The organism is Saccharopolyspora elongata (assembly GCF_004348985.1).
Taxonomy (GTDB): Bacteria; Actinomycetota; Actinomycetes; order Mycobacteriales; family Pseudonocardiaceae; genus Saccharopolyspora; species Saccharopolyspora elongata.
In genome coordinates this window covers 54487-107832 of record NZ_SMKW01000005.1, presented here as the reverse complement: position 1 = coordinate 107832, position 53346 = coordinate 54487, and the positions used below count along the sequence as shown (strand labels likewise).

Here is a 53346-nt window from a genome sequence, read left to right as displayed (position 1 = left end):
TCTTGTTGCCGACCTCGCCGTCGATCTTCAGCACGCCGTCGTAGTTCTTGAACATGTGGTCCGCGACGGGGCGGGTGAATGCGTACTGGGTGTCGGTGTCGATGTTCATCTTCACCACGCCGTAGGAGACCGCCTCGTGGATCTCCTCCAACAGCGAGCCGGAGCCGCCGTGGAAGACCAGGTCGAACGGCTTCGAGCCGGCCGGCAGGCCAAGCTTCTCCGTCACCACGTCCTGACCCTGCTTGAGGATCTCCGGGCGCAGCTTGACGTTGCCCGGCTTGTAGACGCCGTGCACGTTGCCGAACGTGGCGGCCAGCAGGTAGCGGCCCTTCTCGCCGCTGCCGAGGGCGTCCACGGTCTTCTCGTAGTCGCCGGGCGCGGTGTAGAGCTTCTCGTTGATGTCGTTGGCGACGCCGTCTTCCTCGCCGCCGACGACGCCGACCTCCAGCTCCAGGATGATCTTGGCCTTGGCTGCGGCGGCCAGCAGCTCCTGGGCGATCTCCAGGTTCTCGTCCAGGTCGATGGCCGAGCCGTCCCACATGTGCGACTGGAACAGCGGGTTCTCGCCGCGGTCGACCCGCTCCTGGCTGATCTGGATCAGCGGCCGGACGAATCCGTCCAGCTTGTCCTTCGGGCAGTGGTCGGTGTGCAGCGCGATGTTCACCGGGTACTTCGCGGCCACCACGTGCGCGAACTCGGCCAGCGCCGTCGCGCCGGTGACCATGTCCTTGACCTTGGTGCCGGAGGCGAACTCGGCGCCACCGGTCGAGAACTGGATGATGCCGTCACTCTCGGCCTCGGCGAACCCGCGCAGCGCCGCGTTGAGCGTCTCCGACGAGGTCACGTTGATGGCCGGGTAGGCGAATTCGCCCGCCTTCGCCCGGTCCAGCATCTCCGCGTAGACCTCGGGGGTCGCGATGGGCATCGGTCGTCCTCCTCGGGGTGGAGTTTGGTCTTGGTGACGGGAAGTCGCGCAGCATCCTACGAGCTCATGCCCGTTGTCAGCGGGCCCGTTCGGCCCGGTGCCACACTTTCGCGTCACAGTGCCCCAGACGGGGCTGTCTTGGAAAGCCGGTGACAGGATTCAGAACGGGACGAATCCTGTGGACATCCTCACACGCTGCAGGTTCGGCGGCCAGAGAGCCCGCCGATTCGATCTTGGTAGCGGCTAGGCCCAGGCGCCGGTGAGCAGGTTCCACTCGCGGACGGTGGTCTTGGCGATCACGCCGGCCTCCGTGTAGGGATCCGCGGCGAGGACCCCGCCGAGCTCGTCGGCGTCGGCGGTCTCGTAGATCAGCTGGGCGCCGAGGTTGTCGGCGAACGGGCCGCCGGCCAGCAGCACGCCGCGCTCGGCGAGTCCGCGGCAGTACTCCCGGTGCGCGGGCCGCACCTCGAGGCGGCGCTCCTCGTCCTCGCCGTACACCAGCTCGACCACGAACTTGGCCATGTTCCCGACACCTCCGCTGCAGATCACCGATCGATATCGACGCTACCCGGTCGTGTTATCCGCGCCAGTGGCCAGCCGGTAGGTTGTTCGATCATGGCCGGTGATTCGCACAGCACCGAACGGAGCGTGGAGCAGACCCTCGGACATCTGCGCGCGCTGGACAGCGCGGCGGTGGACACCACGGCGCAACCGCTGACCCTGGAAGACCTGTACCGCCAGCAGCGCATGCGGATGGTGCGGCTGGCGATCCTGCTGGTCGACGACCCTGCGACGGCCGAGGACGTGGTGCAGGAGGCGTTCACCGGGCTGTACCGGAACTGGTCCGGGCTGCGCGACGCGCGCGCCGCGATCGGGTACCTGCGCACCGCGGTCGTCAACGGCAGCCGCTCGGTGCTGCGGCGCCGCAAGACGGCCCGCGAGTACCAGCCGCCGCACCAGGCCGACGCCCGTTCGGCCGAATCGCTGGCGATGTTGACGGCCGAGCACCAGGCGGTCGTGGAGTCGCTGGGCAAGCTGCCGCGGCGGCAGCGCGAGGTGCTGGTGCTGCGGTACTACGGGAACCTCACGGAAGCGGAGATCGCCGAGGCCACGGGCGTTTCGAAGGGCACCGTGAAGTCGACCGCGAGCCGCGGCCTAGAGGCCCTGCAGAAGCTGATGGGCAACTGATCGACGGGGAAGTCCGCGAAATCCCAGTCGAACGACACACCGATTTGGTGTAGACCATTGGGTGGCCGGTAGCGGAGGATCGTCGGCGTGACCGCACACGCCATCGCCGTAGACGTCGGCGGTACCGACATGAAGGCCGCCCTGGTGGCCGTCGGCCGCGATACCGCTCGGCAGTTGCGCCATGCGCGCCGCCCGACCCCGCGCGGCTCGGACGGCGCAGCGACCGCCGACCTCGTCGTCGAAGCCGTGGCCGAACTGGTGTCCGAACTGCGCTCCGGCGCTGACTCGGTGGACGCCGTCGGCGTCGTGGTGCCCGGTGTGGTCGACGAGGCGCGCGGTGTCGGAGTGTTCTCCGCGAACCTCGGTTGGCGGGACGTGCCGCTGCGCGACCGGCTCGCCGCCCGCATCGACCTGCCACTGGCCTTCGGCCACGACGTCCGCGCCGGCGGGCTCGCCGAGGCGCGCCTGGGCGCCGCCCGCGGCATGCGCGACGTGGTCGTGCTGCCGATCGGCACCGGGATCGCCGCGGCGCTGGTGCTCGACGGCCGGCTCTACTCCGGCGGCGGCTTCGCCGGCGAGATCGGGCACATCGACGTCGGTCACGGCGAGCCGTGCGGCTGCGGTAGCAACGGCTGCGTCGAGGCCATGGCTTCGTCGGCCGCGGTCGCCCGCCGCTACCGGGCGCGCACGGGGCGGGACGTCTCGGGCGCCGACGTCGCCGCCGCGGTGCGGACCGGCGATCCGGACGCCCAGGCGGTTTGGCAGGACGCGATCGACGCACTGGCCAGGGGGTTGCTGGTGCTCATAACGGTCGCAGCGCCCGAGTGCGTCGTGCTCGGCGGCGGGTTCGCGCAGGCCGGCGATTTGCTCGTCGACCCGCTGCGCGCCCGGTTGGACGGCATGCTGGCGGCATACCACCGCCGCCCCCACCTCAAATTGGCCGAGCTCGGTGACACCGCGGGCTGCCTCGGTGCAGCGCTGCTGGCGACGGAAGGGTTGAAAACACCGTGAACGCTCCCGAACTGATCCTCGCCGGTGGGCAGGTCGTCACCGCCGACGGAGTGCTGGACCGCGGTTGGGTCCGGGTCTCAGGCGGCCAGATCGCCGCGGTCGGCAGCGGCCCCGCGCCGGACGGCCCCGCCGTCGACCTGGCCGGCCGGTGGCTGGTGCCCGGCTTCGTGGACATCCACTGCCACGGCGGTGGCGGCGGCTCCTTCACCGGCATCGAGCTCGACCAGTCGCACGCCGCGATCAACACCCACCGCGCGCACGGCACGACGACGATGCTGGCCAGCCTCGTGTCGGCGCCGCTGCCCGACCTCGCCAAGCAGATCAGCGCACTCAGCGAGCTGGTCGTCGACGGCGCGCTGGCGGGCATCCACCTGGAGGGGCCGTTCCTGTCGGCGGCGCGCTGCGGCGCGCACGACCCGGCGATCCTCCGCCCGCCGGAGGCCTCCGCCGTCCAGCAGCTGCTGGACGCGGGTCGGGGCGCGGTGCGGATGATCACGCTGGCGCCGGAGCTGCCGGAGTCGTCGAGCGCCATCCGGCGGCTGGTCGACCAGGGCGTGATCGCCGCCGTCGGGCACACCGACGCCGTGCTGGACCAGGTGGTGCCTGCGGTGGAGGCGGGCGCGACGGTCGCCACGCACCTGTTCAACGCGATGCGCCCGCTGCACCACCGGGAGCCGGGCCCGATCGGCGTCCTGCTGGAGGACGAGCGGGTGACCGTCGAGCTCATCTGCGACCTGGTGCACCTGCACCCGGCGGTGGTGAAGCTGGCCGCCTCGCACGCGGGCACCGGGCGGACCGTGCTGGTCACCGACGCGATCAGCGCGACCGAAGCGGGCGACGGCACCTACGAGCTGGGCAAGCTGCCGGTCACGGTGACCGACGGCGAGCCGCGGCTCGCGGACGGCTCGCTGGCGGGCAGCACGCTGACGATGGACGTGGCGTTCCGGAACCTGGTCCGCAGCTGCGGCCTGACGGTGCCGGCGGCGGTGGCGGCGTCGTCGACGAAGCCGGCGCAGCTGCTCGGCCTCGGCGACCGGATCGGCGAGATCCGCCAGGGTCTCGCGGCGGACCTGGTCGTGCTGAACGCCGACCTGCAGCTGGACGCGGTGATGAAGGACGGCACCTGGGTGACCGAACCGAGCTGAGCACCGTGCCGAGGGGTTTGTCCGCAATTTCAATGGAAATCGAAGGTCCGATTTCCATTGAAATTGCGGAAGTTGTCCACACCTCCCGGCGTGTCGTGGCCGGACACGCCGGAGAACCGCAACTTCCATTGAAATTGCGGCCGGTACGCGAAGTCCCAGCTCCGCCGCTCCGCCGCACCGCTCGGCTTCGCCGCAACGGTCCGGCTCCGCCGGGCCCCTCGCTTACGCTCGGGGGGTGACCCGACCCGACCCAGCACACCTCCTGTCGGCGGCGCTGCGCGCCCAGGCCGGGGGCAGCCCCGGCACGGCTCCGCAGCCTCCGCCCGCTCCGCCGCGCAAGCGCCTCCCGGTGGTCGGCGTGCTGTTGTTCGCGCTGATCGTCGGGCTCCTGGCCGGAGCCATCGCCGGAGCGCTCACGCTGTTCCCCGTGGCGATCTGAGCCGATACCCACTTCCGGGTGATCATGGGATTGCCCAGCGTGTTCGGCGGGCTTGCTCGCCCGGGGGTTGGCGCAGGGGCGGTCACGGTACCGTTGGCAAGCGTGACGACCGAATTGCCCGCGATTGTCGACGCCGCCGCGAACACTCCCGCGCTCGCCCTCCTGCCGGACTGGCTCGATCCGGAGCACATCATCCAGTCGATGGGGCCTTTCGCCCTGATCGGCGTGTGCCTGATCATCTTCGCCGAGTGCGGCCTGCTCATCGGGTTCTTCCTGCCCGGTGACTCCCTGCTGTTCGTGACGGGCCTGTTCGTCGCCACCGGCGCGATCGACACCCCGATCTGGCTGGTGTGCGTGCTGCTAGCGGTGTGCGCGTTCGTGGGCAACGTGACCGGGTACTGGATCGGCCGCAAGGTCGGGCCGTCGATGTTCAACAAGCCGGACTCGAAGCTGTTCAAGAAGGAGCACGTGGACAAGACCCACGAGTTCTTCGAGAAGTACGGCGCGCGCGCGATCATCCTGGCCCGGTTCGTGCCGATCGTGCGGACCTTCATCACCGCCGTCGCGGGCGTCGCGCAGATGGACCAGAAGAAGTTCTTCAGCTACTCCGCGGTCGGCGGCATCGCGTGGACCGTCAGCATGACGGTGCTCGGCTTCTTCCTCGGCAACATCCCGTGGATCAGGAACAACCTCGAAGCGATGGCCATCCTGATCGTGCTGGTCTCGGTCGTCCCGATCATCATCGAATACCTGAAAAGCCGCCGCGAGAAGGCCCGCGGCGCCGCGAGCTGACGAGTCGCCACCTTCGCGCGGATCCGGTGCTCCGGATCCGCGCGAACTGCTTTCCGGGCCGGATCAGGCCTCGCCGTAGCGCGCGGCGATGTCCTCGGAGCTGGCCCACCGGCTGTAGGTGGGCTCCTGCGGCCAGCCCTCGGGCGAGTCCTGCCACTCCTCCCGCCGCCCGTACGGCAGCAGGTCGATCAGCGCGAAGGTATGGCTGAGCTGCTCGCAGCCGCGGCCGTTGGTGTGCCAGGTGCGGTAGACGGTGTCGCCGTCGCGCAGGAACACGTTGACGGCGAATCCCCCGCCGGGCGGTGCGCCGACGTCGGCGCCGAACGGGCTGTTCGCCGTGGAGTACCAGGTCATCTGGTTGCCGACGCGCCGCTTGTAGGCGAGCGCCTCGTCGATCGGGCCCTGGGTGACGATGACGAACCGGGCGTCGTAGTTGTGCAGGAATTCCAGCCGGGTGAACTGCGAGGTGAACCCGGTGCAGCCCGAGCACTGCCATTCCTTGCCGGCGAACCACATGTGGTTGTAGACGATCAGCTGCGACGCGCCGTCGAAGACGTCCGCCAGCCGGACCGGCCCCTCCTCGCCTTCGAGGGTGTAGTCGGGCATCTCGACCATCGGCATGCGGCGGCGCTGCGCGGCGATCGCATCGAGCTCCCGGGTCGCGGCCTTCTCCCGGGCACGCAGCTCGTCGAGCCGGCGCTGCCAGGTCTCGGCATCGACGACGGGCGGTAGGGCGTTGGTGGTCATGGGTTCCCCCCAACCGATCGGGGTCTACTCGCGGTACACCGGAACAGACCCCGCCAGGCCGGAGAACTCATCGGTGGACGCCGCTGGTCACCAGGCGTCGGCGAGATCGGCGTGCTGCTCGATCCAGGTGTGCATCACGACGCCGGCCGCGACCCCGGCGTTGATCGAGCGGGTCGACCCGAACTGCGCGATCGACACCACCAGGTCCGCGCCGAGCCGCGAGTCCTCCCGCAGGCCGGGGCCCTCCTGGCCGAACAGCAGCACGCAGCGGCGGGGCAGCGCCGTCCGCTCGATCGGCACCGCGCCCGCGGTGTTGTCCACCGCCACCAGCGCCAGGTCGTGCTCGGTCGCGTAGCCGCGCAGCGACTCCAGGTCCGGGTGGTGGTGGATGTGCTGGTACCGGTCGGTGACCATCGCGCCGCGCCGGTTCCACCGCCGCCGGCCCACGATGTGCACGGCCTTCGCGGCGAAGGCGTTCGCGGTGCGCACCACCGTGCCGATGTTGTGGTCGTGCTGGAAGTTCTCGATGGCCACGTGGAAGTCGTGCCGCCGCAGGTCCAGGTCGGCGACGATCGCCTCGCGCCGCCAGTACCGGTAGTGGTCCACGACGTTGCGCCGGTCGCCGTGCTCCAGCAGCTCCGGGTCGTAGCGCTCGTCCGCCGGCCACGGGCCCGGCCAGGGCCCGACGCCGACGGTGGTGCCCCACTCGGTGGGACCGAGCTCCTCGCTCACGCCAACCCGAGGTCGGCCAGGCCCAGCAGCGAGCGGTACGGCAGCCCGGCGGCCTCGATGGCCTCGCGCGCGCCGGTGTCGCGGTCGACCACGGTGGCCACCCCGACGATCTCGGCGTCGGCCGCGCGCAGCGCCTCGACGGCGGTGAGGACGCTGCCGCCGGTGGTGGAGGTGTCCTCGACGGCGAGCACCCGGCGCCCCGTGACGTCGGGGCCCTCGATCAGCCGCTGCATGCCGTGCGTCTTGGTGCTCTTGCGGACGACGAAGGAGTCCAGCCCGGGGCCTTCGGCGTGCATCATCGCGGTGGCGACGGGGTCCGCGCCGAGGGTGAGGCCACCGACGGCGACGTAGTCCCAGTCGGCGGTGAGCTGGCGCAGCAGCGTGCCGATCAGCGGCGCCGCCTGGTGGTGCAGCGTCGCTCGGCGAAGATCGACGTAGTAGTCGGCTTCCTTGCCGGAGGAGAGGGTGACCCGACCGTGCACGACGGCGAGCTCCCGGACCAGGCGGGCGAGCTCGGTGCGCTGCTGTTCATCCACTTTGACCACGAGTTTTCAGCATACCGGCCGGGTACCGGGCCACTTCCGCGACGGGGTCCGTGAGCGTTTCGGGGCGCTATTGCACCCCAAAGCGCTCACGGCCCGACGCCCTTCGAATACTCAGGTGCGGCCCGGGACGGTGCGCTTCACGATCATCCGCTGGAGCTTCTGCGGCACCAGCCGGCCGATGGCGACCAGCGCCTTGTACTGCACGCCCGGCACCGACACGCTCTTGCCCTCGCGCAGGTCGGACAGCGCCGCGTGCACCACCTGGTCGGCCTGCAGCCAGAACGCCCTGGGCAGGCGGCCCATCTCCAGCCCGGCCCGCTGGTGGAACTCGGTCTGGGTGAAGCCCGGGCACAGCGCCATGACCCGCACCCCGGTGCCGGTCAGTGACACCGACAGCCCCTCGGAGAAGGCGGTCACGTAGGCCTTGGTCGCCCCGTAGGTGGAACCGGCGACCGGGAAGAAGCCGGCGACGCTGGACACGTTGATCACGTCGCCCTGGCCGCGCTCCCGCATCCCGCGCACCGCGGCGTGGGTCAGCGCCAGCACGGCGGCGACGTTGACGTCCAGCTGCCGCTGCAGCTCGGCGGCGGTGGTGTCCCAGAACGCCCCGGCCGTGCCGAACCCGGCGTTGTTGACCAGCAGGTCGACCGGCCGGTCGGGGTCGGCGAGGCGCCGCTCGACCTCGGCGCGCTGCTCGGGGTCGGCGAGGTCCGCCGGGAGCACCTCGACCCGGACGCCGTGCCGGGCCTGCAGGCGATCGGCGAGTTCGGCGAGCCGTCCGGCGTCGCGGGCCACCAGGACCATGTCGTGGCCCTCGGCGGCGAGTCGGCGGGAGAAGGCGCGCCCGATGCCCGCGGTGGCGCCGGTGACGAGTGCGGTAGCCATGGCCCGAACCTACCGAAGAGTTCGCCCGCCGCGACCACCCGCCGGGGGCACCGCAATTTCCATTGAAATCGAACCTTCGATTTCAATGGAAATTGCGGACTACCGAGGTCAGCGCGAGCGTTCCGACGGCTCCCGCTCGGCGTCGACGAGCTCGTCGTCCTCCACCGCGGCGTCGGCGCCGTCGCCCTCGTTCGGGTCGGTGTCGAAGGGGTCGATCAGGTCGGCGAGTTCGCCGAGGTCGCGCAGCAGCCGCTCCAGGCGCGCCGGGTCGGCGTCGTCGGGGTGCAGCGCCGCGAGCACCCAGTCGTTCTCCAGCCACACCACCGTGACGTCGTGGCCGATCTCCTCGGTGGCGTCCACCAGGTCCGGCGTCACCAGCGGCCGGGCCGCCGCCACCTCGGTGACGAACGCGTACCGCGAGCCGACCGGGCCGAGCAGGTCCAGCTCGGAGTCCTGCGGCACCGGGACGTCGGGCAGCCACAGCTCGATGGTGGCCGGGGCGGACCGGCGGCAGCGGATGGCGGCCAGCACCGCGGCCGCCTTGCCGTTGACATCGAGGTCGAGGACGTACACCTGGCGCCGCCCATCGGCGGTGAACGTGGACCCGGCCACCACGTCGGTGGCCGTCACGCCGCCGAACTGGGCCAGCACGCCGCGCTCCCACCTGGTCGGCAGGACCTGGTCCACCTCGGCGAACTGCCAGCCGCGCAGCGCGGCCCAACGGCGTCGCTCGCGGTTGTTCGACGCGCGCTGGGATCGGTCGGCGATCAGCAGCACGACGCCCGCACCGATGGCGACGACGGCGATGACGAACCAGAGCCACGCAGGTATGCCCACACAGCGCAGGGTAGTCCGATCATCGCCGAACACGAAGATCACCTGGGCATCCGGTGCGGAACCGCTCCATCGGCTGATATTGACCTGGGAAAACACGTCACGGAAAGGTGCGGTCGGGGCGGCGCGCCCCGGCCGCACCTCCGATCAGGTGGTTCAGCCGCCGATCGTCTGGCCGATCCAGTCCCGGACCGCGACCGGGTCGGCGAAGATGTCGGGCTCGCCGCCGCAGACCGCCTCCTCCGCGGTGCCGCCGAACCGGCTCGTGATGCCGATCTGCTCCCAGCGCCCGGCCGCGTCGCGGATCAGCGCCGGACCGCCGGAGTCGCCCTGGCAGACGGAGTCGCCGGTGGCGGGCGGCCGAACGCAGGTGTCGACGCTGCCGTCGGTCTTGGCGCACTCGGCGTCGTCGCCCACCTCGGCGTCGTACTGCTTCAGCTGGCGCGGGAAGGCCGGGACCTCGCCGCAGTCGAACTCGCTGCACTCCCGGCCCCAGCCGATCAGCCGGGTGTCCTTGCCCGGCACCTGCCCGGCGTCCGCGATCCGCACCGCCGGCAGGTCGACGGGCCGGTCGAGCTTCAGCAGCGCGAAGTCGTACTGCGCCAGGTACTCCTTCTTGTACTGCGGGTGCAGGACCTTCTCGGTGATCCGGCGCTCCTCGCCGCCGGTGGTGCGGTCCGGGCTGCCGATGCGCGCTGTCAGCTGCCCCGCGTCGAACGAGTCGACGCAGTGCCCGGCGGTCAGCAGCCAGTCGTCGTCTATCAGCGTCGCTCCGCAGTGGAACCTGGGCTCGTCCGGCACCTGCAGCGACGCCATGAACGGGTACTGCTCGTCCGCCGGAACGCCACCGACGATCGCGCCGGCGCTACCGGCGGTCGCGATCCCGACCAGCGCCGCGCCGAAGGCGGCAGCGAGCAACTTGGTGATGCGCATGGTTTTCCTCTCGATTCGGTGAAGGTCCCGGGCAAGGCCGGGAAGATCAGATCGCCTTGCGGCGCAACAGCCAGCAGGTCAGCGCGATGCACGCCGCGCCGAGCACCAGGAACACCCCGGCGTCGACGAACTGGAACGTCCAGAACCGGCTTCCGGGCTGGACGAGCAATATCCGGGTGTAACCGGCCGCGCTGAGCTGGTCCATCTCGGCCGAGCCGACGGAGTTCGGCGCATGCGGAACGCCGCTGGCCCGGAGCGCCCCGAAGATGTCGAACTCCTCGCCTTCCGGGCTCCGGTAGACGGACTCGGTCACCCAGCCGCGAGGCCCCCGGTAGTACTCGTCGGCTGTGAGGCGCTGCGGTGACATGTAGTGCGGTCGCAGCCACGCCACGACGGGCAGGAAGACGGCCAGGAAACCGACCAGCGACAACGCCATCCCGACGAGGAGGTGCTTGGTCACCGTTCCGGCCAGGACGCCGAGCGCGAAACCGAACACGCACGTCGCGGGGAAGGACGGCAGCACCATGCCGAAGGCTTCGAACCAGCTCCACTCCGGCACGGCCGGCTGGAAGTACCACACGTACGCCGCCGAGAACACGGTGCTGAGCACGGCAACCGCGCCGCCGAGCAGGAACACCTTGCTGAACAGCCAGTGCTCGCGGGAGATTCCCTGCGTCCAGGCGTAGCGGAAGGTTCGCTGCTCGATCTCCCGCGTCAGCATCGGCGCGCCCAGGAACGCGCCGATCAGCGCCGGCAGCACGGGAAGCAGTGTCCCCTGCAGGTTGCTCAGCATGCTGAGGGACGACGTCCACTCACCGCAGTCGATCCCGATACCGATGCAGTCGACCAACTCGGCCCGACCCAGCCAATCCCGCATTCCGTTGCCCAGCAACAGGAACCACGTGGCGAAACCGATCAGGACCGCGCCGACCAGGGCGACCATCAACCGATGTTGCCGCCAGGTCAACCAGATCATTCGTACCTCCGGTTTTGGGTTTTTCCGGGCAGCATCGGTCGGGGCGCGATTCGCGCCCTCGTCTCGCCCGGAATCAGGTCAGCTGAATTTGCGGCGCAGCCAGTAGAAGGCCAGCGCCAGACAAGCGGTGGTCAAAGCGAGGTAGATCCCCGCTTCGATGAACTGGAAGGACCAGAAGCGGTCCGCCGGGTGGTAGGTGACGATGCTGACCGGCGCGGGTTCGCCTTCTCCCCAGACCGCCGAATCCCCGGCCCTTCCCGAGCTGTCGCGGAAAACCGCACCGAGGTAGTACACATCGTTGAGCACGTCGTCGGATCCGGATTGCCCGTCGACCGGGTCGAGCGGCCGGGCGAGGGTCATCGGCTCCATGTAGTTCGGCCGCAGCAGCCTGGCCATCACCACGAAGACGGCGGCGCCGCCGAGCAGGGTCGCGGCCATCGCGGGCACCGTCCGCTTGAGCAGCGTTCCGGCGGCGACGCCCAGCGCGAAGGTGAACAGGCAACTCATCGGGAACACCGGGATCGACTGGTTGAAGAACCGGAACCAGCCCATCTCGGGAACCATCGGCCTGAACCAGCTCATGTGCACGAGGGAGAAGATCGTGCTGAGCACCAGAACCGCGGCCCCGACCAGGAGCACCTTGCCGCACAGCCAATGACTCCGCGAGACGCCCTGGGTCCACGCGTAGCGGAACGTGTGCTGCTCCAGCTCCCTGGACACCAGCGGAGCACCCGCGAACATGCCGACCAGCAGCGGCAACGGCAGCAGGATGCTGCTGACGTCCTCGCTGAACTTGACCAGGCGCGAGAACCCGTGCGCCGCGGTGTAAACCGTCGAGGCATCGGCGCCGAGCGAGCCGGAGAAGAGGTAGATCGCCGCCACACCGAGGAAGACGACGGCGAATCCGGCCAGCCCCAGCCGGTGCTGCCGCCAGGTCAACCAGGTCATGCGGCGGCCTCCCGGATGCGCTGCGGTGCCGAGGCCGTCAGGTAGTGCATGACGAGCGTTTCCAGGTCGACGCGCTGCACGTCCCACGAAGAGCCGGCAGCCGGGGGATTCCCGCGCACCAGCAGGGAAACCCGGTCCTCGCGCTCCTCCCGGTGCACGATCTCGCCGGTCACGCCCACCGCCGCGCCCTTCGGCCCGATCAGGACGTGGTGCTGCTCCAGCAGGTCGTCGATGTCCTCGGAGAGCTTGACCTGGCCGTGGTCCAGCACGATCAGGTGGTCGCAGAGCCGCTCCAGCTCGGAGACCACATGCGAGGACAGGACCACGGTGCAGTCCCAGTCGGCCTTCGTCTCCATCAGGACGCTCATCAGCTCCCGCCTGGCCAGCGGGTCGAGGCTGGCCACCGGCTCGTCGAGGATCAGCAGCTCGGGCTTCTTCGCCAGCGCCACCGCGAGCGCGACCTGCGCCCGCTGGCCGCCGGAGAGCCCGCCGATCCGGCTCTCCAGCGGGATGTTCAGCTCGGCGAGGCGGTCCAGCGCGATCTGCTCGTCCCAGCGCTTGTTCAGCATCCGCCCGGCCTTGAGCATCTCGCGCACCTTGAAGTTCCGGTACAGCGAGTGCTCCTGGTCGAGGTAGGCCACGCGGTCCAGCACGGTGCCGGGGCCGACGCGCTCGCCGAGCAGCGTCAGCTCGCCTTCCGTCGGTGCGAGCAGGCCGACCATCAGGTTCAGCAGCGTGGACTTGCCCGCGCCGTTCGGGCCGACGAGGCCGACGACCCGGCCCGCGGGCACCTGCAGCGAGCAGTTCCGCAGGCCCCACTTGCGGCCGTACCGCTTGCCGAGGCCGGTCGCCGTCATGGCGGTTTCAGTCATTGGTTCCCCTCAGGACGGAAGTCGTGCAGCACCGTCGCGATCAGCGCGGAGATGCCTTCGGAATCCATGCCGGCCCGGTACGCCTCGCTCAGCCACCGCTCCAGGCCTGCGCGCAGCTCGGCCTGCTTCTCCGCGGGCAGTCCGGTCAGGCCCCGTTCGATGAACGTGCCCGCCCCGGGACGGCCCTTGGCCAGTCCCTTGTGCTCCAGCTCGCGGTACGCCTTCAACACCGTGTTCGGGTTGATGACGAGGTGCTTCGCGACTTCCTTGACGGTGGGCAGGCGGTCGCCGACCTGCAGCTGCCCGAGCCGGAGGGCGTGCTCGACCTGATGCACGAGCTGCCGGTAGGGCGGCACCCCGGTACCGCTGTCGACGCGGAACTCGATCAAGCACTTCCCCTATCACTCTATTTACCTACGACCATAGGATAACTATTGGATGATCTGGGTCAAGCGGAACCCCGAAAATGCCCCTGAACAGCGAAAAGCGCCCCAGCTGAACGCTGAGGCGCAGCGGAGCAGGACGACTTCCCCCATAGACCAAGACGGGAAAGACCTATGGCCAAGGTTCCGCAATGCAGAACTCGGGTCCCGCAGTGTCCGATTTTGCCTAAAATTGGGCGGGTTCCGAAGGACCCAATTTTAGGCAAAATTGGGGACCCACCAGGGGAAGCCGAACCCGGGGCGATCGGTCAGGACATGGCGAAGTTGTCGCAGAGGGCCTGCCACTCCGCTCGGTCCGGGGGCGGCCCCGGCAGCTCCGCGCCTCCCGCCCGCAGGCCTTCGAGCACCAGGGCCAGGTAGCGGGCGCGGAACTCGGCCCGCCGAGCCTCGCTAGTCGGAAGCGCCGGGTTGAGGTGCTTGAGCAGCAGCAGGATGTCCGTCCAGTCCACGTCCGCGCGCAGCTCGCCCGCCCGCTTCGCCGCGTCGACCAGGGCCTCGATCGCCCTCGCGACGCCCCGCTGCAGCTCGCGGAACTCCGCGGAATAGGTGTGCTGCTGGTCCATCGGCGGCAGCACGGTGCCGATCCCGGAACCCTCCCGCAGGCAGCGGCGCATGAACCGGACCAGGGCCTGCCACGGGTCGGATTCCTCGGCGCGGGCCGATTCCGCCTCGCCGATGATCCGCCGGAACGCGGTGATGCGGACCTGCTCGACCAGCTCCTGCTTGCTCGGGTAGCGCCGGTACACGCTCGCCACCCCGACTCCCGCGCGCTTGGCGACCTCCGACATCGGCGCCGCGAACCCCTGCGCGGCGAACACCTCGCGCGCGGCGGCGATGACCTGGTCGTCGTATCGCGCGGACCTGTCCGGTGTGCGCATGGCCACAGCATACGCGGACAGCGGAATGATCCATTCCGCTGCGAGGTTGGACCCGACCGGAATCACTCATTCCGCTGCGGCCCGCTGCGAGCAGGGCGATCCGCGGCCGTTGGAAGCAGAGGAAGGCATGACCACAACGGAGCTCGTCCAGCCCCGCAGCGGAATCCTCGGCCGCGGCGCGCTGTCCCGGCCCGCGTCGTTCTGGTTCATCGGCGGGGTGTACGCCCTGTTCCTGATGGCCTCCACCGCGCCGTCCCCGATGTACTCGATCTACCAGCAGCGATGGCACTTCACCACCACGGTGCTCACCGAGGTCTTCGCCGTCTACGCGGTCCTCATCCTGCTCGCGCTGGTGCTGTTCGGTTCGCTGTCCGACCACATCGGCCGCAGGCCGGTGCTGCTGACCGGGCTCGTGCTGGAGATCGCCTCGATGCTGGTGCTCGCGATCGCGCCGAGCGTCGGCTGGCTGCTGGTCGGCCGGGCGCTGCAGGGCCTGGCCACCGGGATCGCGACCAGCGCGATCAGCGGCGCCCTGCTGGACTTCCAGCGCCCGGGCACCAACCGCGGATCGCTGATCAACGGCGTCGCCGCAGGGCTCGGCATGGCGCTCGGCTCGCTGCTGGCGGGTGCTCTGGTGCAGTTCGTGCCCGGGCCCACGCTGACCAGCTACCTGCTGCTGATCCTCGGCTTCCTGCTCGCGATCCCGGGCGTGCTGCTGATGCCCGAGCCCGTCACGCGCCGCAGCGCGCTGCGCGAGGTGCTGCGCCCGCAGCGGCCGACCGTGCCTGCCGGGAAGGGCGCGACGTTCGCGCTGATGGCGACGACGCTGCTGGCCTCGTGGATCGTCGGCGGCATGTTCATGTCCCTTGGGCCGTCGGTGGCCAAGGGGCTGGTCAGCGGAAATCCCTACCTGGTGGGCGGTTTGGCGGTCGCGGCGCTGGCCGGGTTCGGCGGGTTCGCGCAGCTGCTGCTGGGCGGCTGGGAGGCGCGGCGCGCGGTGCGGGTCGGCGCGCCGCTGATGCTCGCCGGGCTCGCCGGTGTGGCGGCGGCCGCGCTCGGGCAGGGCGCCGTGGTGTTCTTCGTCGGGTCGGCGGTGCTCGGCACCGGCTGGGGCCTGGTGTTCATGGGCGGATTCCGGATGCTGACCGGCTTGGCGGCACCGGAGCACCGGGCGGGCACCGCGGCGCTGATCTACGTCGTGGCGTACCTGTCGGCCAGCGTCCCCAGCGTCGCCCTGGGCTTCCTCAGCACGGCCTACGGCCTGACCGCGGCGACGCTGGTCTTCACGGCGACGGCCGCCGTCTTAGTCACCGTCGCGGCCCTCTCCACCTTCGCCCGCCACTGACCGCAGTTTCAATTGAAACTGCGGAAAACCCGGGCACCCTGGTGTGCAGTTTCAATTGAAACTGCACACCCAGGGGTTCGGTCAGGGCCCGTGGGGCGAGGTCAGGCGGCTTCGACCGTGAGGGATTCGTTGTCGTCCGCGGTGTCGACGCGGATCTTGTCGCCCTCCCGGATCTCGCCGGCCAGGAGCTTCCGGGCCAGCTGGTCGCCGATCGCCGACTGGACCAGGCGGCGCAGCGGGCGCGCGCCGTAGACCGGGTCGAAACCGTTGAGCGCCAACCAGTCCCGCGCCGCGGGCTGGACGTCCAGGGTCAGCCGGCGCTGCGCCAGCCGCTGGGCCAGGTGGTCCACCTGGATGTCCACGATGGACGTCAGCTCGTCCGTGGTCAGCGAGTGGAAGACCACCACGTCGTCCAGCCGGTTCAGGAACTCCGGCTTGAAGTGCCCGCGCACCACCGACCGCACCGCCTCGTCGCGCTCCGGGTCGGTGAGGTTCGGGTCGGCGATCACCTGCGAGCCGAGGTTCGAGGTCAGCACCAGGATGGTGTTGCGGAAGTCCACCGTGCGGCCCTGGCCGTCGGTGAGCCGCCCGTCGTCGAGCACCTGCAGCAGCACGTCGAAGACGTCCTGGTGAGCCTTCTCCACCTCGTCGAACAGCACCACCGAGTACGGGCGCCTGCGCACCGACTCGGTCAGCTGCCCGCCCTGGTCGTAACCGACGTACCCGGGCGGCGCGCCGACCAGCCGGGCCACCGAGTGCTTCTCTGCGTACTCGCTCATGTCGATGCGGATCATCGCCCGCTCGTCCTCGAACAGGAACCCGGCCAGCGCCTTGGCCAGCTCGGTCTTGCCGACGCCGGTCGGCCCGAGAAACAGGAACGAGCCCGTCGGCCGGCCCGGGTCGGCGACGCCGGCACGCGTCCGGCGCACCGCGTCGGACACCGCGCGCACCGCCTCGGACTGCCCGACGACGCGCGACTCCAGCGCGTCCTCCATCCGCAGCAGCTTGGCGGTCTCGCCCTCCAGCAGGCGGCCGGCCGGGATGCCGGTCCACGCGCTGACCACGTCCGCGACGTCGTCCGCGGTGACCTCCTCCTGCAGCATCGCCTTGCGCTCGGACTGCGTCTGCGCGGCCGCTTCGAGTTCCTTCTCCAGCTTCGGGATCCGGCCGTAGCGCAGCTCGGCGGCCTTGCCCAGGTCGCCGTCCCGCTCGGCGCGGTCGGACTCGCCGCGCAGCTGCTCCAGCTGCGTCTTCAGGTCGCGGACCTTGTCGATGGACTCCTTCTCCTGCTGCCAGCGCGCGGTCAGCTCGGAGAGCTTCTCGCGGCGGTCGGCCAGTTCCGCGCGCAGCGCGGCGAGCCGCTCCAACGAGGCCGGATCGTCCTCTTTGGACAGCGCCATCTCCTCGATCTCCAGCCGCCGCACCGCGCGCTCGACCTCGTCGATCTCCACCGGCCGGGAGTCGATCTCCATGCGCAGCCGGGACGCGGCCTCGTCGACCAGGTCGATGGCCTTGTCCGGCAGGAACCGGGCGGTGATGTAGCGGTCGGACAGGGTGGCCGCGGCGACCAGCGCGCCGTCGGTGATCCGCACGCCGTGGTGAACCTCGTAGCGCTCCTTGAGGCCGCGCAGGATCGCGACGGTGTCCTCCGGGCTCGGCTCGCCGACCAGCACCTGCTGGAACCGGCGCTCCAGCGCGGCATCCGTCTCGATGTGCTCGCGGTACTCGTCGAGCGTGGTCGCGCCGACCATGCGCAGCTCGCCGCGCGCCAGCATCGGCTTGATCATGTTGCCCGCGTCCATCGCGCCCTCACCGGAGGCACCGGCGCCGACGATGGTGTGCAGCTCGTCGATGAAGGTGACGACCTGCCCGGCCGAGTCGGTGATCTCCTTGAGCACCGCCTTGAGCCGCTCCTCGAACTCGCCGCGGTACTTCGCGCCCGCCACCATCGAGCCGAGGTCCAGCGCCACGACCCGCTTGCCGCGCAACGATTCCGGCACGTCACCGGCGACGATGCGCTGGGCCAGGCCCTCCACGATCGCGGTCTTGCCGACGCCGGGCTCGCCGATGAGCACCGGGTTGTTCTTGGTGCGGCGGGACAGCACCTGCACGACGCGCCGGATCTCGGCGTCCCGGCCGATCACCGGGTCGAGCTCGCCCTGACGGGCGCGGGCGGTGAGGTCCTGGCCGTACTTCTCCAGCGCCTTGTAGGTGCCCTCGGGGTCCGGGCTGGTGACCCGGGCCGAGCCGCGCACCTTGCCGAACGCGTCGGTCAACGCCTCCGGCGTCGCGCCGTGCCTGCGCAGCAGGTCGGCGACCCGGCCGCCTTCGGCGGCGAGCCCGACCAGCAGGTGCTCGGTGGAGACGTACTCGTCGCCCATCTCCGTCGCCAGCCGCTGGGCGTGCGTCAGCGCCTTGACCGCGTCGCGGGAGAGCTGCGGAGCGGACAAGGTGCTGCCGCTGGCGGTCGGCAGCTTGTTGACGAGCTGCTCCAGCTCGCGCCGCACGTCCGCCGGGTCGGCTCCGACGGCGGTCAGCAGCGGCGCGGTCAGCCCGTCGCCCTGGGCGAGCAGCGCGCCGAGCAGGTGACCGGGGTCGACGTCCGGGTTGCCGGCCACCGTCGCGGCCTGCACCGCGGAGGAGATCGCCTGCTGGGTCTTCGTCGTCGGGTTGAACGCGTCCATTCCTCACCTCGTGGCCGGGGGCGCTGGTCCGGGTCGTGTGCACCCACCATGTTACCCGGACAACGTGAGGAAAGTTGAGCGAGTTCCACTCAAGAATAGTCAGCTGGCTCACTTCGGGTCGCGACAAGATGTCGATTCGTCCGAAACGTCATCGAAGCTGCTTGATCGAGTGATTTCACCCTATTCAGCTACACGGCCATGACCTACAGCACCTCGTCGCCGAGTGGACAGCTCGTCTCCGGCGAGCCGATGCACTACCTGCGCAAGGCATCCCGGAGCGGATCCCCGGAGCGTTCGGCGCGGTGCTGGGCAAGGTGCTCGCCGTGCTGGCCGCCATGGTTCCCCTACGTCCTCACGCTGGCCGTCGCGATGTTCGCCATCTCCACGATCATCACCTGGGGCTACTAAGGCCAGCGGACGTGGCTGGCGTCCTACCGGGAGAAGATGCGCACCGGCGAGGTTCGAGGTTCGAGGTTCCGCAATTTCCATTGAAATTGCGGAAGTTGTCCACAGCCTCCGGCGTGTCGCGTGCCCGACGCGCCGGAGGTCCGCAATTTCAATGGAAATCGAAGGTCCGATTTCCATTGAAATTGCGGTGAGACCTCAGTCCTCGCGGACGGCCTGGATGTCGATCTCCACCTTCAGGGTGGTGCCGATCGCGGCGATCCCCGTTTGCAGGGCCTGGTTGAACGTCATAGCGAAGTCCTCGCGGCGCAGCTGGGTGGTCGCCGTCGCCGAGGCCCGGGTGCCGCCCCACGGGTCCGGGCCCACGCCGGCGAAACGGGTGTCCAGTCGCACCGGCCGGGTCACCCCGCACAGCGTCAGCTCACCGTCGAGGTCCCAGCGGTCGCCGCCGCGCGGGCGCAGCCCGGTGGACCGGAAGGTGATCTCGGGATGCCGCTCCACGTCCAGGAAGTCCGCGCTGCGCAGGTGGTCGTCGCGCATCCCGTTGGCCGTGTCGATGCCGGCCGCGGCGATCCGGACATCCACTGTGGACGATTCCACCGGGTTGCCGATGCGCACCTCGCCGCCGAAGTCGTTGAAGCGGCCGCGGATGCTGCTGATGCCCAGGTGCTTGGCGGTGACCTGGATCGACGAGTGCACCGGGTCGATCCGCCACAGCCCGGGCGCCGGCAGGTCGGCCCCGCCGACCCGGCGCAGCTCGACCTCGCCGAGGGTGGCCGCCGTCCCGTCGTGCACCAGCGTGGTCCGGGCGAGCGGCTCGTGCCCGACCGCCGTGACGATCGCGGTGTAGGCGCCGGCCCGCAGCCCGGCGGCGACCACCGAGCCCTGCGCGTCGCCCTGCACCCTCGCGACCTGCGTGCCGGTGCCGTCGATGACGGTCAGCACCGCTTCCGGCACCGGCCAGCCGTCGCCGCCGCGCACCGTCGCGGTGACCGCCCCCGATGCGGCGGCGACACCGGGCGCTTCGGCCTGTCGTTGGCCGAGATCCATCTAGAACATCTCCTCTAGCGCGTTGAACGTCCTGGTGAGCGACCCCATCCGCCCGGGGTGGTGGAGCGAACGGACCGTTGACTCACATCAACGAGGCGAACAGTCCGTTCGCTCCACTCACGACCGGTGGTCAGTCGCCCTGCGGGTAGCCGAGTTCGACGTCGTGGGTGCTCTGCTCGCCCGACAGGCGCAGCGAGGTGGCGATCGGCGGGTAGCCGGTCGCGATCACCGTGTACTCGCCGTCCGGCAGGTCGGTGAAGGTGTAGTTGCCGTCGATGTCGGTGGTCGCCGCGCCGACGACCGCGCCGCCGGAATCCAGCAGCGTCACCCGCGCATCCGCCACCGCGACACCGAGGTTGGCCGACCGGACCACGCCGCTGAGCTGCGCGCCGGACTGCAACGCGACGTCCAGTGCGGACTGATCGCCGTCGGTCACGGTGACCGAGTTCGCCACCGGCCGGTAGCCGGGCGCGGTGACGGTCAGCGCGTAGGAGCCGCCGACGAGGTCCGCGAACAGGTAGTGCCCGTCCGGCCCGGTGCCCGCGCTGGCGACCACCTCGCCGCGGACGTCGGTGAGCACCACCATCGCCCCGGCGACGCCCTGGCCGCCGACGTGCACCAGGCCGGTCAGCCGCCCGGCGCCGAGCAGCTGCACGTCGTGGCGCACCGGGCGGTCGCCGACCACGACCATCGACGCCGTCGGCTGGTAGCTGCCGCCGGAGGCGATCAGCACGTAGGTGCCGCCGTGGCCGACCGCGAGCTGGAACTGCCCGTCCTGGTCGGTGCGGGCACGTTCGACCTGCCGGCCGTTGGCGTCGGTGAGAGTGAGCACGACGCCGGAGACCGGCGTGCCGACCGAGTCCTGGACAGTGCCGTGCACGAACAGCCCGCCGCCGTCGACCGGGCTCCTCAACTCGCCCGCCAGGTGCTTGCCGTTGGTCGCGTAGCGACGCGGCGCAACCGGCTCTGACCAGGCATCCGAGCGATCATCCACAGAGTTGTCCACAGGCTCGGCGGTCAGCTGCGCGGGCCGCGGCCCGACGCCCCCAACCTGGGCAGAACCGTTCGTCGCGGGACGCGCCACGGCCGAGTTGTCCACAGGCCGGGTGATGTTGTCCACAGCGTCGTCGTGCGCGGCCACGGCTGCCGCCTCCCTTTCCTCGTGACTGTCGATCGTGGTGCGCAGCGGGGTCTCCCGGATGAAGATCACCGCGAGGAAGGTGACCACCGCGATGCACGCGGAGACGAAGAAGATGTCGCCGATCGCGTCGCCGTAGGCCGCCCGCACGATGGTCTGCACGGGTTCCGGCAGGTGGTCGACGTCGAGCGAGCCGCCGCCCGAGCCGGCCCCCTTCGGCACGCCGGGGATCTTCGCCAGGCCCTGCACGATGTAGTCCGACACCTGGGTGGCCAGCACCGCGCCCAGCACCGAGACGCCCGCCGAGCCGCCGAGGGTCCGGAAGAACGTCACGACCGAGGTCACCGACCCCATGTCCTTGCCGCTGGTGGTGTTCTGCACCGCCAGCACCAGGTTCTGCATCAGCATGCCGACGCCGACGCCCATCAGGAACAGGTAGACCCCGACCAGCACCAGGTTCGTCTCGTGGTCCAAGGTGCTCAGCAGCCACATCGACGCGATCATCACGATCGAGCCGATCACCAGGAACGGTTTGATCTTGCCGGTGACCCTGGAGATGATCTGCCCGGACACGGTCGAGGAGATGAACAGGCCGCCGACCATCGGCAGCGTCATCAGACCCGCCGTGGTCGGCGTGAAGCTGCGCGCGATCTGGAAGTACTGGCCCAGGAACACCGAGCCGCCGAACATCGCGGTGCCGACCGCGACGGTGCCGATGGTGGACAGCGTGACCGTCGGGTTGCGGAACATCCGCAGCGGCACGATCGGCTCGCTGACCTTGGTCTCGATGATCAGGGCGATGATCAGGGCGAGCAGGCCGCCGCCGACGTAGGTCGCGGTCTCCACCGACCACCACTCGAACTGCTTGCCGGCCAGCGAGACCCACACCAGCAGCAGGCTCACGCCGCCGACCAGGAACAGCGCGCCGAACCAGTCGATCCTCACCGGCCGCTTGATGACCGGCAGCTTCAGCGTCCGGCCCAGCACGATGAACGCGATCACCGCGATCGGCACGGTCACCCAGAAGCACCAGCGCCAGCCCAGCCACGAGGTGTCCACGATCAGGCCGCCGACCAGCGGGCCGCTGACCGTGGCGACCGCGAAGGTGGCGCCGATGTAGCCGCTGTAGCGACCGCGGTCGCGCGGCGAGACCATCGCCGCGATCACGACCTGGATCAGCGCCTGCAGGCCGCCCATGCCGATGCCCTGCAGGGCCCGGAAGCCGATGAGCGTCTCCATGGACTGCGCGAAACCGCCGAGCACCGAGCCGACCGTGAAGATCGTGATGGCCAGCTGGTAGAGCAGCTTCTTGCTGAACAGGTCGGAGAGCTTGCCCCAGATCGGGGTGGATGCGGTCGAGGTGAGCAGCATCGCCGTGACGACCCAGGTGTACTGCCCCTGGGTGCCGTCGAGGTCGGCGATGATCCGGGGCAGCGCGTTCGACACGATCGTCGAGCTGAGGATGGCGACCAACAGCGCCAGCATCAGGCCCGACATCGCCTCGAGGATCTGCCGATGCGTCATCGACGATCCCGCGGCGGGCTCGTCGCGCCCGTCCCGGCGGGCCGGCGCTGTGGCGTCCGGCGCCGTCTCCGTCGAGGTGGTCATCGAGTTCCTTCCTTGGTCACGGGGCTGGTGAGGCAGGCCCCGTCGTTGAACGTGTTGCGACGGATGTCGTCCATCGCTTCCCCCAGCAGTCCGGCGAGTTGGCGCACCTTGGCGTCGTCCCAGTGGGCCAGCGCCTCGCCGATCCATTCCGCCTTCCGGCGTTCCAGCTCTGCCACCGCGCGTTCCCCCTCGGCCGTGGCGCGCAGCAGCGCTACTCGCCGGTCGGCGGGGTCGGGGCGGCGGGTGATCAGGCCGGCTTGCTCCAGTTGCCCGACCTGGCGGCTCACCACGGACGCGTCGACGATCCGGTGGTGGGCGAGGTCGGAGGCCCGGCACTCACCGCGGAAGACGAGTTCGGTGAGCAGCCCGGCGGCGGCGTAGGGCACCTGTTCCGCCGTGAACTGCCCTCGCTGCATGGCCACCTGCTTGAGGCCGAGCATCGCTCGAAGCGGTCGGAGCAGCTCGGCGCAGGTCTCGAGTGTCGGTCCCATGAGCCCAATCCTTTAGTTGCTGCACGCAACTATAAACTTATTTAGTTGCACCGCACAACTTGTCTCGCTGTGACGCCACCCACCGCTCGCGCGATCAGCGGAAAACGAAGGGCGCCCCCGGCCGGAAAGATCGGCCGGGGGCGCCCCTGATCTGGAAGAACGAGCTCACATCATGCCGTTGAGCTTGCCCAGCAGGCGGGCCAGCTCCTTGAGGTCCTGGGTGGTCCAGCTGGCGAACTGGCCGTGCAGGTGCTTGCGGCGCTCCTCGCGCACCTGGGCCAGCCGCTCGCGGCCCAGGTCGGAGAGCTGGATCCGGCGGGCCCGGCCGTCGTCCGGATCCGGCACCCGCTCCAGCAGGTCCAGGTCCACCAGCGTGGCGATCTGCCTGCTCACCGTGGACTTGTCCAGCCCGGTGCGATCCGCGACGTCCATGCCGCGCAGCGGCCCGGCGTCGTCGACCATCAGCAGCAGGCTGTACGAGGCCGGATCCAGGTCGGGGTGCACGTGCGCGGCCACGGTGGTCGACAGGTTCCGGGCGCGGCGGAACATCATCACCAGCTCGCGCTCGACGGACTCCGCCGCGGTGCGCCGGTCGACACCCTCCTCGCGCACCCCGCCGATAGGCCCGCGCGCCTCGTCCTCGATCACAGCTCTCCCGCCCGCGCCGCCGACGATCGTGGCGGCACCACCCGTCGGCCCGCTCCTCGCGAGGTCAACGCTAGTCCGTTTCGCCCCACTTTAAGTGCACGTCTCGAACACATTTCTCGTGGCAGTGCGGGCGGACCGCGCGGGCCGGGCTCAGCAGTCGCGGCTGCCCACCGGTTCGGGCCGATGCCACGGCCGGGGCATGCCCTTGGACTCGAAGTAGTCGCCGCCCTTGCGCTTGACGTCGTCGGTGCCCCAGCTGCGCGTGCGCAGCACCGGCACCATCCGCGGGATGTGCTTGCGGCAGTGGATGTAGGCCTCCTCGACCTGCACCACCACCCAGCGCTCCGGCGTGCGGCCGCGGTCGAACTCGGCGGGCAGCGCCGGGTAGATCGAGCGCAGGTCGGCGTCCTCGACGATGCGGGCCTTGCCGTTGACGTGCAGGCCGATCAGGTCGGTGACGAAGTCCACCAGCAGGATCCCGACGTGCGGGTTCTCGCTGATGTTGCCCAGGCCGGCCAGCACGCCGTTGCCCCGGTACTCCGGGTAGCACAGGTGCCGGTCGTCCAGGACCTCCATGAAGCCGGGCGGCCCGGCGCGGAGGCTGGAGTCGCACTCGCCGCGCGAGTCGGAGGTGGCCACGAACGCCATCTCCATCCGCCCGATGAACTCCTTCATCTGCGGGTTCAGGCGGTCGAGCACCTGGTCGTCGTAGAACTTCCGGGCTCGCTTCTCGGTGCCGTAGGCGCGTTGCAGCAGGTGTTCGCCGGCAGAGCCGGGCAGCGGGACGGGCCGCTCCTCGACGAACGGGTCGCGCGGCGGCGCGGCCGCCGGTCCGTGGTGCTGGAGCGGGGTCACGACCTGCCAGGCATCGTTCGGGGTCGGCGGGTCGGACAGCTCCAGGTCGAGCAGCGCCGCATCGGCTGTTCCGGTCGGCGTCGGGTGATCGGGGGTCACGCGGGTCACCGTGTCACGCCTCCCTCTTCCGTCACAACGGTGGATACTAGGTTCCCCCAACAGGTCGATGCACGATCTACGAGATGTAGTTGAAAAGCACTCAAAAGTGGCATCAAGGCAGACGTGTCGCTAGGCACGAGTTAGGGTCCTCCCTGTGTCGGGGGACGCTTGGAAGTAGTGGTGTGCCTGCCTTGGGTACGACCGCCAACGTGGAGAAACGCCCCGAACCATGACAGCGAACGCCGTACTGAGCCCCGGACCACCCCCGAACAACGAGCCGTCGAACTCCGGTGTGAGCAAGATGGTCCGTCTGATCCGCGAGAGCTTCGCCGTCGTCGAGCCGCACACCGACGAGGTGTCCAGGTTCTTCTACGGCATGCTCTTCAGCCTCTCGCCGGCCACCCGCGACCTGTTCGCGGTCAACATGGAAGTGCAGCGCAGCCGCCTGCTGCGGGCGCTCGTGCACGTCATCCAGATGGTCGACAAGCCCGACGAGCTGCTGCCGTTCCTGCACCAGCTCGGCCGCGACCACCGCAAGTTCGGCGTGGTCGCAGCCCACTACGAGGCGGTCGGCACCGCGCTGCTCGCCGCGATCAAGAAGTACGCCGGCGACGCCTGGACCGACAGCGTCGAGCGCGCCTGGGCCGAGGCGTACACCGTGATGGCCTCCGCGATGACCGAGGCGGCCACCGCCGACGACGGCCCCGCCTGGTACACCGGCCAGATCGTTCACCACGAGCGGCTGAGCTGGGACGTCGCGGTGCTCCGCGTCCAGTCCGACCACCCGGTGCCGTACCAGCCCGGGCAGTACGTGAGCGTCGAGGTGCCGCAGCGGCCCCGGCTGTGGCGCTACCTGACCCCGGCCAACGCGCCGAACGACGACGGGATCATGGAGTTCCACGTCCGGTCCGTCGAGGGCGGCTGGGTCAGCCGGGCGCTGGTCGGTCACGCCCGCCCTGGCGACCAGTGGCGGATCGGCTCGCCGATGGGCCGGCTGACCGTGGACCGGGAGAACACCCCGGACGTGCTGATGATCGCCGGCGGCACCGGGCTGACCCCGATGCGCGCGATCATCGACGACCTCGCGCAGTACGGCGAGAACCCGCGCGTGCAGATGTTCTACGGCGGCCGGACCCGCGAGGACCTCTACGACCTGGAGAACCTGCAGCGCATCGCGATGCACAACCCTTGGCTGACGATCACGCCGGTGCTGGAGGACGAGCCGGGCGTCTCGGGCACCGAGCACGGCACGCTCGCCGAGGCGGTGACCCGCTACGGCGCCTGGAAGGACTGGGACGTGCTGGTCAGCGGCTCGCCGGGGATGATCCGTGCGACGGTCTCGAGCATGCTCGTCGCGGGAACCTCCCTCGACCACATCCGCTATGACCCGTTCACCCTGGACTGACCTGAAGCAAAGAGACGCCTCCGACCGAACCGGTCGGAGGCGTCTCTTTGCTTCGTGTTGTCGGCGAGGCCATCTCCGTGTCCCCGCGAACAGCGAACGAAATGCGATGCGCTTGTCGTCATGAACGGTCACAAGCGGCGCAACCGCTTTCCGGTGGTAGACCGACACCGCGACGCAAAGCGCGAGTTGCGCTTAAAGCCGCCGCAAGCGCCGGAGGCGCTTAGCCCACCCCAGCAACTTGCACCGCCGCGGGTTCTCAGAAGCCTTCTCGCGAGGACAGCCCCGACGCCTCGTATTTGGACATACTCAAGTCGGGGATCCCGGAGTCGAGAAGGCTTCTGAGGTTCCGCTACTCGCACCGCTACGCAGAACGAGCCTGGCAGCCGATCATCTGCGTTTGCGGTCTGGTTTCCAGACGACTAGGGCCGTCTCCTGGCGGATCGGGACCAGGTCCCGGCGGTAGGAGGCGTGCACCGCCGCCGCGGCTTGTTCCGCCGCCGCGTGCGCCGCCGCCACCTCCTCGGCCAGCTCCTGGACCTTCGCGCGGAGCGCGTCGACCTCGTTCTCCAGGTCGATGATCCGCTTGATGCCCGCCAGGTTCACGCCCTCCTCCTGGGAGAGGCGCTGCACCTCGCGGAGCAGGGCGATGTCGCGCAGTGAGTAGCGGCGGCCGCCCGCCGGGGTTCGCCCGGGCGAGACCAGGCCCAGCCGGTCGTAGCTGCGCAGGGTCTGCGCGTGCAGCCCGGACAGCTGTGCGGCCACCGAGATCACGAACATCGGCGTGTCCTCGTTGGCCCCCGGCGGGAACCCGAAGCCCGGATCGGTGGGGCGACCGGCCATGACTACCTCCCGAGCAGCTCGTTCAGGTCGCGGCGCGGATCGTGGTCGGCGGTCGCTTCCGCGTAGTCCGCCAGCGCCTCGGCCGCCTTCTCGTCCAACTTGGACGGAACCACGACCTGCAACGTCACCAGGAGATCCCCGCTGCTGCCGTCCTTCTTGCCCACGCCCTTGCCACGCACCCGGAAGGTGCGGCCGCTGCCGGTCCCGGCCGGGACCTTCAGCGAGACCTTCCCGTCCAGGGTCGGCACGGTCAACGTAGTGCCCAGCGCCAGCTCGGGGAAGGTGACCGGCACCGTGATCGTCAGGTCATCACCAGAACGTCCGAACACCCGGTGCGAGTTGACGTGCACCACGACGTACAGATCGCCCGAGGCGGCGCCCTGCCGACCGGGTTCGCCCTGACCCGCCAGCCTGATCCGCTGCCCGTCGGACACCCCGGCCGGGATCCGCACCGTCAGCGTCCGGCTGCGGGTGCTGACGCCCTCGCCGCGGCAGTCCGGGCACGGGTCGTCGATCAGCTGGCCGCGGCCCCGGCAGTCCGGGCACGGCTCGCTGAACGCGAACGCGCCCTGGTTCCGCGTCACCAGCCCGGTACCGGTGCAGGTGGCGCAGGCGCGCGGCCGGGTGCCCGGCTTGGCGCCCGAACCGTGGCAGGTCGGGCAGCTCACCGGGCTGGACAGCCGCAGCGGAACCGTGGCCCCGCGCACCGCTTCGGCGAAGTCGATGCGCACCTCGGTCTCCACGTCGGCGCCGCGCCGCGGCCGGTGGGACGTTCCGGCGCCGGAACGGCGGTTGCCGAACAGGCCGCCGAACAGGTCGCCGAGCCCGCTGCCACCGGCACCGGCACCGGCGCCCCCGAAGAGGTCGCCGATGTCGAAGCCGCCGCCACCCGGGCCGCCGAAACCGCCGAAGCCGCCCTGGCCGCCGCCGAACGTGCCGCTGCCGAACAGCTTCCGGGCCTCGTCGTACTGCTTGCGCTTGTCCGTGTCGGACAGCACGCCGTAGGCCTCGGAGACGGCCTTGAACTTGGCTTCGGCCTGGGCGTTCCCGGGGTTGGCGTCCGGGTGGTTCTCCCGGGCCAGCTTCCGGTACGCCTTCTTGATCTCGTCGGCCGAAGCCGTGGAGGAGACGCCCAGTTCGGCGTAGAAATCCTTCTCAAGCCATTCCCTGGCGCTCACCGGGCGCTCCTCCCTCCGTTCCCGATCAACCCTGCTCGGCTTGCTTCTCGTCGGCCGCCGGCTCGGCGGATCCGGCGGGCTCGGCGGCCGGCTCGTGATCGGTCACCGCGACCATCGCCGGGCGCAGCACCCGGTCGGCGAACCGGTAGCCGCGGCGCAGCACGGCCGTGACGGTCGGCCCGCTGACGTCCGGGGAGGTGCTGTGCTGCACCGCCTCGTGCACCGACGGGTCGAACTCGTCGCCTTCGGCGCCGAACGCCTCCAACCCAGCCGAGTTCAACGCCGTGATCAGCTTGTCCGCCACGGCCTTGAAGGCGCCGTTGAGGTCGCCGTGGGCCTCCGCGCGCTCGAGGTCGTCGAGCACCGTCAGCAGGTCGCCTGCCACCGACGCCTTCGCGGCGGCGATCACCGATTCGCGGTCGCGTTCCACCCGCTTGCGGTAGTTCGCGTACTCCGCGGTGACCCGCTTGAGATCGGCGGTGAGCTCGTCGACCTGCGTCTGCAGCCCGGCCTGCTCGCCGGCCGCCTGCTCGCCCTCGGGCTGCTCGGCGGTCGGCTCCGCGGCCTCCTGCGCGGCGCCCTTGACGATCTCCTCGTCGAGGGTGCCGGAGATGCTTTCGGCCACCTGCGCCTCTTCTCCGTTCGGAGCAGGCGTCCGGCGCTGGCCGGTCACGGGGTCGATGCGCCGCCGATCCCGGACCACCACCGGCTCCTGCTCGCCTTCGTTGCGCGACATTTCCGGCCTGTCCGCGGTCACTTCTTCTTCTCGTCCTCGTCGTCGACGATCTCCGCGTCCACCACGTCGTCGTCCTTCGACGCACCGGCCCCGGCGGCACCGGCACCGGCGGCGCCCGCGTCACCGGCGGCACCGGCCGCGGCGTTGGCACCCGCCTCGGCGTACAGCGCCTGGCCGAGGGCCTGCGACTCGGTGGCGAGCTTCTCCACCGCGGCGGAGATGGCGGGCACGTCGTCGCCCTTGAGCGCCTCGTTGACCTCGCCGATCGCGGCCTTCACCTTGTCCTTGACGTCGGCGGGCAGCTTCTCGTCGTTCTCCTTGAGGACCTTCTCGGTCTGGTAGACGAGCGTCTCGGCCTGGTTGCGGGCCTCGGCCTCCTCGCGACGCTTCTTGTCCTCGTCGGCGTGCGCCTCGGCGTCCTTGACCATCCGGTCGATGTCGTCCTTCGGCAGCGCGGAGCCGCCGGTGATCGTCATCGACTGCTCCTTGCCGGTGCCCAGGTCCTTGGCGGAGACGTGCACGATGCCGTTGGCGTCGATGTCGAAGGTGACCTCGATCTGCGGCATGCCGCGCGGCGCCGGCGGGAGACCGGTCAGCTCGAACATGCCGAGCTTCTTGTTGTGCGCGGCGATCTCGCGCTCGCCCTGGAAGACCTGGATCTGCACCGACGGCTGGTTGTCGTCCGCGGTGGTGAAGGTCTCGGAGCGCTTGGTCGGGATCGTGGTGTTGCGCTCGATCAGCTTGGTCATGATGCCGCCCTTGGTCTCGATGCCCAGGGACAGCGGGGTGACGTCCAGCAGCAGGACGTCCTTGACCTCACCGCGCAGCACGCCGGCCTGCAGGGCGGCGCCGACGGCGACGACCTCGTCCGGGTTGACGCCCTTGTTCGGCTCGCGGCCGTTGGTCAGGTCCTTGACCAGGTCGCTGACCGCGGGCATCCGGGTGGAACCGCCGACCAGCACCACGTGGTCGATGTCGTCCAGCTTCACGCCGGCGTCGCGGATGACCGCCTCGAACGGCTTGCGGCAGCGCTCCAGCAGGTCGGAGGTGATCCGCTGGAACTCGGCGCGGGACAGCGTCTCGTCCAGGAACAGCGGGTTCTTGTCCGCGTCGACCGTGATGTACGGCAGGTTGATGCCCGCGGTGGAGGAGCTGGACAGCTCGATCTTGGCCTTCTCAGCGGCTTCCTTGATCCGCTGCATGGCCATCCGGTCCTTGGTCAGGTCGATGCCCGAGGAGGACTTGAACTTGTCGACCAGCCACTCGACGATCCGCTCGTCCCAGTCGTCACCACCGAGGTGGTTGTCACCACTGGTGGCGCGGACCTCGACGACGCCCTCGCCGATCTCCAGCAGCGAGACGTCGAAGGTGCCGCCACCGAGGTCGAAGACCAGGATGGTCTGTTCCTTCTCGCCCTTGTCCAGGCCGTAGGCCAGCGCCGCCGCGGTGGGCTCGTTGACGATGCGCAGCACGTTGAGGCCGGCGATCTGGCCGGCTTCCTTCGTGGCCTGCCGCTGGGCGTCCTCGAAGTAGGCCGGGACGGTGATCACCGCGTCGGTGACGTCCTCGCCCAGGTACGCCTCGGCGTCGCGCTTGAGCTTCATCAGCACGCGGGCGCTGATCTCCTGCGACGTGTAGGGCTTGTCGTCGATCTGGACCTTCCAGTCGGTGCCCATGTGCCGCTTGACCGACCGGATGGTGCGGTCCACGTTGGTGACGGCCTGGTTCTTCGCGGGCTGACCGGTGAGGATCTCGCCGTTCTTCGCGAAGGCCACGATGGACGGGGTGGTCCGCGAGCCCTCGGAGTTGGCGATCACCGTCGGTTCACCGCCCTCCAGGACGGAAACGACGGAGTTGGTCGTCCCCAGGTCGATGCCGACCGCTCGCGCCATGCTCAATTCCTCCCGACTTGAAACCTGCTCAAGCGCCATCCCCGGCCCTTGAGCCTTGCTCACTCAAGTTTTACCCACTTCGCATCATCACCGTCAATCCGGATTGAGCGCGGGTCACTCAAGCTTTCTGCCAGCACAACGGCTGACCAGGGACGGGAGTTCCCGGGCGTGACATGGCCGACACCTCGCCGTGATCGAATCAGCGGCATGGGCGAACGCCGACACATCGCCTTGTCGACATGTCGGCGCCGGGGGAGGGGTCAGGCCGACCGGACGGTGATGCCCCAGCTGCCGGTCGACAGCGTCAGGCGCTTCGCGGCCGCCGGGTCCTGCACGACGCCCACGTCGACGCCGCCGGAGCCGGTCTCCGTGTCAACGCGGTAGTGGTCGTTGGGCACGGTCAGCTCGATGCCGCCGCTGCCGGTGGACGCCTCGACGGTCTGCGGACCGGTCAGCCGCAGCTCGACGCTGCCGGATTCGGCCTTCGCGACGATGTCCGCGCCGCGCAGGTCCTCCCCCATGATGCCGCCGCTGCCGCTCTCGACTGCGACCCGGCCGCCGATCCCCGCCAGCGTGATCTCGCCGGAGCCCGCGATCGCGTCGACCGAGCCGCCGACCTGGGTCGCCGACACCCCGCCGGAGCCGGTGCTCATCCTGACCTCACCGCTGACCTCGGCCAGCGTGATCTCGCCGGAACCGGTTTCCGCGTCGACCGGGCCGTTCACCCGGGCCACCGAAACCCCGCCGGAGCCGGTGCGCACGGCGACCGGGCCGCCGATGTCGCGGATCGTCATCTCGCCGGAATCGGTCTCCGCCTGCACCGACCGCATGCCGGCCACGTTCAGCCCGCCGGAGCCGAGGTTGCCCTGCACGGGCACCGAAACCGGCAGCGTGACCTGGTAGTCGACGGAGCAGTTCCAGCCGCAGTCGGTCGGCAGCACCAGCGCGCCGCCCTCGACGCGGTGCTCGATCTCGTCGGTGGTGTCGCTGCTGCCCCAGAACAGGCCTTCCCAGCGGTGCACGCGCTGCACGATCTCGCCCCGGCCGCCGGGCGCGTGGCGCACCTCGACCTCGCCGCTGCCGCCTGCGAGCTCGACGCGTTCGATCCCGTCCAACGCGGTGGTGCGCTCCTGCACGGACGAATTCGGCCACCAGAACAGTGCCGCTCCCCCGATCAGCACCAGCGCCGCGCCGCCCACCGCGAGTCCCACCCGAGCCATCGTGATCCCCCTGAATCCGCTTGATCGCGCCCACGAAATTACGCACAACGCCCGGCCCACGCCTCAGGGACACCCCCGAAACACCCCGGAACTCTCCCGAAGACGACGTTGGTCGGGGGCCGCGCAACTTTCGGCTTCCGCCATTCGGCGGCGTTCCCCTCGACTGTGACGCGGCGCACCCGACGCAACCCCTTGTGCGCCAACGCGTCTCCTGATCGGGCGCAGCGAACGAAGCAAGGAGATGCACCAGTGTTCAAGAACTCTCGGGGTATTCGGGTCGGCATGTTCGTCGCGGGCGCTTTCGTCCTCGCCGCCACGACGGCCTGCAGCCCGCAGCAGTCCGCTCCGCAGCCGGGCACTCCGGACGCGATCGCATCGAGCTCCGCCGGGTCGGACCAGGGCGTAAGCGCGGTCGAGCCGGGCGGCAACGGGTCGCCCGTTGCCTCGAACACCCAGGGCTCCAGCGGATCGGCCGGCTCCAGCACTCGCCAGGACTGCGGCGTCGACGTCCTGAAGCTGACGCTCGGCGAATCCGACGGCGCCGCCGGGCACATCTACGCGCCGCTCCAGTTCACCAACACCGGCCCGACCACCTGCACGCTCTCCTCCGCGCCCGGCGTCTCCTACGTCGGCAGCGGCGGCCGCCAGATCGGCGAGCCCGCCAAGCGCGTGATCAAGGACCGGCCGGTCATCAGCCTGGCGCCGGGCGAGACGGCGTCCGCGCCGTTCCTGTTCAGCCCGGTCGCGCACATGAACCCGGAGGACTGCGGCGCCGAGGCCGCCGAGGGCCTGCGGGTGTACCCGCCGAACAGCAAGGCGGCGATGTTCCTCCCGCTGCCCAACGCGATGGGCTGCACGACGTTCACCCAGGACGCCGACTACGCCAAGGTCGGCGTCGTCCAAGCAGGCCCGAACAACACCACCATCGGCTAGAACCTGTTTTCCAAGCTCGTTTTGCATGGCGGTGCGGGTAGCGGAACCTCAGAGGCCTTCTCGCTGTGGGATCCCCGACTCATGAATGCCAATTCACCACGTCGGGGCTGTCCTCGCGAGAAGACCCCTGAGAACCCGCGGCGGTGCAAGCTGCGTAGGTGGGCTAAGCGGCTGCGCCGCTTCAAAGACAAAACCCGCCCTACCATCCCCAACAGCTGCCAGGGCGCTCCAAAACGCTCACGAACTTTCGGTGTCCGTCCACTTGGGACGATCGGTCAGGTTCCGAAGACCTCGTCGTAGGCGGCCTCGAAAGCGGCCAGGGACTTCGCGTCGAAGAGCACGAAGCGCACCTCGGCGACGTCGGTCTCGGCGTCGCGCACGGTGCGCAGGGCGATCCGCGCCGCTTCGTCGAGCGGGTACCGGTAGACGCCGGTGGAGATCGCCGGGAACGCGATGACCTCGGCGCCGAGTTCGTCGGCGACCCGCAGGGATTCCCGGAAGCAGGACGCCAGCAGCCCGGACCGGTCCGCCGCGGCGGTGTAGGTGGGCCCGACGGTGTGGATCACCCAGCGCGCCGGGAGCTCGCCGGCGGTGGTCGCGACCGCCTGCCCCGTCGGCAGCCCGTCCGGGTACCGGCTCGCGCGGATCAGCCGGCATTCCTGGAGGATCGCCGGGCCGCCGCGCCGGTGGATCGCGCCGTCCACGCCACCTCCGCCGAGCAGCGACGAGTTCGCCGCGTTCACGACGGCGTCGACGTCCTGCTCCGTGATGTCGCCCCTGACTAGCGTGACCCGCATGCGAGGAGTGTGCGCCGCCCCCTCGAAGCCCGCTCACCGCGTCGACCGCAGTTTCAATTGAAACTGGACCTTTGATTTCAGGGCGAACAACACGACCTTCAGCTGATCAGCCGCGCATCCCGCAGGTAGTCCACCGGCTGCAGGAGGAAGCGCACCGTCGGTTCGAGCTCGTCGGCGGTGGGCGGCTCGTCGGCGATGAGCGCCTGCATGAGCAGGCCGTCGATCCCAGCGAACAGCGCCCGGATCACCGGCTCGTCGCCGCCCGCGCCGCCGTTGAGGAAACCGGTGGCGACCTCGATCCAGCGGCGGGCCGCCGGGCGCAGCGCCGGGCGGCGGGCGGCGAGCAGGTAGAGCTCGTACTCGCCCAGGGTGCGTTCGCGCTGGTCGCGCACCATCGTCGCCAGCGCCTCGGCGATCACCCGCGGCCAGTCCGAGTTCTCCCGGACCTGCCCGCTCAGCCGGTCGATCTCGTTGATCAGGGTTTCGCAGCTCTCCAGCAGCGTGGCCACCAGCAGGTCGTCGATGCCCGCGAAGTAGTACGCGATCGACGCGGGCGGCACCCCGGCCTCGCGGGCGATGTTGCGGTGGCTCACCGCGGCGACGCCGTCGCGGGCGACCACCCGCAGCGTCGCGTCGATGATCGCGCGGCGACGGCGCTCACCCTTGAGGCGGCGGCCGTCGGTCTCCGCCTCGTCGGGGGTGCGCCGTGGCGACGTCAATGCGCGCCGCCCAGTTCGAGCGCCAGGACGCCGCCGATGATCAACGCGATGCCGGCGACCTGCACCGTCGTGATGCCCTCGCCGAGGAACACCGCACCGATGATCGCCACCAGCGCGACCCCGGCCCCGGCCCAGATCGCGTAGGCGACGCCGACCGGCAGGCCGAGCTTGAGCACGGCGCTGAGCGCGCTGAAGGCCACCAGGTAGCCGACCACGACCAGGATCGACGGGACGGTCTTGTTGAAGCCCTCGGACAGCTTCAGCGAGACCGTGGCGAGCACCTCGCTCAAGATCGCCACCGCCAGCAGCAGGTAGGCCACGCTTCCTCCCAGAAAAACTTGTACGAGTGCCCTACTTTTTCAGCATACGGATGCCCGATCACGCGTGCACCCGGTTTTCCCTAGTGGCCCGAGTCGCCCTTGTGCTTCTTGCCGCCGCTGTCGCCGGAGATCATCGAGGCGACGTTGATCGCGGCCCAGATGCCCATCGGGATCATCGGCCAGAAGAACTTCAGCTCACCGGAGCTGATCGAGGTCACCGCCCAGATCGCGATGAGGATGAAGGAGACGCCCGCCCAGTCGCGCCACTCCTTGATCAGGTTGCGCTTCTGCCGCTCGCGCTTGACGACCTCCGGCGACGGCTTCGCGGGCACCGGCTCCGGCAGGTCGGCCACCAGCGGCTGCAACTGGCCGAGCGTCGTCGCCGCGTACGCCTTCTGCAGGCGGTCGTCGTACTCGGTGATGGTGAGGCGGCCTTCGTCCTGCGCCGCGCGCAACCGCTGCGCGATCGCCTCCCGATCAGCGTCCGATGCGCGCATCGCTTCGCCGCCCGACCCACCCATGCCGATCCCCCTGTTTCGACGCCACCCGCTGACTTGACCGAACAGATCGTTCGCCCGAACGAATACGTGGCGAAAATCGCACCACGGCCGCAATTCTGCCGCGATCGACCGCGGCAGTGCCCGGAGCTGGGTGAAATCGTGATGCGACGTCGCACACGTCTAACAGGAACAACTCCCGAAACGCCCACAACGGCATCGCGCCCTCAGGGGACCGGTTGATCGCCCTTGGAGCACGCAAGACCGAAAAAACTTGGACGACCGCACAACTAGTTTTTCGTCCAGTGGTCTCGCAGAATCACCGTCTGTTCCCGACATGGGCGGCGGCCGTATAGTTACCGATGAGTAACACGGCGTACGCTGCTCACACCACCGCCCCCGGAGGAAAGGCACCCGAACCAATGGGCGCTGTACAGATCACGCTCGGCGGGATCGCTGTCGTGCTCGGCATCGTCGCTTGGGGCATGTTCGCCGCGACGATCGCCAAGTTCGTGCGCATCATCCGCCTCGGGCAGCCGGACGGTACCCGAAACGGCCCCGTCATGGCCCGCCTGGCCACCCTCGTCAAGGAGTTCGCCGCCCACACGCGGATGAACAAGTTCCGCAACGTCGGGATCTGGCACTGGCTGGTCATGTGGGGCTTCCTGATCGGCTCCCTGGCGCTGTTCGAGGCCTACGGCGAGGTCTTCGTACCGACCTGGGGCTGGCCGATCCTCGACGACCTCGCGATCTTCCACCTCCTGATGGAGATCCTCGGCGTCGGCACCGTGGTCGGCATCCTGGTGCTGATCGTGATCCGCCAGCGCAACCACCCGCGCCGCGCCGGCCGGGTCTCCCGCTTCCAGGGCTCGAACTTCGCCTGGGCCTACTTCATCGAGGCCGTGGTCCTGATCGAGGGCGTGGGCATCCTCGGCGTCCGCGCCGCGAAGTCCGCGCTGGGCGTGCACGAGATGCCGCTGTGGGCCGAGTTCGTCTCCGGCCCGATCGGCGCCCTGCTGCCCGCCAGCCCGAACCTCGTCTCGTTCTTCGCCTTCGTCAAGCTGATGAGCGCCACGATCTGGCTGATCGTGATCTCCAGGACCATGACGATGGGCATCGCCTGGCACCGGTTCAGCGCGTTCTTCAACATCTACTTCAAGCGCGAGGCCGACGGTGGGGTGGCGCTGGGCGCGGTGAAGCCGATGACGTCGGCGGGCAAGCCGCTGGACTTCGAGGAGGCCGACCCCGACACCGACGTCTTCGGCGCGGGCAAGATCGAGGACTTCTCCTGGAAGGGCTGGCTGGACTTCACCACCTGCACGGAGTGCGGTCGGTGCCAGTCTCAGTGCCCGGCGTGGAACACCGGGAAGCCGTTGTCGCCGAAACTGCTGATCACCTCGCTGCGGGATCACGCGTATGCGAAGGCGCCGTACCTGCTGGCCGGGGGCCGCAAGGACATGGCCGGCGACGAGGTCGGCATCACCGGCGACGACGCCGAGACCAAGCTGGCGGGCATCAACGTGCTCGCGCTGGCCGAGGCGGAGCGCCCGCTGATCGGCGGCCCCGAGGAAATGGGCGTCATCGACCCGGACGTGCTGTGGTCGTGCACCAGCTGTGGGGCGTGCGTGGAGCAGTGCCCGGTGGACATCGAGCACGTGGACCACATCGTCGACATGCGCCGGTACCAGGTGATGATCGAGTCGAACTTCCCGACCGAGCTGGGCGGGATGTTCAAGAACCTGGAGAACAAGGGCAACCCGTGGGGCCAGAACGCCAAGGACCGGCTGGCGTGGACCGAGGGCCTGGACTTCGAGGTGCCGGTGTTCGACGGCGAGCTCGCCGACGACGTGGAGTACCTGTTCTGGGTCGGGTGCGCGGGGGCGTTCGAGGACCGGGCGAAGAAGACCACGCGGGCGGTGGCGGAGCTGCTGCACCTGGCCGGGGTGTCCTACACGGTGCTGGGGCCGGAGGAGTCCTGCACCGGTGACCCGGCCCGGCGGGCGGGCAACGAGTTCATCTTCCAGATGCTGGCGCAGCAGAACGTCGAGGTCCTCAACGGCGTGTTCGAGGGCCGCGAACGCGGCAAGCGGAAGATCGTCGCCACCTGTGCGCACTGCTTCAACAGCCTGGCGAATGAGTACTCGGAGCTGGGCGGGGATTTCGAGGTGGTGCACCACACCCAGCTGCTGAACCGGCTGGTGCGGGAGAAGCGGCTGGTGCCGGTCGCGCCGGTCGCCGAGGACGTCACCTACCACGACCCCTGCTACCTGGGCCGGCACAACAAGGTCTACACGCCGCCGCGTGACCTGGTCGGGGCGTCGGGGGCGACGTTCCGGGAGATGCCGCGGCACGCGGACCGCTCGATGTGCTGCGGCGCCGGCGGGGCGCGGATGTGGATGGAAGAACGCATCGGCAAGCGCATCAACGTCGAACGCGTCGACGAGGCACTCGGGACCGCGCCGACGAAGATCGCCACCGGCTGCCCGTTCTGCAAGGTGATGCTCTCCGACGGCCTGACCGCCCGCCAGAGCGAGAAGGTCGCCTCCGAGTCCGTCGAGGTCGTCGACGTCGCCCAGCTGCTGCTGTCCGCCGTCAAACGCGGCGAAACCACATCGGACAACGCAGACGCGGCGCCCACCGGCAGCTAGTTCGCCAAGACGAAGGGCACTTCCCGCCGATTCGGTCGGCGGGAAGTGCCCTTCGTTCTTTCCGGCTCGGCGTCGAGAAACGAGTGATGCCAACCACTTTCGAACGCGAGCCGACTGCGCCGCCGTCGCGCTGTTTAAACTCCCCCGGAGCAATGCGCCACTTGGCGGAATCGGAGAAACATGGACGGCAACATCCTCGATCCGGACGGCGCACGCGAGCGCCTGGCCGCATGGAAGGGCCGGATCGACAAGCTGGCCGCGGACACCCAGACGATGAGCGACCGGCTGCAGCAGGTCCGCGCGACCGCGAGCGACCCGAACGGACTGGCTGAGGTCACGGTCGACTCGACCGGCGCGCTCGTGGGCCTGCAGCTGACCAGCCGGATCCAGCGGGTGGCGCCGGATGTCGTCGCGCAGGCGATCATGGCCACGCTCGGCGACGCGAAGAACAAGCTGGCCGACCAGTCCCAGGAGATCATCGCGGACACGGTGGGCACCGAATCGCCCGCGGCGCGGGCGATCGCGGACAGCGTGGAACGGCACCTGCGCACCGGTCCGGCCCCGGAGCCCGCCGCCCCCGACTCCGACTCCGACTCCGACTCCGACTCCGAGGACTACGACGAGGGCTACGAGATCAACACGCACCGCGAGCGGTGGTGAGCATGGGCGACGGGTACAACGTCAACATCGAGCAGCTGCGCTCGCACGCCGCCAACGTGGACGCGATCAAGGACCGGTTCGCCGCGGTGAAGTCCGCCAGCGCGAACATCGCGCAGGACGACCAGGCGTACGGGCTGCTGTGCGGCTGGATCTCCGGCGTCCTGGAGGGCCGGCACACCAAGCAGGACGAGCTGATCGCGTACGTGGAGGAGAACCTCTCGCTCCTCTCCGAGGAGCTGCGCGCCAGCGGCGACGACTACCAAGCCCTCGACGAGGAGCACGCCGGCCTGATCCGTTCGAGCGGCGGGGAAATGCCATGACCGACAACTCACTGGTCGCCCCGGTCGAGTCGTCCCGCGAGGCGTGGACGGGCGCCGGGCTCGCGGACAGCATCGAGGGCCTGGCCGACGCGATCAAGTCCGAGGGCTGGGTCGACGACGCGCTGGCCGGCGCGGGCCTGGCGGTCGAGGTCGCGGCGAGCGCGCTGGACCCGATCAGCGCGCTGCTGTCCAACGGCCTGGGCTGGGCCATGGAGTACTTCGAGCCGCTGCGGGAGATGCTCGACGAGCTGACCGGCGCGCCGGACGTGGTCCAGTCCCACGCCAAGACCTGGAACAACATGGCCACCGAGCTGGGCGCCATGGCCACCGATCTCGAAGCGCACCTCAAGGAAGATCTGCCCGACTGGACCGGCGCGGCCTCGGACGCCTACCGCGGCATGATGGCCAACAACGTCGAGGCCATCGGCGGCCTGGCCGCGATCTCGGCGGCGATGGCGGCGGCCACCGAAGGCGCGGGCGGCCTGGTGGAGCAGACCCGCGAGATCGTCCGCGACCTGATCGCCGACCTGGTGGCCAGGGTGATCGTGTGGGCGGTGGAGGCCGTCTTCGTGGTGACGATCCCGGTCGTCGCCGCGCAGATCGCCGCGGCGGTGGTCAAGTGGGCCGCGCGGATCCTCACCTACACCACGGCGCTGATCACCAGCCTCACCAACCTCACCAAGCTCCTCGACGAGTAGGCGTCCATGGCGAAACCCAAGAATCCGCACGGGGACGGCGGAGACGGTGGCACCACCGGAAAACCCCCGCAGAAGCACGGCAACATCGACGCGGGCAAGGGCATCTCCAGCGCGCAGCAGGCCACCGCCCAAGCCGCGCAGAACGGCCGCCCGGGAGGCTCCGGCGGCAAGCAGCCGAACAACCCCACCAACCCGCCGCCGAACAAGCCCACTCCGCCACCCAAGCCGACCACCCCGCCCAAAGCGGACGACATCCACCACAGCGACGCCTCGGAAGCGCACATCGTCGGGGGCGACGGTGGCCGGCAGGGCGGCCACATCGCGGGCACCGGGCTCTCGAAGAAGACCGAGTTCCCCCAGAGCTGGGATGGGCCGAAGATTCTCGACGCGTCGCACCAGGTCACGCAGCAGGGGCCGCCGGCGAAGGGCCCGTACCTGACCAAGGACGTCAACGGCAACAAGGTGTGGGCCTACGACTACACCGGCACGGTCGACGGCGTCACCGTCAAGACGACGGTGCTCGCCGACGGCGAGATCCGCACCGCGTACCCGCCGAACAGCGCCGACCCCGGCGTGATCACCAACCCGCCGGCGCCGAACCCGCAGCCGAAGGGCGTGCCGGTGAGCGACCCGCCTCGCTACAGTCACCCCGACATCGGCGGCGATGGCAGCTGGACGTGGGAGGGCCCGAAGGGCAACAAGATAATCAGAGTCGTCCAGGACGCCCAGGGCAACGTGACCACGACCGAACTCGGCGACTACCAGAAGAAGAAGTGAGCGCCATGGATGCGAAGACCTACGCCGCGGTCACGGACGTGTGCGCGCGGCTCGCGGGCCGGCTGTCCGACGACACCCTGGGAGTCGTGCGCGACCAGTACGCCGCCGGCGAGTCGGACCTGGCCGAATCGACGCTCCTGCTCAACCTGGCGGGCGAGGGCGTCGGCATCACCCGCGAGGAGCAGGACCTGATCCGCGCCACCCTGGACGACGCGGCCAACCCGGACCTCGACGACGTGCCGGTCATCGACGCGGTGCCGCCGCTGCAGTACCGCTTCAGCCCGGCCGGCCCCGCGGACGCGCCCGACCCGAGCCGAGCGGACATCGTCCTGTCGACGGACGCCCCGCGCCACGGCGGCCACCGCCTGCGCCGCGCCTGGCGCGAGCCACTCGCGGGAGCGCAGGACGCGGCGACCTGGGTGTACGTGCTGCAGGTGGCCGAAGGCACGGACGAGCTCAGCGCGTACGCGGGCCTGTCCTCGCGGCTGTGGGTGGCGCTGAAGGAGAAGTGGCCGCTGGAGGTGGTGGTGGAGGGCAAGCAGCTGCCGCAGTACCAGGCGGCAGCCCTGACCGCCGCCCACCAGATCTGGCCGGCCTGACCGTCCGGGTCCGTGAGTGTTTGGGGTGTCATAGCGCCCCAAAACACTCACGGCCCCGTTCGCAACCTCAGCGCTCGGCAAACCGCCCCAGGAACGCCGACCACGACGAAGCCGAGAACGCCAACACCGGCCCACCCGGGTCCTTCGAATCCCGCACCGCGACCGCAGGCCCCGCGAACGCCACCTCGAGGCAGTTGCCTCCCTGCCCGCTGCCCACGCTGCGACTGCTCTTGCGCCAAGCCAAGGCTGGAAAAGAACTTGTGCTTCGCATGCTGAAGACGCCTCCTGCCTCAGAATTCGCGGGCGATCTGCTCAATAAAGTCGATGGACGGGCCAGAGTCCAACGCCGCGTCACGCACCTCCGCGAACACAACACTTGCCCGCTGCACGTCGTGGGTCTTGCCGGAGAAGATCGAGCCTGCCACGTGCTCAACGTAGACGACATCGGGTTCATCAGGATCTGCATAGCTGAGCAGACAGAATGCACTTTCCATACCGCCGTGTGCTCCCGCAGAGATCGGTAGGACACGGATACTGACGTTGGGAAGATCAGCGTATTTCCCGAGTTCAAGCAGCTGCTTCCGCATAGTGCCCGCTCCGCCGACCGGTCTCCGCAAGGCCATCTCATCGACCACTACCGAGTAGTCCAACGGATCCTGACCAGAGATCAACTCACGCCTGGCTGAACGCAGCGCAACAGCGTTGCCGATGAAAGATTCGCTACACCCGGGATTACCGACCTCAAACAGAGTGCGCATGTAGTCCTCCGTCTGAAACAAACCAGGTATGTACGCGAGGGTGAACTCGCGAACTCGGCAAGCTTCGGTTTCAAGGTCTGGATAGCCACGATCCTTGATGCCGTAGGCATGCCACCACGGCGTCTCCCGCGCTGCTCGCGCCAGGTCGAGCAGGTCCGGGTCGTAGCGGTCGTAGAGGTCCATCATCGAGCGGACCTCGTGCACCGATGTCGCCACCTCGCCGGTTTCCTTGCGGCTCAAGGCGCTCGTCGACATGTCCAGGCCTGCTGCGGCCTTCTCCTGCGTCATGCCCGCGTCCTCGCGCAGCTGGCGAATTCGGCGCGCGAGTCGGCGACGACGGAACGTGGGGCTCGTGCGTGCCACCGGGACCTCCCCGACCGGGATCCTGATCGATCCATGATCCCAGCGGGAATCCGGGATCGGGATTCCCGCTTCCGGTGATCCCGATGCCGGATTCCCATGTGGACGCTGGTGCCCACCACCAACCACCGGGAGGAACCGCCATGACACCGAAACTCTTCGGCCTGGCCGAGAAGACCGAGACCGGCGAACCCGACCCGACCCGCGTCCGCATTTGGGGCATGCAGCTCCCGGACCGCGCGATCATGTACTGGCGGGAGGACCACCGGAACCAGTTCGCGGTCTTCGACGACGCGGCGAGCGCCGAATCCCGCTTCGGCGTCCTCTTCGGCCTCGCCCTCATCTGGCCGTGACCTCGACCGGGGTTGGAGCGAACGGCCCGTTCGCCTCGTTAGGTGGAGTCAACGGACCGTTCGCTCCTCCGCGCTCCGTCCGCCGAGCGGCGCACGCCGTGCCGGATCGCGTGACCGTCGTGGATCCCGCGGGCGAAGTCGCGCACGAACCGCCCCAACGCCCGAACCACTCCTCGCATCGCAAGCTCCTCTACACTGGTCTGTGAAGTTCGATCCGAACCGTAAGGTACACAGACCTGTGAACACAAGGGGGTCGGCCGATGTCCGCGACCGCAGGCGATGAGGTGCGCCTGACGCCGGGCGCCAAGCGCATCCTCGACGTCGCAGCCGAGCTGTTCTACTCGCGAGGCATCAACGCCGTCGGCGTCGACACCATCGCCGCCGAATCCGGCGTCACCAAGCGGACCCTCTACGACCGCTTCGGGTCGAAGGACGGCCTGCTCGTGACCTACCTGAAGGCGCGCGACCGGCGCTGGCGCGAGCTCGTCGAAGCCCGCCTGGACGCCGAGGCCGACCCGGTCCGGCGCGCGCTGGTGCCGTTCGACGTGCTCCCCGAATGGCTCCCGCAGAGCAGCCGGGGGTGCAGCTTCGTCAACGCCTTCGCCGAACTCCCCGAGCCCGACCACCCGGGGCGGCAGCTGATCGTCGCCGAGAAGCAGTGGCTCCGAGACCTGTTCCGCGACCTGCTCGCCGAAGCCGGCGCCAAGAACCCGGAGGATCTCGCCGTGCAGCTGCTGAGCCTGCACGAGGGCGCCATCGTGAGCTACTCGATCGCCGGCGAATCCTCGGCCGCATCGATCACCCGCGCCGCCGCCGAAGCGCTCGTGCGGCAGGCGCTCGGCTGACGCGGAAAAGGCCGTCACAGGAAGATGTTCAGCGTGTAGCCGTAGTGGCGGCGGAGTCCGTCGGAACTCGCCGGACATCCGACCGGGAGCAGCTCGCCGCTGAGCGGCCGGATGACGATCGCGCCCCAATCCATGGCGCCGTCGACGCACACCGCGTCGAGGCTGTGCCCGGCTCGGGCGATTTCGCGCGAAATCGGCGTTCGCCACGCCTGGCGGGTGGCGATTTCGCGCGAAATCGCCTCAACGACCCGTCAGCCGCGCAGCGACGCGAAGAACTCCTGGACGTCTCGGACGTACAGGTCCGGCTGCTCCATCGCCGGGAACGTTCCGCCGCGGTCGTACTCCGTCCAGCGCACGATGTTGTTGATGCGCTCCGCGAACGGGCGGACCGGCGCGAGGATGTCCTTCGGGAACACCGCGACGCCGTGCGGCACGGTGCCGTTCTGCAGCTCCGCGATGACGCCTTCCTCCTCCGCCTTCGAGGAGTTGTCCGGAGTCTCCACAAAGGACCGAGCTGCCGAACCCGCCGTGTTGGTGAGCCAGTACAGCATCACCGTCGTCAGGATGCGGTCGCGATCGATGGCGTCCTCCGGGGTGTCCGCGCAGTCGGTCCACTCCTTGAGCACGCCGACGATCCAGCCCAGCAGCCCGATCGGCGAGTCCGCCAGCGAGTACGCCAGCACCTGCGGCTTCGTCGACTGGATCAGCTTGTAGCCGTACAGCTCGTCGGTGTAGCGCTGCCACGCGCCCATCCGCGCGTGGTCGGCCTCGGTGAGCCCGGCCATCTCCGCCGGATCGCCGCCCGGGAACGTGATCATCCCGTTGGTGTGCAGGCCGATCACGTTGTCCGGCGCGAGGATCGCCAGCTCGCGGGAGATCCACGTGCCCCAGTCGCCGCCCTGCAGGCCGTACCGCTCGTATCCGAGCCGGCTCATCAGCTCGGCCCAGGCCCGCGCGACCCGGCCGGCGCCCCAGCCGACCGAGCGCGTCGGCCCGGACAGGCCGTATCCCGGCAGCGACGGGATGACCAGGTGGAACGACTCGCCGAGCGGTCCGATGACGTCCAGGTACTCGGCGATCGAACTGGGCCAGCCGTGCGTGATCAGCAGCGGCAGCGCGTCCGGCCGGGACGACCGGACGTGCAGGAAGTGGATGTTCTCGCCGTCGATTTCGGTGGTGTACTGCGGGAATTCGTTCAGCCGCGCCTCCTGCGCCCGCCAGTCGTAGCCGCTGCGCCAGTACTCCGCCAACTCCCGCAGGTAACCCAGCGGCGGGCCGTAGCTCCAGCCCGGCCCGGGCACCTCGTCGGCCCAGCGGACGCGGGCCAGCCGCTCCCGGAGGTCGTCCAGGTCGTACTGCGGGATGTCGAGGCGGAACCGGGTGATGTCGCGAGAGGCCATGCACGCTCCTTCGTACGTTGTACGGTACTAGATACGCGCAGCGCCCCGGCTTTGTTCCCGAACCCGCGGAAAAAATTTCGAGGGGCGCCCCCACGGGGACGCCCCTCGAACATCAGACCAGGTCAGCGGCCCATTTCCTCCAACGAGCGCCCCTTGGTCTCCTTCAGGTACTTCACCACGAACACCACCGAGATCAGCGCGAACGCGGCGTAGATGAAGTAGGTGACCGGCAGGTTCCAATCCCGCATGCTCGGGAAGCTCACCGTCACCAGCCAGTTCGCGATCCAGTTCGTCGCGGTGCCGACCGCCAGCGCGGCGGCCCGGATGCGCGCCGGGAACATCTCGCCCAGCAGCACCCACATCACCACGCCCCAGGAGGCGGCGAAGAACAGCACGAAAGCGCTCGCCGACACCAGCGCCACGGCGCCCCACTGGAAGGGCAGGTGCGCCTCGTCGCCGACGACCTCGGCGAAGCTGAACGCCCACCCGGTCACGGCCAGCGACACGGCCATCCCGAGCGAACCGATCACCAGCAGCGGCTTGCGGCCGATCTTGTCGACCAGCGCGATCGCGACGAAGGTGCCGACGATGTTCACGATCGACGTGAACAGGCTCAGCAGCAGGGAACTGCTCTCGTCGATGCCCACCGAGTGCCACAGCGACGACGAATAGTAGAAGATGATGTTGATCCCGACGAACTGCTGCAACGCTGCGATGGCCATCCCGACCCACACGATCGGCAGCACCCCGAACCGGCCCCGCAGATCGCTCAGCCGCGGCTTGCGCTCGCCGCCCAGCGCCGCCTTGATCTCGGCGACCTTCGCATCCGGCTCACCGGAGTCGACCTGCGCCAGGATCTCCCGCGCCCGGTCGACCTTGCCGACCGCGACCAGGTACCGCGGCGACTCGGGAATCGTCGAAGCCACCACCAGGTAGATCACCGCGGGGATCGCGGCCACCCCGAGCATCCACTGCCAGGCCTGCAACGGCCCGAGCATCCCGGAAGCGCTGCCGCCGGCAGCCTGCGCCAGGGCGTAGTTGACCAGCTGCGAAACGGCGATCCCCAGCACGATCGCCAACTGCTGCAAGGACCCCAACCGCCCGCGGTAAGCGGCGGGCGCGACCTCGGCGATGTAGGCGGGCGCGATCACCGACGCGATGCCGATGGCGACGCCGCCGACGACCCGCCAGATGGCGAGGTCCCAGATCGCGAAGGGCACGGCCGAAGCGACGGCGCTGATGATGAACAGGACCGCGGCCAGCTGCATGACCCGGATCCGGCCGACCCGGTCGGCCAACCCGCCGGCGATCCCGGCGCCCACCGCGGAACCCAGCAGCGCCGAGGAAACGGTCAGGCCGGTCAACGCGGAACCGACGTTGAAGTGCCGCTGGATGGCGTCCACGCCGCCGTTGATCACCGAGGTGTCGTAGCCGAAGAGGAACCCGCCGAGCGCCGCGGCCCCGGCGATCATCACGACGTGCCCGAGGTTCTCGTTGGCAGTGCCCGAGGCGCGCGACTGCAATGCGGACATCGAGTACTCCTGCTGCCCGCTCGCCGACCCCGCCCCGTTGCGGGATCGTTCCAGAACGCCGGGCGAGGGGGATCGTAAATTCTGAATCCCCATCTTGCTTACTCGATTCAGGGTGAACTAGCTCACGGTCACCACAAGCCAGGACAACGCGGCACAAAAGAGACACAACCAGGGAAAATGCCACCCGGCGCGTGTTGAGATGATTACCTGTCGTGATCACGTGTCAACTCAGGAGCCCCGACATGGACACGCCGGAGAAGCTGCACGCGTGGCTGATCGAGGACCGCGAATACGCCCGGCACGAGGAGCGCCGCGGCAGGCGCTTCGCGTTCCCCACCCTCGATCCGCCCCGGACGGCGCTGGTGGTCATCGACATGGTGCCGTTCTTCGTGACCGGCAACCCCTACTGCCGAGGCATCGTGCCGAACATCGGCCGCCTGGCGCGAACCGTCCGGAAGACCGGCGGCACGGTGGCATGGGTGCTACCGGCGGCGATCGAGCCGACGCAGACGGCCCAGGAGTTCTACGGCCCGGAAGCGGCCGAGGTGTACCGCACCGCAGGCGGAACGGGCCCGCTGGCGCAGCGCCTGTGGCGGGAATTCACGATCCACGACAACGACGTGCTGGTCGAGAAGTCCGCGCCCAGCGCCTTCTTCCCCGGCCGGTGCCCGCTGCCGGAACGACTGGAGCAACGCGGAATCGACACGGTCCTGATCGCAGGCACGGTCACCAACGTCTGCTGCGAATCCTCGGCCCGCGACGCGAGCACCCTGGGCTTGCGCGTGATCACGGTCGCGGACGCCAACGCGGCGGGCCGCGACGCGGACCACAACGCCACGCTGCACACCATCTACCGGTCGTTCGGCGATGTTCGCGCCACCGCCGAGGTGGTGGCGATGCTCAGCGCCGGGTGTCGGTGCGCCGGAAGTTGAGGTACGCCCGCGACGGCGTCGGCCCGCGCTGCCCCTGGTAGCGCGACCCGGCCTCCTTCGAGCCGTACGGGAAGTCCGCGGGGCTCGACAACCGGAACAGGCACAACTGGCCGATCTTCATCCCCGGCCACAACGTGATCGGCAGATTGGCCACGTTGGACAATTCGAGGGTGATGTGACCCGTGAACCCGGGATCGATGAACCCGGCGGTGGAGTGCGTGAGCAACCCCAGCCGGCCCAACGAGGACTTGCCCTCCAGCCGGCCGGCCAGGTCATCGGGCAACCGCACCGACTCGAAGGTCGACCCGAGCACGAACTCGCCCGGGTGCAGCACGAACGGATCGTCGTCGGGCGTCTCCACCAGCGACGTCAGCTCGTCCTGCTGCTTCGACGGATCGATGTGGGTGTACCGGGTGTTGTCGAAGACCCGGAAGAAACGATCCAGCCGGACGTCGATGCTCGACGGCTGGATCATGGCGACTTCGAACGGATCAAGTTCGAGGCGGCCATCATCGAGCTCTTTGCGCAGGTCCCGGTCACTCAGCAACACGCCCTCAGCGTATCGGCAACCCGGTGATGATCTTCGCGCCCCACCGTGTTAGGCTGACGGCACTCTTCGGGAGAGCCGATGAGGTACGCGGATGTAGTTCAATGGTAGAACATCAGCTTCCCAAGCTGAGAACGCGGGTTCGATTCCCGTCATCCGCTCAGAGCTGGGAGCCCTGTGTCCACGGAATGCGTGGACCGGGGCTCTTCGCCTTTGCATGGGGGGCCGAGCCCCCCAAACCCCCCACGGTGCGGTGGTCGCCAATCGCCGGCTCCTTGCGGATGGAGCGTTCCCGGCCTGCTCGCCGACCAGCCTTTTCGTTCGAAGCCTCCAGGTTTTGCTTCAGCTCGTCCGAAGTGCTGAAGATCATCGAGGAATTCGGCGGAGCAAATAGACCAGGCCAACCGCGCTGGAGGTGGAGCACCGCTCCCTTGGTCATGAGGGCCTGTTCAGTCCATTAGGTCGGCGGCCTCCAGGAATCCGAAGATCGCCGCTAGGCCGAAGACCACCAACAGCCCGATCCCGACCGGCCCGCAGCCTGCGGCCTTCCCCAGCCGAGCCAGCGCCACGCCGCCCACGACGATGATGAGCAGGAACAGCATTCCGGCCACGGTTCACCCTTTCCCGGACGGCAGCATCCAGCCGATCACGACAATCGCGCAGAACGCAGCGACGATGCCCGCCGTCGGGTTTCCCCACCCGAGGACGAGCACGGTGACGACGGCTCCGACGATGATCAGGGCCCGGGTGGTGGCCGCGGCCCTGCGCCTGCGCTGCGCGGCTGCTTCAGCCGCCATCCGCGCCCGCATGTAGGCCATGTACTCGGCGTCGAACGAGGCCTCTTCGTCGGTTTTCGGCGATTTCCAGTTGATCGTGTAGTCGCCACTGACACGACCGATCTGTGACACCGGCCCCTCGAAGGTTCCCCCAGAAATCTCGTTCTCGACGCTCTCGTCCTCGTCGCGCCCGCCTCCCATGTTCCGATGCTAGGCCTTCCGGCCGTCGCACGAATCCGCTCATCAGCTCAACTTCGCGCAAGCGAGCTCAGACCTGACGGTGCCGTGCGGGTCATGCCGGCCGTTCGCGCGCCAGCCACCGCCTGGCCGCCGACCGAGGCGGGATGCGAGGCCGTGCTGGTGGCCTGCCGGTCCTCAAGGCCTCGCTTCCAAGGCCTCACGGCGTTCGTTGCCGCTCAGACCCCGGTCGGCTTGTTAGCAGACCAGAGCATTCGCTTTGTCGGGTAGACGAGAGATCATCACTAGCTGTCTGGTACTTGTCACCCACAGCAAGGGAGTCTGTGTGAGTCACATCGAAGAGCTGCGGGTTCGGCTCGCCGGGATCGCGGATGACCTCTACGCCGACCAGCTTGCCGAGATTTCCCAACGGCTGAACGAGATCTCCGCAGATGCGACGCCACACTGCCCGCGGCACCGCCGACGACAACGCGCGCACTGCCAGCGGTGCTAGGTCTACGAGGGAACGGGAGAAGGACTCCAGCGATGGCGTTCACCGTTATGTACCACCCCGACGAAGCCCCCGCCGAGGTCACCACGGTTGCCGAACTCGATGCTCTCCTCGACCGCGTGACCGCCGACGCCATCGAGGAAGATGTTCCCACCTACGCCGAAATCGTCACCGCCGACCGCCAGCACATTCTGCAAATCGGGCTCGGCCAGCCTGACTACAGCTCGCTGATCTACTGCGACAAACCCGCCGACATCCTTGAAACCAGCAAAGGCACAGTTCCAATGCCCGACGACTCCGGATTCGACTACGGCGGAACCTGGACCGACGCCCCGATCGACTCCGCAATCCCAATCCCCACTGCCCGGCAAGCCGCCCGGACCTTCCTCTCCAGTGGCGGGGACCGCCCCACCAACCTCAAGTGGCAAAAGCCCGAGTACGGCCAGCCGAACCAACTTGCCCCGAATGACCTGGCCTGACGTGACAACGAGGCTCGGGATCCATCCGAGCAGCGACTGCCAGCGACCTCGCCGCTTCGGCGCCACGTCCTCGTCTTGATTGCCTTCGCCGCCGTCTTTCCTGCGAACGTGACGATGGCCCTCGCCTGGCGGCGTCGGTCATTGCCTTGGAGGGTGGTCGGGTTCGCGCGGCTGCCGTTGCAGATTCCGCTTGTTCTGTGGGGTCGGCGGGTCGCTCGGGACGCCGGGGACTGAGCGGCAGGTCGCGATCAGAGGAGGCGGGTGCCGTTCGGGACCTGGTGGTCGAAGCCCGCTAGGACCACGCTGTTCTGCTCGTCGTGGGCTCCCGTTACCAGTACTTCCGACTTGACTCCCGCGATTCGCTTCGGCTCGAAGTTGCACACGCACAGCACTTGGCGGCCGATCAGGGCTTCTGGTTCGTAGTGGTCCGTGATCTGCGCGCTCGACGTCTTCAGGCCCATCTCGCCGAGGTCGACGGTCAGGACGTACGCCGGTTTGCGTGCCTTCTCGTTCGGCTTCGCCTGCACGATCGTGCCCACGCGCAGTTCCACCTTCTCGAAGTCGGCCCACTCGATCAGCGACATCTCGCACCCTCCTGTTTGGACAGTGGGCAGCGTACTCCGGTGGCTCAACGCGACCGGATGACGCACAGCACAGCCGGGATTCGGGAATGATCGCGTTGCGGCGTCGGTTGGGGATTGCACCACCATCGTTGGGAGTTCAGATGTCTGCTGACAGGCCTGGCCAGCACCGGAAGCTCAGCGCCGCCGAGCGGGAGGAATTCCTCGCGCGGCCGCACGTCGCCGTGCTCAGCGTCGGCAGCGACGACGACCGGCCGCCGTCGACGCTGCCGACCTGGTACAGCTACCGGCCTGGCGGGAACATCGCCGTGGTCACCAGGAAGGACAAGCGGAAGTCACGGCTCATCCGGCTCGCCGGGAAGGTTTCGATTTCCGTCCAGCGGGCGGAGGTTCCGTACCGGTACGTCACCGTCGAAGGCACCGTCGTCAAGCAGCAGCGGCCCACTCGCGACGAGCTCGTCGCCATCGGCAGCCGCTACCTCCCCGCCGATGCCATCGACGGCTGGGCCGACTGGGAACTCAGCGGCGGGAACACCGCAGGCGAACCTGAGTACGTCGAGATCCGGCCGGACCGCTGGCAGACCAAGGACTTCGGCTAGCGGCTCAGAAGTCGAAGACGACCCCGGTCTCGACCGTCAGGGCGCAGCTGTTCGGGTAGGTCTCGGTGAAGCTCACCGTCCGCCCGCGCCAGTTCCCCTCCAGCTTCGCCGTGACCGGCTGGTACTGGAGGGTGCACGCCATCGCCGGCTTCGCCGTCATCAGGCGGAAATCCGCCCCGACCGCGTCCAGGTCGCTGCACGCCTTCGCCGCGTTCTTGTGCGTGCCGCCCGCCGGGTGGCAGGTCAGGACCGCGTTGCCGAGCGCCGCTCCGCGGCCGTTGTCCAGCGAAAGCCGGACCGTGCTGGGGGTTTCGCCCTGTGCCGGGGCCACCGCCGCGACCGTCGCCATCGTTCCGGCGGTCAGGGCAGTGGCGAGCAGGACGCGACGGGTGAGTTTCGCCAACAACTTCCGCAACCTTTCGATCAGAACTGTGCGCGAACGCGCTGGGCATCGAGGAGTGCAGGCCGAGGTGCGCCTACCCAATAAGATCCGGGAAGTTTCCGGGTGAACGTCCGCCGGAGCGGATGCGGAGAACATTACTGGACTACTCGGCGTAATAATCATTAGACCAAAAGAGTTAATGATTGAATTTGTTCGGGTAAGGCTCTGCTCAGGAGGACCTGCATGGGTGGCGGACACCGCGACCGGTTGGGGACGGAGTGGCAGGAGCACCGGCCTGCCGTCTTCGGCGTGGCCTACCGGTTGCTCGGCAGCGTCGCCGATGCCGAGGACGTCGTGCAGGACGTGTGGCTGCGAGCCGCCGCGGCGGACCTGGGCGGCGTCGACGACCTGCGGGCCTGGCTGGTCACCGTCGCCGCGCGGCGGTCCTACGACATCCTCAAATCCGCCCGGGTGCAGCGGGAGAGCTACTTCGGGCCGTGGTTGCCGGAACCCCTGCTGACCGGGCCGGACGCCGCCGAGCCGGTGCTCGTCGACGAGTCGGTCGGCTCCGCGATGCTGCTGATCATGGAGGAGCTGAGCCCGCCGGAGCGGGTGGCCCTCGTGCTGCACGACGTGTTCGGGCTGGAGTTCGCGCGGATCGCCGAGGTGCAGGGCGGCTCGGTGCCCGCCGCCCGGAAGCTGGCCTCGCGGGCGCGGCACCGGGTGGCCGAGGCGAGGGGCAGCGCGCCGGACGTGCCGCGCGCCGAGCTGGATCGCCTGGTCATCGCGTTCCGCGCCGCCTACGAGACCGGGGACCTCGCCGCACTGGTCGAGCTGATGCATCCCGATGCCGTCTACCTCACCGACGGCGGCGGGCAGGTCAGCGCGGCCCGCGTGCCCATCCTCGGCGGCCGGCGCATCGCCGAGGTCCTGGTCCGGGTGGCTCGCCGGTGGCGGGCCGACCGCATCGACATCGTCGAGATCGGCGGCGAGCCGGCGCTGGTGCTCCACCGGGGAGGCGGGATCCACTCCGTCGACACGTTCGGGTTCGCCGATGGCCGGATCGTCGCCTACCGGCGGGTGCTCAACCCGCAGAAACTCGCTCACCTCAAGGCGGTCACATCCGAGTAGGCCCGCTCGTCTCCCTGGTGACAGCTCAGAACCACAGGGAGACAACGATGGCACGTCTGAACCTCGGCGAAGCGGCACCTGAGCCCTACAAGGGCTTCAAGGACGCCGACGCCGCGCTCCGCAAGGGGCCGCTGGACGACAAGGTGCGGGAGCTGGTCAAGGTCCGGGTTTCGCAGATCAACGGCTGCGTCTTCTGCGTCGACATGCACGGCCGGGAGGCGCGCCGGATCGGCGAGACCGAGGACCGGCTCCTCCAGCTGGCCGTGTGGCAGGAGTCGGAGCTCTACGACGAGCGGGAGCGGGCCGCGCTGGGCTACGCCGAGGCGGCCACCCGCCGCGAGCACATCGGCGACGACCAGTGGGAGGCGCTGCGCAAGGCGTTCCCGGACGAGGCCGAGCTCGGTCACCTGGTCGCCCAGGTAGCGCTGATCAACGCGCTGAACCTCATCGGTGTCCCGCTGCAGATGAAGCCGCCGCGCCGCTGACGCCGTGAGAGCCCCGTGTGCACTTTCTGCTGCTATAGCAACAGAAAGTGAACACGGGGACTTCACTCGCCGGTCGGGCCGCCGGCCTGTTCCACGACGATGTCGAGCTGGCCCAGGTGGCGGGCGTATTCCTGGACGAGGTGCAGCAGCACCCTTTCCAGGGTCGCCGGTTCCGCGCCCTTCCAGCGCGGTCCCGGCTCACCCGTCTTCTCCAGGGGCGTGATCGCCACGACTTCGGAGGTTCGCCGTCCCTGGCCGCGGAGGGCCGCCGCCAGATCGTCGCGGGTTTCCTCCGGGGCCACGTGCCAGCGGCCGTTCGTCCTGTCACCCCACGGGTCTTCGACCCGACGACCCTCGAATCCCCATTCGATCCAGCGCAGTTCGGCGAAGGTCAGGTGCTTGACCAGTTCCAGCGGCGTCCACCCCGACTGGACCCGGCTGGATCGCAGCTCCGCATCCGGCAGGGCCGCCACCTTGTCGATCACGCTGCCCCGGAAGAAGTCGAGGTAGCGGAGGAGCACCTCGCCGCGCGAGGCCGCGGGATCCGTGGGTTCCGGGAACATCCGACGAGTATGCGCTCAGTCGACGATCAGGTCCTCCGGGACGGGCTGGTCGGCGTTCACGGTCTCGAAGAGTTCGATGG

Annotated in this window: 64 protein-coding genes and 1 tRNA gene (2 of these 65 cut by a window edge); 24 read left to right on the top strand and 41 right to left on the bottom strand. The window is 69.3% G+C overall.

The window, feature by feature from the left end:
* Positions 1-925: the 5' portion of a class II fructose-bisphosphate aldolase gene (gene fbaA, locus E1288_RS06095; protein ID WP_132482065.1), read on the bottom strand. The gene continues 110 nt to the left of window position 1, outside the view; the window shows 925 of its 1035 coding nt (coding positions 1-925); the start codon lies at positions 923-925; the stop codon falls past the left edge of the window.
* Positions 926-1168: 243 nt separating this feature from the next.
* Positions 1169-1447 carry a YciI family protein gene (locus tag E1288_RS06090; RefSeq protein WP_132482062.1) on the bottom strand — a complete coding sequence of 93 codons (279 nt, stop codon included), beginning with the start codon at positions 1445-1447 and terminating at the stop codon, positions 1169-1171.
* A gap of 93 nt (positions 1448-1540) precedes the next feature.
* Here E1288_RS06090 and E1288_RS06085 point away from each other — a divergent pair, with 93 nt between their 5' ends.
* From E1288_RS06085 to E1288_RS06065, 5 genes are all read left to right on the top strand, one after another.
* On the top strand, positions 1541-2113 hold the full coding sequence (locus E1288_RS06085; protein ID WP_132482059.1) for a SigE family RNA polymerase sigma factor: 573 nt from the start codon (positions 1541-1543) through the stop codon (positions 2111-2113).
* An 87-nt stretch (positions 2114-2200) separates the two neighbouring features.
* Positions 2201-3124 (top strand): ROK family protein, encoded by a 924-nt coding sequence (locus tag E1288_RS06080; protein WP_132482056.1) that lies wholly within the window; start codon positions 2201-2203, stop codon positions 3122-3124.
* Positions 3121-4269 carry an N-acetylglucosamine-6-phosphate deacetylase gene (gene nagA / locus E1288_RS06075; RefSeq protein WP_132482053.1) on the top strand — a complete coding sequence of 383 codons (1149 nt, stop codon included), beginning with the start codon at positions 3121-3123 and terminating at the stop codon, positions 4267-4269. Before E1288_RS06080 ends, nagA begins: the two co-directional genes overlap by 4 nt.
* 235 nt (positions 4270-4504) lie before the next feature.
* Positions 4505-4708, top strand: coding sequence for a hypothetical protein (locus E1288_RS06070; protein WP_132482049.1), 204 nt, complete (start codon positions 4505-4507; stop codon positions 4706-4708).
* Positions 4709-4810: 102 nt separating this feature from the next.
* The gene (locus E1288_RS06065) at positions 4811-5500 is read left to right on the top strand and encodes a DedA family protein (protein WP_235883374.1); all 690 of its coding nucleotides are present in this window, start codon (positions 4811-4813) and stop codon (positions 5498-5500) included.
* Between the two features lie 63 nt (positions 5501-5563).
* Here E1288_RS06065 and E1288_RS06060 read toward each other — a convergent pair whose 3' ends face one another.
* The 11 genes from E1288_RS06060 to E1288_RS06010 form a co-directional block, all read right to left on the bottom strand.
* Positions 5564-6247 (bottom strand): DUF899 domain-containing protein, encoded by a 684-nt coding sequence (locus E1288_RS06060; RefSeq protein ID WP_132482046.1) that lies wholly within the window; start codon positions 6245-6247, stop codon positions 5564-5566.
* A gap of 87 nt (positions 6248-6334) precedes the next feature.
* Complete coding sequence (locus E1288_RS06055) at positions 6335-6979, bottom strand: TrmH family RNA methyltransferase (RefSeq protein WP_132482043.1); 645 nt, start codon at positions 6977-6979, stop codon at positions 6335-6337.
* Positions 6976-7524, bottom strand: coding sequence for an orotate phosphoribosyltransferase (gene pyrE, locus E1288_RS06050; RefSeq protein ID WP_132482041.1), 549 nt, complete (start codon positions 7522-7524; stop codon positions 6976-6978). Before pyrE ends, E1288_RS06055 begins: the two co-directional genes overlap by 4 nt.
* Positions 7525-7635: 111 nt before the next feature.
* Complete coding sequence (locus tag E1288_RS06045) at positions 7636-8409, bottom strand: SDR family NAD(P)-dependent oxidoreductase (protein ID WP_132482038.1); 774 nt, start codon at positions 8407-8409, stop codon at positions 7636-7638.
* A gap of 108 nt (positions 8410-8517) precedes the next feature.
* Positions 8518-9246: a type III secretion system chaperone family protein gene (locus tag E1288_RS06040; protein ID WP_235883373.1), complete on the bottom strand. Its 729-nt coding sequence runs from the start codon at positions 9244-9246 to the stop codon at positions 8518-8520.
* A gap of 153 nt (positions 9247-9399) precedes the next feature.
* The gene (locus E1288_RS06035) at positions 9400-10176 is read right to left on the bottom strand and encodes a S1 family peptidase (RefSeq protein WP_132482032.1); all 777 of its coding nucleotides are present in this window, start codon (positions 10174-10176) and stop codon (positions 9400-9402) included.
* 46 nt (positions 10177-10222) lie between these two features.
* Positions 10223-11152 carry an ABC transporter permease subunit gene (locus E1288_RS06030; RefSeq protein WP_132482029.1) on the bottom strand — a complete coding sequence of 310 codons (930 nt, stop codon included), beginning with the start codon at positions 11150-11152 and terminating at the stop codon, positions 10223-10225.
* Between the two features lie 78 nt (positions 11153-11230).
* Complete coding sequence (locus E1288_RS06025; protein ID WP_132482026.1) at positions 11231-12100, bottom strand: ABC transporter permease subunit; 870 nt, start codon at positions 12098-12100, stop codon at positions 11231-11233.
* Complete coding sequence (locus E1288_RS06020) at positions 12097-12972, bottom strand: ABC transporter ATP-binding protein (RefSeq protein ID WP_132482023.1); 876 nt, start codon at positions 12970-12972, stop codon at positions 12097-12099. Before E1288_RS06020 ends, E1288_RS06025 begins: the two co-directional genes overlap by 4 nt.
* The gene (locus tag E1288_RS06015; RefSeq protein WP_132482020.1) at positions 12969-13361 is read right to left on the bottom strand and encodes a GntR family transcriptional regulator; all 393 of its coding nucleotides are present in this window, start codon (positions 13359-13361) and stop codon (positions 12969-12971) included. Before E1288_RS06015 ends, E1288_RS06020 begins: the two co-directional genes overlap by 4 nt.
* Positions 13362-13663: 302 nt before the next feature.
* Positions 13664-14293 (bottom strand): TetR/AcrR family transcriptional regulator, encoded by a 630-nt coding sequence (locus tag E1288_RS06010; protein ID WP_132482017.1) that lies wholly within the window; start codon positions 14291-14293, stop codon positions 13664-13666.
* Positions 14294-14420: 127 nt separating this feature from the next.
* Between E1288_RS06010 and E1288_RS06005 the strand changes: the two genes are divergently transcribed.
* Entirely contained in the window at positions 14421-15638 is a 1218-nt protein-coding gene (locus E1288_RS06005; protein ID WP_132482014.1) for an MFS transporter, read from the top strand.
* Between the two features lie 101 nt (positions 15639-15739).
* Here E1288_RS06005 and clpB read toward each other — a convergent pair whose 3' ends face one another.
* Complete coding sequence (gene clpB, locus E1288_RS06000; RefSeq protein WP_132482012.1) at positions 15740-18322, bottom strand: ATP-dependent chaperone ClpB; 2583 nt, start codon at positions 18320-18322, stop codon at positions 15740-15742.
* A gap of 198 nt (positions 18323-18520) precedes the next feature.
* Here clpB and E1288_RS05995 point away from each other — a divergent pair, with 198 nt between their 5' ends.
* Positions 18521-18730, top strand: coding sequence for a hypothetical protein (locus tag E1288_RS05995; RefSeq protein ID WP_132482010.1), 210 nt, complete (start codon positions 18521-18523; stop codon positions 18728-18730).
* Between the two features lie 195 nt (positions 18731-18925).
* Here E1288_RS05995 and E1288_RS05990 read toward each other — a convergent pair whose 3' ends face one another.
* From E1288_RS05990 to E1288_RS05970, 5 genes are all read right to left on the bottom strand, one after another.
* Complete coding sequence (locus tag E1288_RS05990; protein WP_132482008.1) at positions 18926-19777, bottom strand: YceI family protein; 852 nt, start codon at positions 19775-19777, stop codon at positions 18926-18928.
* A gap of 130 nt (positions 19778-19907) precedes the next feature.
* The gene (locus tag E1288_RS05985) at positions 19908-22523 is read right to left on the bottom strand and encodes an MFS transporter (RefSeq protein ID WP_132482006.1); all 2616 of its coding nucleotides are present in this window, start codon (positions 22521-22523) and stop codon (positions 19908-19910) included.
* Positions 22520-23014, bottom strand: a complete 495-nt coding sequence (locus E1288_RS05980) for a MarR family winged helix-turn-helix transcriptional regulator (RefSeq protein WP_132482004.1) — start codon at positions 23012-23014, stop codon at positions 22520-22522. Before E1288_RS05980 ends, E1288_RS05985 begins: the two co-directional genes overlap by 4 nt.
* Before the next feature lie 165 nt (positions 23015-23179).
* On the bottom strand, positions 23180-23662 hold the full coding sequence (locus E1288_RS05975; RefSeq protein WP_132482002.1) for a MarR family winged helix-turn-helix transcriptional regulator: 483 nt from the start codon (positions 23660-23662) through the stop codon (positions 23180-23182).
* A 150-nt stretch (positions 23663-23812) separates the two neighbouring features.
* A complete protein-coding gene (locus E1288_RS05970; protein WP_132482000.1) occupies positions 23813-24616 on the bottom strand; it encodes a pyridoxamine 5'-phosphate oxidase family protein in 804 nt (267 codons plus the stop codon).
* 301 nt (positions 24617-24917) lie between these two features.
* Here E1288_RS05970 and E1288_RS05965 point away from each other — a divergent pair, with 301 nt between their 5' ends.
* Complete coding sequence (locus E1288_RS05965; protein ID WP_132481998.1) at positions 24918-26021, top strand: FAD-binding oxidoreductase; 1104 nt, start codon at positions 24918-24920, stop codon at positions 26019-26021.
* Between the two features lie 387 nt (positions 26022-26408).
* Here the strand turns inward: E1288_RS05965 and E1288_RS05960 are convergent, their stop codons facing one another.
* From E1288_RS05960 to E1288_RS05940, 5 genes are all read right to left on the bottom strand, one after another.
* Positions 26409-26861: a heat shock protein transcriptional repressor HspR gene (locus E1288_RS05960; protein WP_093263994.1), complete on the bottom strand. Its 453-nt coding sequence runs from the start codon at positions 26859-26861 to the stop codon at positions 26409-26411.
* A gap of 2 nt (positions 26862-26863) precedes the next feature.
* A complete protein-coding gene (dnaJ, locus tag E1288_RS05955; protein ID WP_132481996.1) occupies positions 26864-28039 on the bottom strand; it encodes a molecular chaperone DnaJ in 1176 nt (391 codons plus the stop codon).
* Between the two features lie 25 nt (positions 28040-28064).
* Positions 28065-28775: a nucleotide exchange factor GrpE gene (grpE, locus tag E1288_RS05950; RefSeq protein ID WP_132482272.1), complete on the bottom strand. Its 711-nt coding sequence runs from the start codon at positions 28773-28775 to the stop codon at positions 28065-28067.
* A gap of 17 nt (positions 28776-28792) precedes the next feature.
* Positions 28793-30667: a molecular chaperone DnaK gene (gene dnaK, locus E1288_RS05945; RefSeq protein WP_132481993.1), complete on the bottom strand. Its 1875-nt coding sequence runs from the start codon at positions 30665-30667 to the stop codon at positions 28793-28795.
* A 260-nt stretch (positions 30668-30927) separates the two neighbouring features.
* On the bottom strand, positions 30928-31887 hold the full coding sequence (locus E1288_RS05940) for a DUF4097 family beta strand repeat-containing protein (protein ID WP_132481990.1): 960 nt from the start codon (positions 31885-31887) through the stop codon (positions 30928-30930).
* 249 nt (positions 31888-32136) lie between these two features.
* On the opposite strand from E1288_RS05940, the gene E1288_RS05935 reads away from it, so the two are divergent.
* Positions 32137-32820: a DUF4232 domain-containing protein gene (locus E1288_RS05935; protein ID WP_132481987.1), complete on the top strand. Its 684-nt coding sequence runs from the start codon at positions 32137-32139 to the stop codon at positions 32818-32820.
* Between the two features lie 275 nt (positions 32821-33095).
* Here E1288_RS05935 and E1288_RS05930 read toward each other — a convergent pair whose 3' ends face one another.
* The 4 genes from E1288_RS05930 to E1288_RS05915 form a co-directional block, all read right to left on the bottom strand.
* Positions 33096-33617: an O-acetyl-ADP-ribose deacetylase gene (locus E1288_RS05930; RefSeq protein ID WP_132481984.1), complete on the bottom strand. Its 522-nt coding sequence runs from the start codon at positions 33615-33617 to the stop codon at positions 33096-33098.
* Between the two features lie 98 nt (positions 33618-33715).
* On the bottom strand, positions 33716-34336 hold the full coding sequence (locus E1288_RS05925) for a TetR/AcrR family transcriptional regulator (protein WP_132481981.1): 621 nt from the start codon (positions 34334-34336) through the stop codon (positions 33716-33718).
* The gene (locus tag E1288_RS05920; RefSeq protein WP_132481978.1) at positions 34333-34656 is read right to left on the bottom strand and encodes a DMT family transporter; all 324 of its coding nucleotides are present in this window, start codon (positions 34654-34656) and stop codon (positions 34333-34335) included. Before E1288_RS05920 ends, E1288_RS05925 begins: the two co-directional genes overlap by 4 nt.
* Before the next feature lie 80 nt (positions 34657-34736).
* Positions 34737-35177 (bottom strand): DUF1707 SHOCT-like domain-containing protein, encoded by a 441-nt coding sequence (locus E1288_RS05915; RefSeq protein ID WP_207954211.1) that lies wholly within the window; start codon positions 35175-35177, stop codon positions 34737-34739.
* A 398-nt stretch (positions 35178-35575) separates the two neighbouring features.
* Here E1288_RS05915 and E1288_RS05910 point away from each other — a divergent pair, with 398 nt between their 5' ends.
* From E1288_RS05910 to E1288_RS05885, 6 genes are all read left to right on the top strand, one after another.
* Entirely contained in the window at positions 35576-37801 is a 2226-nt protein-coding gene (locus E1288_RS05910) for a (Fe-S)-binding protein (RefSeq protein WP_132481976.1), read from the top strand.
* Positions 37802-37981: 180 nt separating this feature from the next.
* Complete coding sequence (locus tag E1288_RS05905; protein WP_132481973.1) at positions 37982-38461, top strand: YbaB/EbfC family nucleoid-associated protein; 480 nt, start codon at positions 37982-37984, stop codon at positions 38459-38461.
* Positions 38462-38463: 2 nt separating this feature from the next.
* Positions 38464-38781, top strand: coding sequence for a type VII secretion target (locus tag E1288_RS05900; protein ID WP_132481970.1), 318 nt, complete (start codon positions 38464-38466; stop codon positions 38779-38781).
* Positions 38778-39479, top strand: a complete 702-nt coding sequence (locus E1288_RS05895) for a WXG100 family type VII secretion target (RefSeq protein ID WP_132481967.1) — start codon at positions 38778-38780, stop codon at positions 39477-39479. The genes E1288_RS05900 and E1288_RS05895 overlap by 4 nt, the downstream gene beginning before the upstream one ends.
* Positions 39480-39485: 6 nt before the next feature.
* Positions 39486-40256, top strand: coding sequence for an EndoU domain-containing protein (locus E1288_RS05890; protein ID WP_132481964.1), 771 nt, complete (start codon positions 39486-39488; stop codon positions 40254-40256).
* 5 nt (positions 40257-40261) lie between these two features.
* The gene (locus E1288_RS05885) at positions 40262-40855 is read left to right on the top strand and encodes a hypothetical protein (RefSeq protein ID WP_132482268.1); all 594 of its coding nucleotides are present in this window, start codon (positions 40262-40264) and stop codon (positions 40853-40855) included.
* Between the two features lie 67 nt (positions 40856-40922).
* Here E1288_RS05885 and E1288_RS05880 read toward each other — a convergent pair whose 3' ends face one another.
* Both E1288_RS05880 and E1288_RS05875 read right to left on the bottom strand, forming a co-directional pair.
* On the bottom strand, positions 40923-41126 hold the full coding sequence (locus tag E1288_RS05880; RefSeq protein WP_132481962.1) for a DUF397 domain-containing protein: 204 nt from the start codon (positions 41124-41126) through the stop codon (positions 40923-40925).
* Between the two features lie 19 nt (positions 41127-41145).
* Positions 41146-41976, bottom strand: a complete 831-nt coding sequence (locus E1288_RS05875; protein ID WP_132481959.1) for a helix-turn-helix domain-containing protein — start codon at positions 41974-41976, stop codon at positions 41146-41148.
* Between the two features lie 140 nt (positions 41977-42116).
* Here E1288_RS05875 and E1288_RS05870 point away from each other — a divergent pair, with 140 nt between their 5' ends.
* A complete protein-coding gene (locus E1288_RS05870) occupies positions 42117-42326 on the top strand; it encodes a hypothetical protein (protein WP_132481956.1) in 210 nt (69 codons plus the stop codon).
* A gap of 38 nt (positions 42327-42364) precedes the next feature.
* Here E1288_RS05870 and E1288_RS46760 read toward each other — a convergent pair whose 3' ends face one another.
* Positions 42365-42505 (bottom strand): hypothetical protein, encoded by a 141-nt coding sequence (locus E1288_RS46760; protein ID WP_165968002.1) that lies wholly within the window; start codon positions 42503-42505, stop codon positions 42365-42367.
* Between the two features lie 81 nt (positions 42506-42586).
* Here E1288_RS46760 and E1288_RS05865 point away from each other — a divergent pair, with 81 nt between their 5' ends.
* Positions 42587-43171 (top strand): TetR/AcrR family transcriptional regulator, encoded by a 585-nt coding sequence (locus E1288_RS05865; protein WP_132481953.1) that lies wholly within the window; start codon positions 42587-42589, stop codon positions 43169-43171.
* Between the two features lie 14 nt (positions 43172-43185).
* On the opposite strand, the gene E1288_RS46755 is transcribed toward E1288_RS05865, so the two are convergent.
* The 3 genes from E1288_RS46755 to E1288_RS05855 all read right to left on the bottom strand — a co-directional run bounded on the left by E1288_RS46755 (position 43186) and on the right by E1288_RS05855 (position 46103).
* On the bottom strand, positions 43186-43323 hold the full coding sequence (locus E1288_RS46755; protein WP_165968001.1) for a hypothetical protein: 138 nt from the start codon (positions 43321-43323) through the stop codon (positions 43186-43188).
* 99 nt (positions 43324-43422) lie between these two features.
* The gene (locus tag E1288_RS05860; protein ID WP_132481950.1) at positions 43423-44571 is read right to left on the bottom strand and encodes an epoxide hydrolase family protein; all 1149 of its coding nucleotides are present in this window, start codon (positions 44569-44571) and stop codon (positions 43423-43425) included.
* A gap of 122 nt (positions 44572-44693) precedes the next feature.
* On the bottom strand, positions 44694-46103 hold the full coding sequence (locus tag E1288_RS05855; protein ID WP_132481947.1) for a sugar porter family MFS transporter: 1410 nt from the start codon (positions 46101-46103) through the stop codon (positions 44694-44696).
* A 242-nt stretch (positions 46104-46345) separates the two neighbouring features.
* Here E1288_RS05855 and E1288_RS05850 point away from each other — a divergent pair, with 242 nt between their 5' ends.
* Positions 46346-47035 (top strand): isochorismatase family cysteine hydrolase, encoded by a 690-nt coding sequence (locus tag E1288_RS05850; protein ID WP_132481944.1) that lies wholly within the window; start codon positions 46346-46348, stop codon positions 47033-47035.
* Here E1288_RS05850 and dcd read toward each other — a convergent pair.
* Positions 47004-47585, bottom strand: a complete 582-nt coding sequence (gene dcd, locus E1288_RS05845; protein WP_132481941.1) for a dCTP deaminase — start codon at positions 47583-47585, stop codon at positions 47004-47006. The two genes, E1288_RS05850 and dcd, sit on opposite strands and share 32 nt — an antisense overlap.
* 87 nt (positions 47586-47672) lie before the next feature.
* Between dcd and E1288_RS05840 the strand changes: the two genes are divergently transcribed.
* Positions 47673-47743 (top strand) — tRNA-Gly (locus tag E1288_RS05840).
* Positions 47744-48031: 288 nt separating this feature from the next.
* On the opposite strand, the gene E1288_RS46750 is transcribed toward E1288_RS05840, so the two are convergent.
* Together E1288_RS46750 and E1288_RS05835 are read right to left on the bottom strand one after the other, a co-directional pair.
* The gene (locus E1288_RS46750; protein WP_165968000.1) at positions 48032-48193 is read right to left on the bottom strand and encodes a hypothetical protein; all 162 of its coding nucleotides are present in this window, start codon (positions 48191-48193) and stop codon (positions 48032-48034) included.
* Between the two features lie 3 nt (positions 48194-48196).
* Complete coding sequence (locus tag E1288_RS05835) at positions 48197-48559, bottom strand: hypothetical protein (RefSeq protein ID WP_132481938.1); 363 nt, start codon at positions 48557-48559, stop codon at positions 48197-48199.
* Between the two features lie 322 nt (positions 48560-48881).
* Here E1288_RS05835 and E1288_RS46745 point away from each other — a divergent pair, with 322 nt between their 5' ends.
* Together E1288_RS46745 and E1288_RS05830 are read left to right on the top strand one after the other, a co-directional pair.
* The gene (locus E1288_RS46745; protein ID WP_165967999.1) at positions 48882-49049 is read left to right on the top strand and encodes a hypothetical protein; all 168 of its coding nucleotides are present in this window, start codon (positions 48882-48884) and stop codon (positions 49047-49049) included.
* A gap of 32 nt (positions 49050-49081) precedes the next feature.
* Positions 49082-49525 (top strand): Imm1 family immunity protein, encoded by a 444-nt coding sequence (locus E1288_RS05830; protein WP_132481935.1) that lies wholly within the window; start codon positions 49082-49084, stop codon positions 49523-49525.
* Between the two features lie 248 nt (positions 49526-49773).
* On the opposite strand, the gene E1288_RS05825 is transcribed toward E1288_RS05830, so the two are convergent.
* Entirely contained in the window at positions 49774-50109 is a 336-nt protein-coding gene (locus E1288_RS05825) for a tRNA-binding protein (RefSeq protein ID WP_132481932.1), read from the bottom strand.
* Between the two features lie 140 nt (positions 50110-50249).
* Here E1288_RS05825 and E1288_RS05820 point away from each other — a divergent pair, with 140 nt between their 5' ends.
* A complete protein-coding gene (locus E1288_RS05820) occupies positions 50250-50705 on the top strand; it encodes a pyridoxamine 5'-phosphate oxidase family protein (RefSeq protein WP_132481929.1) in 456 nt (151 codons plus the stop codon).
* Between the two features lie 4 nt (positions 50706-50709).
* On the opposite strand, the gene E1288_RS05815 is transcribed toward E1288_RS05820, so the two are convergent.
* Entirely contained in the window at positions 50710-51111 is a 402-nt protein-coding gene (locus tag E1288_RS05815) for an SSI family serine proteinase inhibitor (RefSeq protein WP_165967998.1), read from the bottom strand.
* 219 nt (positions 51112-51330) lie between these two features.
* Here E1288_RS05815 and sigJ point away from each other — a divergent pair, with 219 nt between their 5' ends.
* Complete coding sequence (gene sigJ, locus E1288_RS05810) at positions 51331-52218, top strand: RNA polymerase sigma factor SigJ (RefSeq protein WP_132481923.1); 888 nt, start codon at positions 51331-51333, stop codon at positions 52216-52218.
* Between the two features lie 47 nt (positions 52219-52265).
* The gene (locus tag E1288_RS05805) at positions 52266-52703 is read left to right on the top strand and encodes a carboxymuconolactone decarboxylase family protein (RefSeq protein ID WP_132481920.1); all 438 of its coding nucleotides are present in this window, start codon (positions 52266-52268) and stop codon (positions 52701-52703) included.
* 62 nt (positions 52704-52765) lie between these two features.
* On the opposite strand, the gene E1288_RS05800 is transcribed toward E1288_RS05805, so the two are convergent.
* Both E1288_RS05800 and E1288_RS50105 read right to left on the bottom strand, forming a co-directional pair.
* A complete protein-coding gene (locus E1288_RS05800; protein ID WP_132481917.1) occupies positions 52766-53266 on the bottom strand; it encodes a DinB family protein in 501 nt (166 codons plus the stop codon).
* A gap of 15 nt (positions 53267-53281) precedes the next feature.
* Positions 53282-53346, bottom strand: the end of a protein-coding gene (locus E1288_RS50105) for a hypothetical protein (RefSeq protein ID WP_328592439.1). Its footprint extends 85 nt past the window's final position; the window shows 65 of its 150 coding nt (coding positions 86-150); its start codon lies off the right edge, out of view; it ends in the stop codon at positions 53282-53284.

What these genes read in the sequence shown, in the direction of transcription:
- clpB (WP_132482012.1), bottom strand. Translation starts at nt 18,322, where the DNA reads ATGGACGCGTTCAACCCGACGACGAAGACCCAGCAGGCGATCTCCTCC.
- E1288_RS46760 (WP_165968002.1), bottom strand. Translation starts at nt 42,505, where the DNA reads ATGCGAGGAGTGGTTCGGGCGTTGGGGCGGTTCGTGCGCGACTTCGCC.
- E1288_RS06060 (WP_132482046.1), bottom strand. Translation starts at nt 6,247, where the DNA reads ATGACCACCAACGCCCTACCGCCCGTCGTCGATGCCGAGACCTGGCAG.
- E1288_RS05960 (WP_093263994.1), bottom strand. Translation starts at nt 26,861, where the DNA reads ATGGCCGGTCGCCCCACCGATCCGGGCTTCGGGTTCCCGCCGGGGGCC.
- E1288_RS05995 (WP_132482010.1), top strand. Translation starts at nt 18,521, where the DNA reads ATGACCTACAGCACCTCGTCGCCGAGTGGACAGCTCGTCTCCGGCGAG.
- E1288_RS05885 (WP_132482268.1), top strand. Translation starts at nt 40,262, where the DNA reads ATGGATGCGAAGACCTACGCCGCGGTCACGGACGTGTGCGCGCGGCTC.
- E1288_RS05980 (WP_132482004.1), bottom strand. Translation starts at nt 23,014, where the DNA reads ATGGGACCGACACTCGAGACCTGCGCCGAGCTGCTCCGACCGCTTCGA.
- E1288_RS05850 (WP_132481944.1), top strand. Translation starts at nt 46,346, where the DNA reads ATGGACACGCCGGAGAAGCTGCACGCGTGGCTGATCGAGGACCGCGAA.
- E1288_RS06030 (WP_132482029.1), bottom strand. Translation starts at nt 11,152, where the DNA reads ATGATCTGGTTGACCTGGCGGCAACATCGGTTGATGGTCGCCCTGGTC.
- E1288_RS06010 (WP_132482017.1), bottom strand. Translation starts at nt 14,293, where the DNA reads ATGCGCACACCGGACAGGTCCGCGCGATACGACGACCAGGTCATCGCC.
- E1288_RS05800 (WP_132481917.1), bottom strand. Translation starts at nt 53,266, where the DNA reads ATGTTCCCGGAACCCACGGATCCCGCGGCCTCGCGCGGCGAGGTGCTC.
- E1288_RS06090 (WP_132482062.1), bottom strand. Translation starts at nt 1,447, where the DNA reads ATGGCCAAGTTCGTGGTCGAGCTGGTGTACGGCGAGGACGAGGAGCGC.
- E1288_RS05865 (WP_132481953.1), top strand. Translation starts at nt 42,587, where the DNA reads ATGTCCGCGACCGCAGGCGATGAGGTGCGCCTGACGCCGGGCGCCAAG.
- E1288_RS05825 (WP_132481932.1), bottom strand. Translation starts at nt 50,109, where the DNA reads ATGTCGCTGATCGAGTGGGCCGACTTCGAGAAGGTGGAACTGCGCGTG.
- E1288_RS06085 (WP_132482059.1), top strand. Translation starts at nt 1,541, where the DNA reads ATGGCCGGTGATTCGCACAGCACCGAACGGAGCGTGGAGCAGACCCTC.
- dnaK (WP_132481993.1), bottom strand. Translation starts at nt 30,667, where the DNA reads ATGGCGCGAGCGGTCGGCATCGACCTGGGGACGACCAACTCCGTCGTT.
- E1288_RS06005 (WP_132482014.1), top strand. Translation starts at nt 14,421, where the DNA reads ATGACCACAACGGAGCTCGTCCAGCCCCGCAGCGGAATCCTCGGCCGC.
- E1288_RS05910 (WP_132481976.1), top strand. Translation starts at nt 35,576, where the DNA reads ATGGGCGCTGTACAGATCACGCTCGGCGGGATCGCTGTCGTGCTCGGC.
- E1288_RS05880 (WP_132481962.1), bottom strand. Translation starts at nt 41,126, where the DNA reads ATGCGAAGCACAAGTTCTTTTCCAGCCTTGGCTTGGCGCAAGAGCAGT.
- E1288_RS06025 (WP_132482026.1), bottom strand. Translation starts at nt 12,100, where the DNA reads ATGACCTGGTTGACCTGGCGGCAGCACCGGCTGGGGCTGGCCGGATTC.
- E1288_RS05900 (WP_132481970.1), top strand. Translation starts at nt 38,464, where the DNA reads ATGGGCGACGGGTACAACGTCAACATCGAGCAGCTGCGCTCGCACGCC.
- E1288_RS06020 (WP_132482023.1), bottom strand. Translation starts at nt 12,972, where the DNA reads ATGACTGAAACCGCCATGACGGCGACCGGCCTCGGCAAGCGGTACGGC.
- E1288_RS05820 (WP_132481929.1), top strand. Translation starts at nt 50,250, where the DNA reads ATGTCTGCTGACAGGCCTGGCCAGCACCGGAAGCTCAGCGCCGCCGAG.
- E1288_RS05805 (WP_132481920.1), top strand. Translation starts at nt 52,266, where the DNA reads ATGGCACGTCTGAACCTCGGCGAAGCGGCACCTGAGCCCTACAAGGGC.
- E1288_RS06035 (WP_132482032.1), bottom strand. Translation starts at nt 10,176, where the DNA reads ATGCGCATCACCAAGTTGCTCGCTGCCGCCTTCGGCGCGGCGCTGGTC.
- E1288_RS05860 (WP_132481950.1), bottom strand. Translation starts at nt 44,571, where the DNA reads ATGGCCTCTCGCGACATCACCCGGTTCCGCCTCGACATCCCGCAGTAC.
- E1288_RS05940 (WP_132481990.1), bottom strand. Translation starts at nt 31,887, where the DNA reads ATGGCTCGGGTGGGACTCGCGGTGGGCGGCGCGGCGCTGGTGCTGATC.
- E1288_RS05835 (WP_132481938.1), bottom strand. Translation starts at nt 48,559, where the DNA reads ATGGGAGGCGGGCGCGACGAGGACGAGAGCGTCGAGAACGAGATTTCT.
- E1288_RS05855 (WP_132481947.1), bottom strand. Translation starts at nt 46,103, where the DNA reads ATGTCCGCATTGCAGTCGCGCGCCTCGGGCACTGCCAACGAGAACCTC.
- E1288_RS06045 (WP_132482038.1), bottom strand. Translation starts at nt 8,409, where the DNA reads ATGGCTACCGCACTCGTCACCGGCGCCACCGCGGGCATCGGGCGCGCC.
- E1288_RS05915 (WP_207954211.1), bottom strand. Translation starts at nt 35,177, where the DNA reads ATGGGTGGGTCGGGCGGCGAAGCGATGCGCGCATCGGACGCTGATCGG.
- E1288_RS05985 (WP_132482006.1), bottom strand. Translation starts at nt 22,523, where the DNA reads ATGACCACCTCGACGGAGACGGCGCCGGACGCCACAGCGCCGGCCCGC.
- E1288_RS05965 (WP_132481998.1), top strand. Translation starts at nt 24,918, where the DNA reads ATGGTCCGTCTGATCCGCGAGAGCTTCGCCGTCGTCGAGCCGCACACC.
- E1288_RS05895 (WP_132481967.1), top strand. Translation starts at nt 38,778, where the DNA reads ATGACCGACAACTCACTGGTCGCCCCGGTCGAGTCGTCCCGCGAGGCG.
- E1288_RS05870 (WP_132481956.1), top strand. Translation starts at nt 42,117, where the DNA reads ATGACACCGAAACTCTTCGGCCTGGCCGAGAAGACCGAGACCGGCGAA.
- grpE (WP_132482272.1), bottom strand. Translation starts at nt 28,775, where the DNA reads ATGTCGCGCAACGAAGGCGAGCAGGAGCCGGTGGTGGTCCGGGATCGG.
- sigJ (WP_132481923.1), top strand. Translation starts at nt 51,331, where the DNA reads ATGGGTGGCGGACACCGCGACCGGTTGGGGACGGAGTGGCAGGAGCAC.
- E1288_RS05990 (WP_132482008.1), bottom strand. Translation starts at nt 19,777, where the DNA reads ATGGATCTCGGCCAACGACAGGCCGAAGCGCCCGGTGTCGCCGCCGCA.
- E1288_RS05890 (WP_132481964.1), top strand. Translation starts at nt 39,486, where the DNA reads ATGGCGAAACCCAAGAATCCGCACGGGGACGGCGGAGACGGTGGCACC.
- E1288_RS05930 (WP_132481984.1), bottom strand. Translation starts at nt 33,617, where the DNA reads ATGCGGGTCACGCTAGTCAGGGGCGACATCACGGAGCAGGACGTCGAC.
- E1288_RS05830 (WP_132481935.1), top strand. Translation starts at nt 49,082, where the DNA reads ATGGCGTTCACCGTTATGTACCACCCCGACGAAGCCCCCGCCGAGGTC.
- E1288_RS05905 (WP_132481973.1), top strand. Translation starts at nt 37,982, where the DNA reads ATGGACGGCAACATCCTCGATCCGGACGGCGCACGCGAGCGCCTGGCC.